Annotated in this window: 53 protein-coding genes (1 of these 53 running past the window's edge); 24 read left to right on the forward strand and 29 right to left on the reverse strand. The window is 45.0% G+C overall.

Annotated features, from left to right (window positions below; translation table 11 throughout):
* Nucleotides 1-389: 389 nt before the first annotated feature.
* A complete protein-coding gene (locus tag QUA33_RS11570; RefSeq protein ID WP_333148724.1) occupies nucleotides 390-1,190 on the reverse strand; it encodes an ion transporter in 801 nt (266 codons plus the stop codon).
* Nucleotides 1,191-1,215: 25 nt separating this feature from the next.
* On the opposite strand from QUA33_RS11570, the gene QUA33_RS11575 reads away from it, so the two are divergent.
* Both QUA33_RS11575 and QUA33_RS11580 read left to right on the forward strand, forming a co-directional pair.
* Nucleotides 1,216-2,811: a TerD family protein gene (locus QUA33_RS11575; protein ID WP_333148725.1), complete on the forward strand. Its 1,596-nt coding sequence runs from the start codon at nucleotides 1,216-1,218 to the stop codon at nucleotides 2,809-2,811.
* Nucleotides 2,812-3,084: 273 nt separating this feature from the next.
* Nucleotides 3,085-3,606: a hypothetical protein gene (locus QUA33_RS11580; RefSeq protein WP_333148726.1), complete on the forward strand. Its 522-nt coding sequence runs from the start codon at nucleotides 3,085-3,087 to the stop codon at nucleotides 3,604-3,606.
* A 62-nt stretch (nucleotides 3,607-3,668) separates the two neighbouring features.
* On the opposite strand, the gene QUA33_RS11585 is transcribed toward QUA33_RS11580, so the two are convergent.
* Complete coding sequence (locus tag QUA33_RS11585; RefSeq protein WP_333148727.1) at nucleotides 3,669-4,289, reverse strand: DUF4276 family protein; 621 nt, start codon at nucleotides 4,287-4,289, stop codon at nucleotides 3,669-3,671.
* Entirely contained in the window at nucleotides 4,283-5,482 is a 1,200-nt protein-coding gene (locus tag QUA33_RS11590; RefSeq protein ID WP_333148728.1) for an AAA family ATPase, read from the reverse strand. The genes QUA33_RS11585 and QUA33_RS11590 overlap by 7 nt, the downstream gene beginning before the upstream one ends.
* Nucleotides 5,483-5,705: 223 nt before the next feature.
* On the opposite strand from QUA33_RS11590, the gene QUA33_RS11595 reads away from it, so the two are divergent.
* A complete protein-coding gene (locus tag QUA33_RS11595; RefSeq protein WP_333148729.1) occupies nucleotides 5,706-6,050 on the forward strand; it encodes an NAD(P)H-quinone oxidoreductase subunit M in 345 nt (114 codons plus the stop codon).
* 215 nt (nucleotides 6,051-6,265) lie between these two features.
* Here QUA33_RS11595 and QUA33_RS11600 read toward each other — a convergent pair whose 3' ends face one another.
* Nucleotides 6,266-6,622, reverse strand: a complete 357-nt coding sequence (locus QUA33_RS11600) for a hypothetical protein (RefSeq protein WP_333148730.1) — start codon at nucleotides 6,620-6,622, stop codon at nucleotides 6,266-6,268.
* A gap of 1,206 nt (nucleotides 6,623-7,828) precedes the next feature.
* On the opposite strand from QUA33_RS11600, the gene QUA33_RS11605 reads away from it, so the two are divergent.
* Nucleotides 7,829-10,198, forward strand: a complete 2,370-nt coding sequence (locus QUA33_RS11605) for a protein phosphatase 2C domain-containing protein (RefSeq protein ID WP_333148731.1) — start codon at nucleotides 7,829-7,831, stop codon at nucleotides 10,196-10,198.
* Between the two features lie 182 nt (nucleotides 10,199-10,380).
* Here the strand turns inward: QUA33_RS11605 and QUA33_RS11610 are convergent, their stop codons facing one another.
* The 11 genes from QUA33_RS11610 to QUA33_RS11660 form a co-directional block, all read right to left on the reverse strand.
* Nucleotides 10,381-11,076, reverse strand: a complete 696-nt coding sequence (locus QUA33_RS11610) for a CsgG/HfaB family protein (RefSeq protein WP_333148732.1) — start codon at nucleotides 11,074-11,076, stop codon at nucleotides 10,381-10,383.
* Nucleotides 11,077-11,368: 292 nt separating this feature from the next.
* Nucleotides 11,369-11,734 (reverse strand): DUF1823 family protein, encoded by a 366-nt coding sequence (locus QUA33_RS11615; RefSeq protein ID WP_333148733.1) that lies wholly within the window; start codon nucleotides 11,732-11,734, stop codon nucleotides 11,369-11,371.
* A 148-nt stretch (nucleotides 11,735-11,882) separates the two neighbouring features.
* Nucleotides 11,883-12,914, reverse strand: coding sequence for a type I glyceraldehyde-3-phosphate dehydrogenase (gene gap, locus QUA33_RS11620; RefSeq protein WP_333096947.1), 1,032 nt, complete (start codon nucleotides 12,912-12,914; stop codon nucleotides 11,883-11,885).
* A gap of 468 nt (nucleotides 12,915-13,382) precedes the next feature.
* Nucleotides 13,383-13,694, reverse strand: coding sequence for a P-II family nitrogen regulator (locus QUA33_RS11625; RefSeq protein WP_223300725.1), 312 nt, complete (start codon nucleotides 13,692-13,694; stop codon nucleotides 13,383-13,385).
* 1 nt (nucleotide 13,695) lies between these two features.
* Entirely contained in the window at nucleotides 13,696-14,667 is a 972-nt protein-coding gene (locus tag QUA33_RS11630; protein WP_333068249.1) for a sodium-dependent bicarbonate transport family permease, read from the reverse strand.
* A gap of 205 nt (nucleotides 14,668-14,872) precedes the next feature.
* The gene (locus QUA33_RS11635; RefSeq protein ID WP_333148734.1) at nucleotides 14,873-15,607 is read right to left on the reverse strand and encodes a glutathione peroxidase; all 735 of its coding nucleotides are present in this window, start codon (nucleotides 15,605-15,607) and stop codon (nucleotides 14,873-14,875) included.
* A 160-nt stretch (nucleotides 15,608-15,767) separates the two neighbouring features.
* Nucleotides 15,768-16,409 carry a Uma2 family endonuclease gene (locus tag QUA33_RS11640; protein WP_333148735.1) on the reverse strand — a complete coding sequence of 214 codons (642 nt, stop codon included), beginning with the start codon at nucleotides 16,407-16,409 and terminating at the stop codon, nucleotides 15,768-15,770.
* 42 nt (nucleotides 16,410-16,451) lie between these two features.
* A complete protein-coding gene (locus tag QUA33_RS11645; protein ID WP_333148736.1) occupies nucleotides 16,452-18,314 on the reverse strand; it encodes a tetratricopeptide repeat protein in 1,863 nt (620 codons plus the stop codon).
* Entirely contained in the window at nucleotides 18,307-22,398 is a 4,092-nt protein-coding gene (locus QUA33_RS11650) for a tetratricopeptide repeat protein (RefSeq protein ID WP_333148737.1), read from the reverse strand. The genes QUA33_RS11645 and QUA33_RS11650 overlap by 8 nt, the downstream gene beginning before the upstream one ends.
* Nucleotides 22,399-22,422: 24 nt before the next feature.
* Nucleotides 22,423-25,206 carry a tetratricopeptide repeat protein gene (locus tag QUA33_RS11655; RefSeq protein ID WP_333148738.1) on the reverse strand — a complete coding sequence of 928 codons (2,784 nt, stop codon included), beginning with the start codon at nucleotides 25,204-25,206 and terminating at the stop codon, nucleotides 22,423-22,425.
* Between the two features lie 278 nt (nucleotides 25,207-25,484).
* Nucleotides 25,485-26,348, reverse strand: coding sequence for a calcium-binding protein (locus QUA33_RS11660; protein ID WP_333148739.1), 864 nt, complete (start codon nucleotides 26,346-26,348; stop codon nucleotides 25,485-25,487).
* A gap of 919 nt (nucleotides 26,349-27,267) precedes the next feature.
* Between QUA33_RS11660 and QUA33_RS28230 the strand changes: the two genes are divergently transcribed.
* Complete coding sequence (locus QUA33_RS28230; RefSeq protein WP_445243239.1) at nucleotides 27,268-27,384, forward strand: hypothetical protein; 117 nt, start codon at nucleotides 27,268-27,270, stop codon at nucleotides 27,382-27,384.
* 316 nt (nucleotides 27,385-27,700) lie between these two features.
* Here QUA33_RS28230 and QUA33_RS11665 read toward each other — a convergent pair whose 3' ends face one another.
* Entirely contained in the window at nucleotides 27,701-27,886 is a 186-nt protein-coding gene (locus QUA33_RS11665) for a hypothetical protein (protein ID WP_333068237.1), read from the reverse strand.
* Between the two features lie 1,375 nt (nucleotides 27,887-29,261).
* On the opposite strand from QUA33_RS11665, the gene QUA33_RS11670 reads away from it, so the two are divergent.
* The 3 genes from QUA33_RS11670 (at nucleotide 29,262) to QUA33_RS11680 (ending at nucleotide 30,640) form a co-directional block, all read left to right on the forward strand.
* Nucleotides 29,262-29,402, forward strand: coding sequence for a hypothetical protein (locus QUA33_RS11670; RefSeq protein WP_333148740.1), 141 nt, complete (start codon nucleotides 29,262-29,264; stop codon nucleotides 29,400-29,402).
* Between the two features lie 132 nt (nucleotides 29,403-29,534).
* Nucleotides 29,535-29,732, forward strand: a complete 198-nt coding sequence (locus QUA33_RS11675) for a hypothetical protein (RefSeq protein ID WP_333075945.1) — start codon at nucleotides 29,535-29,537, stop codon at nucleotides 29,730-29,732.
* A 707-nt stretch (nucleotides 29,733-30,439) separates the two neighbouring features.
* Nucleotides 30,440-30,640 carry a hypothetical protein gene (locus tag QUA33_RS11680; protein WP_333076016.1) on the forward strand — a complete coding sequence of 67 codons (201 nt, stop codon included), beginning with the start codon at nucleotides 30,440-30,442 and terminating at the stop codon, nucleotides 30,638-30,640.
* A 327-nt stretch (nucleotides 30,641-30,967) separates the two neighbouring features.
* On the opposite strand, the gene QUA33_RS11685 is transcribed toward QUA33_RS11680, so the two are convergent.
* Entirely contained in the window at nucleotides 30,968-31,717 is a 750-nt protein-coding gene (locus tag QUA33_RS11685; protein ID WP_333075944.1) for a pentapeptide repeat-containing protein, read from the reverse strand.
* 54 nt (nucleotides 31,718-31,771) lie between these two features.
* Here QUA33_RS11685 and QUA33_RS11690 point away from each other — a divergent pair, with 54 nt between their 5' ends.
* On the forward strand, nucleotides 31,772-32,284 hold the full coding sequence (locus QUA33_RS11690; protein WP_333096845.1) for a phosphoribosyltransferase family protein: 513 nt from the start codon (nucleotides 31,772-31,774) through the stop codon (nucleotides 32,282-32,284).
* Between the two features lie 228 nt (nucleotides 32,285-32,512).
* On the opposite strand, the gene dxr is transcribed toward QUA33_RS11690, so the two are convergent.
* Complete coding sequence (gene dxr, locus QUA33_RS11695) at nucleotides 32,513-33,703, reverse strand: 1-deoxy-D-xylulose-5-phosphate reductoisomerase (protein ID WP_333148741.1); 1,191 nt, start codon at nucleotides 33,701-33,703, stop codon at nucleotides 32,513-32,515.
* A 127-nt stretch (nucleotides 33,704-33,830) separates the two neighbouring features.
* Between dxr and QUA33_RS11700 the strand changes: the two genes are divergently transcribed.
* Entirely contained in the window at nucleotides 33,831-35,414 is a 1,584-nt protein-coding gene (locus QUA33_RS11700; RefSeq protein ID WP_333096945.1) for a DUF2079 domain-containing protein, read from the forward strand.
* A gap of 51 nt (nucleotides 35,415-35,465) precedes the next feature.
* Entirely contained in the window at nucleotides 35,466-36,866 is a 1,401-nt protein-coding gene (locus QUA33_RS11705) for a DUF2079 domain-containing protein (protein ID WP_333148742.1), read from the forward strand.
* Between the two features lie 143 nt (nucleotides 36,867-37,009).
* Here the strand turns inward: QUA33_RS11705 and cas6 are convergent, their stop codons facing one another.
* Nucleotides 37,010-38,134, reverse strand: coding sequence for a CRISPR-associated endoribonuclease Cas6 (cas6, locus tag QUA33_RS11710; RefSeq protein ID WP_333148743.1), 1,125 nt, complete (start codon nucleotides 38,132-38,134; stop codon nucleotides 37,010-37,012).
* Between the two features lie 311 nt (nucleotides 38,135-38,445).
* Between cas6 and QUA33_RS11715 the strand changes: the two genes are divergently transcribed.
* The 5 genes from QUA33_RS11715 (at nucleotide 38,446) to QUA33_RS11735 (ending at nucleotide 42,288) form a co-directional block, all read left to right on the forward strand.
* Nucleotides 38,446-38,808: a ferredoxin thioredoxin reductase catalytic beta subunit gene (locus QUA33_RS11715; protein WP_333068224.1), complete on the forward strand. Its 363-nt coding sequence runs from the start codon at nucleotides 38,446-38,448 to the stop codon at nucleotides 38,806-38,808.
* A gap of 147 nt (nucleotides 38,809-38,955) precedes the next feature.
* Nucleotides 38,956-39,363, forward strand: a complete 408-nt coding sequence (locus QUA33_RS11720) for a DUF309 domain-containing protein (RefSeq protein WP_333148744.1) — start codon at nucleotides 38,956-38,958, stop codon at nucleotides 39,361-39,363.
* 305 nt (nucleotides 39,364-39,668) lie between these two features.
* Nucleotides 39,669-40,139, forward strand: coding sequence for an LptA/OstA family protein (locus QUA33_RS11725; protein ID WP_333044586.1), 471 nt, complete (start codon nucleotides 39,669-39,671; stop codon nucleotides 40,137-40,139).
* Nucleotides 40,140-40,312: 173 nt separating this feature from the next.
* Nucleotides 40,313-41,041, forward strand: coding sequence for an LPS export ABC transporter ATP-binding protein (gene lptB / locus QUA33_RS11730; RefSeq protein WP_333068222.1), 729 nt, complete (start codon nucleotides 40,313-40,315; stop codon nucleotides 41,039-41,041).
* 80 nt (nucleotides 41,042-41,121) lie between these two features.
* Nucleotides 41,122-42,288 carry an LptF/LptG family permease gene (locus QUA33_RS11735; protein WP_333096836.1) on the forward strand — a complete coding sequence of 389 codons (1,167 nt, stop codon included), beginning with the start codon at nucleotides 41,122-41,124 and terminating at the stop codon, nucleotides 42,286-42,288.
* Nucleotides 42,289-42,461: 173 nt separating this feature from the next.
* On the opposite strand, the gene QUA33_RS11740 is transcribed toward QUA33_RS11735, so the two are convergent.
* Nucleotides 42,462-43,829, reverse strand: a complete 1,368-nt coding sequence (locus tag QUA33_RS11740; RefSeq protein WP_333148745.1) for a hypothetical protein — start codon at nucleotides 43,827-43,829, stop codon at nucleotides 42,462-42,464.
* 465 nt (nucleotides 43,830-44,294) lie between these two features.
* Between QUA33_RS11740 and pgl the strand changes: the two genes are divergently transcribed.
* The 6 genes from pgl (at nucleotide 44,295) to QUA33_RS11770 (ending at nucleotide 48,408) form a co-directional block, all read left to right on the forward strand.
* Nucleotides 44,295-45,014, forward strand: coding sequence for a 6-phosphogluconolactonase (gene pgl, locus QUA33_RS11745; protein WP_333096833.1), 720 nt, complete (start codon nucleotides 44,295-44,297; stop codon nucleotides 45,012-45,014).
* A 206-nt stretch (nucleotides 45,015-45,220) separates the two neighbouring features.
* Nucleotides 45,221-46,012 carry an FHA domain-containing protein gene (locus QUA33_RS11750; protein WP_333148746.1) on the forward strand — a complete coding sequence of 264 codons (792 nt, stop codon included), beginning with the start codon at nucleotides 45,221-45,223 and terminating at the stop codon, nucleotides 46,010-46,012.
* 97 nt (nucleotides 46,013-46,109) lie between these two features.
* Nucleotides 46,110-46,586 carry an FHA domain-containing protein gene (locus QUA33_RS11755; protein ID WP_445304618.1) on the forward strand — a complete coding sequence of 159 codons (477 nt, stop codon included), beginning with the start codon at nucleotides 46,110-46,112 and terminating at the stop codon, nucleotides 46,584-46,586.
* Nucleotides 46,587-46,641: 55 nt separating this feature from the next.
* Nucleotides 46,642-47,379, forward strand: a complete 738-nt coding sequence (locus QUA33_RS11760) for a PRC-barrel domain-containing protein (protein WP_333148747.1) — start codon at nucleotides 46,642-46,644, stop codon at nucleotides 47,377-47,379.
* A gap of 121 nt (nucleotides 47,380-47,500) precedes the next feature.
* Complete coding sequence (locus QUA33_RS11765) at nucleotides 47,501-47,959, forward strand: hypothetical protein (RefSeq protein ID WP_333148748.1); 459 nt, start codon at nucleotides 47,501-47,503, stop codon at nucleotides 47,957-47,959.
* A complete protein-coding gene (locus tag QUA33_RS11770; RefSeq protein ID WP_333096826.1) occupies nucleotides 47,956-48,408 on the forward strand; it encodes an FHA domain-containing protein in 453 nt (150 codons plus the stop codon). Before QUA33_RS11765 ends, QUA33_RS11770 begins: the two co-directional genes overlap by 4 nt.
* Before the next feature lie 145 nt (nucleotides 48,409-48,553).
* Here the strand turns inward: QUA33_RS11770 and QUA33_RS11775 are convergent, their stop codons facing one another.
* Complete coding sequence (locus tag QUA33_RS11775; RefSeq protein WP_333096823.1) at nucleotides 48,554-49,132, reverse strand: DUF1997 domain-containing protein; 579 nt, start codon at nucleotides 49,130-49,132, stop codon at nucleotides 48,554-48,556.
* Nucleotides 49,133-49,340: 208 nt separating this feature from the next.
* Here QUA33_RS11775 and pheA point away from each other — a divergent pair, with 208 nt between their 5' ends.
* Nucleotides 49,341-50,288, forward strand: a complete 948-nt coding sequence (pheA, locus tag QUA33_RS11780; protein ID WP_333148749.1) for a prephenate dehydratase — start codon at nucleotides 49,341-49,343, stop codon at nucleotides 50,286-50,288.
* Nucleotides 50,289-50,338: 50 nt separating this feature from the next.
* Nucleotides 50,339-50,980 carry a pentapeptide repeat-containing protein gene (locus QUA33_RS11785; RefSeq protein WP_333148750.1) on the forward strand — a complete coding sequence of 214 codons (642 nt, stop codon included), beginning with the start codon at nucleotides 50,339-50,341 and terminating at the stop codon, nucleotides 50,978-50,980.
* A gap of 33 nt (nucleotides 50,981-51,013) precedes the next feature.
* Here QUA33_RS11785 and QUA33_RS11790 read toward each other — a convergent pair whose 3' ends face one another.
* The 8 genes from QUA33_RS11790 to tuf form a co-directional block, all read right to left on the reverse strand.
* Complete coding sequence (locus QUA33_RS11790) at nucleotides 51,014-51,946, reverse strand: PspA/IM30 family protein (protein ID WP_333148751.1); 933 nt, start codon at nucleotides 51,944-51,946, stop codon at nucleotides 51,014-51,016.
* A 190-nt stretch (nucleotides 51,947-52,136) separates the two neighbouring features.
* Nucleotides 52,137-53,942, reverse strand: a complete 1,806-nt coding sequence (locus QUA33_RS11795; protein WP_333148752.1) for a helix-turn-helix domain-containing protein — start codon at nucleotides 53,940-53,942, stop codon at nucleotides 52,137-52,139.
* Between the two features lie 272 nt (nucleotides 53,943-54,214).
* Nucleotides 54,215-54,856 carry an LON peptidase substrate-binding domain-containing protein gene (locus QUA33_RS11800; RefSeq protein WP_333024515.1) on the reverse strand — a complete coding sequence of 214 codons (642 nt, stop codon included), beginning with the start codon at nucleotides 54,854-54,856 and terminating at the stop codon, nucleotides 54,215-54,217.
* 42 nt (nucleotides 54,857-54,898) lie between these two features.
* The gene (locus QUA33_RS11805; protein ID WP_333148753.1) at nucleotides 54,899-55,066 is read right to left on the reverse strand and encodes a hypothetical protein; all 168 of its coding nucleotides are present in this window, start codon (nucleotides 55,064-55,066) and stop codon (nucleotides 54,899-54,901) included.
* Nucleotides 55,056-55,451 (reverse strand): DUF5615 family PIN-like protein, encoded by a 396-nt coding sequence (locus QUA33_RS11810; protein ID WP_333148762.1) that lies wholly within the window; start codon nucleotides 55,449-55,451, stop codon nucleotides 55,056-55,058. Before QUA33_RS11810 ends, QUA33_RS11805 begins: the two co-directional genes overlap by 11 nt.
* Entirely contained in the window at nucleotides 55,444-55,764 is a 321-nt protein-coding gene (locus tag QUA33_RS11815) for a DUF433 domain-containing protein (protein ID WP_333148754.1), read from the reverse strand. The genes QUA33_RS11810 and QUA33_RS11815 overlap by 8 nt, the downstream gene beginning before the upstream one ends.
* 234 nt (nucleotides 55,765-55,998) lie before the next feature.
* A complete protein-coding gene (gene rpsJ, locus QUA33_RS11820) occupies nucleotides 55,999-56,316 on the reverse strand; it encodes a 30S ribosomal protein S10 (protein WP_006632193.1) in 318 nt (105 codons plus the stop codon).
* Between the two features lie 182 nt (nucleotides 56,317-56,498).
* Nucleotides 56,499-57,671, reverse strand: the 3' portion of a protein-coding gene (gene tuf / locus QUA33_RS11825) for an elongation factor Tu (protein ID WP_333096818.1). Its footprint extends 57 nt past the window's final position; only the last 1,173 of its 1,230 coding nucleotides appear in the window; its start codon lies off the right edge, out of view — the gene reads right to left on this strand; its stop codon occupies nucleotides 56,499-56,501.

Raw genomic sequence — 57,671 nt, forward strand, 5'->3', positions numbered from 1 at the left:
CACGGCAATCGTTTGGGAGTTTTGTGTTTCCGAATCTATCTTCCTTTACCTCTGCTTGAATATCTGCGGAATGTGGGATGAAAAATACTGCTACATCTAAATTAGAGGCAATCTTCTGTAGGGAAACAGCAATGCCCATTAGTGTCAACTTAACGTCAAACCTACTACCGGTCTACTCTTTGACGATGATAACTCGATCCCCCCTAGCCCTTCTTAAGGGGGGAACAAGATTCTTCTCAAAGTCCCCCTTCTTAAGGGGGATTTAGGGGGATCTAGACTTTGCCTAAAAGCGACATTTATTAGGGTTTCAGGCTTAAGTTGACACGAATGGGCAATGCTGTGTCCCTACCTGAAAACGGCTGTAACAGTCAACAGTCAACAGTCAACAGTCAACCATTCTCTAACTGACTGCCGCACATTTTACAAAATCTAGCATTAGCATCGTGTACAGACCAACCGCAACCTTGACAAACAGCTTCTCCGTGATTAGCACTTTTAACTAAGTGTTTAATCAAATCCCCCAATTGCCAAGGAATTAGAGCTATTCCCGTCAAAATCATCAAAATAGTCAGAAAACGGCCGGATTCCGAAATCGGAGTAACATCGCCAAATCCCACCGTCGTCATTGTGACAACCGAGAAATAAACAGCATCCAAAAAAGTTCCAAAACTTTCGGGATTGGCCGGATGTTCGACTTGATAAATCAAACCCGAATAAACAAAAATTATTGCCAGCAAAGTAAACAATATCCGAGCAAAAATTACCCCATCTTCGCTGCTGATGCGGAAAATAGAAATTTTTAATTCCAGAAAGCGGATGAGTCGGAGAATTCTAAACCAGCGAAAAATTCTGATAAAACTAACGTTGACAAATCCCAGTAAAAATGGTAATATTGCCAGCAAATCAATAATTGAAAAAAAACTAAAAATAAATTTAACTCGATTTTCCGCACACCACAGCCGCAATAAATACTCAAACACAAAAATAACTAAAAGCGCTGTATCGAGAGTTTGTAAAATAATTCTAACAGTTTCCGAAATCGGGTAAGTTTCGGCGATGAAGCTGGTCGAAGATAGGAGAATGAGTCCGGTAAGGGTTAAATTGACGGTTCTACCAATTGGGGTTTCGATATCTTCGAGATAAAATCCAATTTGCGATCGGGTTAACATAGATGAGAGAATTAATACCATTTATGAGGTAAGGGAATTATCGCATATGAGTATCGAATTAACTAAGGGTGAAAGGTTCAATCTTTCTAAAGAAACTCCTAATTTCAATAAAATTGCGATCGCCCTGGGTTGGCAAGTCAGCCAGACAGCACAAAACTGTGACATTGACGCATCAGTTTTTATGTTAGCGGCGGACGGTCGCATTCCTGATGAAAAGTATTTTGTATTTTACAACAATCTGACATCACCGGACGGTTCGGTGCGACATTCGGGAGACAGCAGGAATGGACAAATTGAGGGAGATGATGAGACGGTTTATCTGGATTTGAGTAAAATCAATTCTGCTATTCAGGAAATTGTGTTTGTGGTGACTATTCACGAGGGACAGGAAAAGAATCAAAGTTTTAGTCAAGTTACAAATGCTTTTATCAGGCTTTACAACCGAGAAACTCTTAGCGAATTGGTTCGGTACAATTTAAATCAGATATTTTCCCAAGAAACGGCTTTAGAATTTGGACGCTTGTATAAGAAGAATGGCGAATGGAGGTTTCAGGCGGTAGGACAGGGATATAATGCTGGGTTGCAAAGTTTTGTAGATAAGTATTATGTTGAGAATGCGGCCCTGAAAAGCTCGAATGCTGGTGAGAAGCTTGATGATGCTGAGGTTGTAAGGCGGTTTAGCGATCGGGTGGACAAGCAATTGCAGGAAAAAGCAGCGGGAGAGTCTGTTGCTAATCCTGTGAATGCGGATAAATTGGAAGCTGGTAAGGATGTTGATGATTCGGTTAAGGATGTTGATGATTATGTTTCAAAAAATCAGGAATTTGCTATCACTGCTGAGGAATTTTTACGGCGGTATAACCAGGGAGAACGGGATTTTACAGGGATTAACTTAGCAGGAGTCGATTTGAGCGGCAAAACTCTGGAATATCCCATTAGTTTCAGTCAAGCAAACCTGAGCAATGCCAACCTGAGTAATGCCAACCTAGTGAAGGCAAACTTGATTGGAGCTAACCTGCAAGGGGCAAACTTGAAATCCACAAACCTGCAACAAGCCGATTTAATTCAAGCAAATTTTAGTGGTGCAAACTTAACTAAGGCAAATTTGAATTATGCAAGACTCATTCAAGCGAATTTAAGTCAAGCAAAGTTGAGCGAGACACAATTGCATAGTGCGAACTTGACTACAGCCAATTTAAGCAGTGCCAACCTAACTCAGGCAAATTTAAATAACGCTAATTTGATAGGAGCAGATTTAAGTCAAGCCAAAGTAACTAAAGTTAGCCTATCTTATGCTGATCTAAGGGGGGTTAAGCTGAATGGGGTAAGTTTAGTTGCAGTAAACCTTGATGGAGCAAACCTGAAAAACGTAAATTTGAAAGCGGTAAGCTTGATCGGATCTAGTCTTGCTCAAGCTAATCTGAGCGGTCAAAACTTGGCAGGCTTAAACCTGTCTGGAGTTAGCTTTCAAAATGCTAACTTGAGTGGAGTAAACTTAACTTCAGCAAACCTGTGCGGAGCAAATTTGAGTTATGCAAACCTAGAGAAAGCTAACCTGAAAGATGCCAACTGGGTTGGAGCAAATATGGCAAATGCAAAACTCGCAGGCGCAATTATGCCAGATGGGACAATTCACGAATAAGTTAATATTTGTAGTCAGGAATTTAGTTTTTAGCAATGGAAGGACTAGGGCGTGTTTTATTAACCCGGAGATCCCCCCTAACCCCCCTTAAAAAAGGGGGGAACCGGAAGCACTCAAAGTCCCCCTTCTTAAGGGGGATTTAGGGGGATCGAGACTTTGATAGAAGTGACCTTTATTATGGGTTTCAGTCTTAAATTGATACCAATAGTGGGGTGTGCATCGCCCTAAAAATAGAGTATGATTAGTATGAAATATCAAATATATAGATTTTCGATGAATGAATCGGACACAGAAATTATAGAATCTACCCTCAGATGGATGACCGAGTTTGTCGAGTTGCCGCATCCAGTTTTCAGCGATTTACCGATTTGTCCCTTCACTAAAAAAGCACGCTTGGCTAATCAAATTCTATTTAAAATTGACCTGTTTTCAGCGCAGACTGAGTATGATGGAGATTCTGCCATAATGAAATCCATTTATGAATTTTACAATTCGGAATTTGAAATCATGGTAGTAATTAATCCTGAAAAAAATGCAATTAGTGCGCCCGAAACTAAAGAATTGATAGACAAATTGAATAATCAGATTTCAGAGTTGGGCTTGCTGGCTTTTCACATCCATCCCGAAGAAGATTTTAATATTGACGGGCTTCATACTAGGAGGATGCCCTATCCGGGCTTCACTGTTCAAGTAAATTCTAAGCTGAAGCCAGCTTCCGATGTTTTAGAGAAAACTGAATATTACAAAAATTGGACGGCCGAACAACTAAAATATTTCGGGATTCCGAGAAATTGACGATCGCCCGCCCTCCCCGCGCATCTCTGTCTTGCTTCGCGCCCTTGGCTACTTTCATCGCTTCAATCCTCCATGAGTTTGATGAGAGTTGTAAAAATACGATCGCACTCTGAAGAAGCCTTGCGAACCTTGTCAACATCCAACATTTCTAAAAGCTTGGAAGCGTGCTGTATCTTTTGATATTCGCCTTTCGATTTTGTGTCGCGGCTAGCTGCTTTCAGACTTGGTTCTAACAAATCCTTTTCAATCGTCTCTACATTAATATTTTTAGGAATCGCATTTTCTTTAAATCCCTGCCCGTAAAATCTTTTTAAAGTATCAATATCAGCTATCAACCAAGCTTCCATCGCTTGAACCATGAGATAGCAATGAGTCTCATCAACCCCAGGCGGCGAATCCCAGTTATCCCTCGACTTCAAATGCTCCCAAGGCGGCTGCTTTACAGGGGCTTCTGAGTCAACTAAAAGGATGATAAAAGCATTTGGGTGATCTGCCAAAGCATTGTTGAAATCCCTGAAAGCATTATTCCGGGAACCGCAAACAGTGATATTCCACTTGATTTTATTGCTGCGGGCAACCTCCACAAGTTCTTTGAAAAAAAAGCTAAATCCTCCTCGAAGTAATTGCTTTGTATTCTTGCCCTCGCCGCCGCCTTCGATGTAAATGCGAATTTCTTTTACCATCGGTTGCCCCCGATTTCTCCCATCCGCCAAAGGTCTCCCAAAGTGTAATTCTCAAGCCATTTTTTCAGTCGTTCGGGATCGAGACGGTTCAGGTGACTTCCTCTATCATCCCGATCGCATATTAACACTGACTCAGGACTCAGCGCCGACACTAAAGCATCGGAATGAGTTGTCACAATCAATTGTGTGCGCTGTGACGCTTCGATCAACATTTCAGCAACTGCAGGCAGAATGTCGGGATGCAAGCCAATCTCCGGTTCTTCAATACAAATAAGTGGCGGGGGAGTTGGATCTAGAAGTAAAGCTATTAAGAATAAATAACGCAGCGTACCGTCTGATAAACGAGTTGCGGGTATTGGCTGAATTAATCCTGTTTCGCGGATGAATATCTGGACAGTACCGCCATAAATCTTGATACTCAGTTCTTCGGCTGCATCGTAGAACAGTTGTAATTTTTCAATAATCAGCCTACTTCCTAATTGATACTGTAAGTTATTTAAAACCAGTCCTAAGTTGCCACCATCTTCTAGGAGGGGATGTTCTGGCAAGTCAGTTTGCTGAGCCTTTCTAGATACTGAATCTCTCCCTGTCTGCCAGTTACGATATAAACCAATGTCGGCCAATTTATTTCCCAGATATGATAGTTCGGGATATAGTTCTGGATCTTTTCTTTGAGATAAGATAGATTGATCGGGAATGATATCTTCTCGCCGCAGATTCCGCAGCTTTCTTGTTTGCTGCTCGTTGTCCTCTATAACATTGATAACAGGGCGAGCCCGATCGTTATAACGGTAATAGAAAAATGGCTGGCTTTCAAAACTATGGCGGGGTTCCATATCTTCTATAGCTTCGTCCACTACTTCAAGTCTCTGACCGACTGCGGTAAAACTAATCTGATAGCGCAGTGGCATCGTTCGTTCTGGGTAATTTAAAATAGCCTCAATTTTTGCTGTGGGAGTACCTTTTTCACCTTTCCACAGAAAATCGCTGATACCACCTCCTTGACGAATCGGAGCAAGTAAGTCTGTAGGTGTTGCCTTCAACACTCCCATCGCTTCAATGAAGTTAGATTTGCCGGATGCGTTAGTACCGATCAATACATTCAGGGGTTGCAGTTCAATTGTTTCCCCCTCACTTCCATAGGAAAGGAAATTTTGCAGTTGCAGGGAGTGAATAAATCTCTTGCCTTCCACCTTGTCCTCCTATGCCAATTCTGAACTATTATACTTTACGAAAGCTTTCCTTTTTAGTCTTGAATTAAGTAGGTCTCAAAACTACCGATTCCAAGTCTTTGCCTTGAAGTCGGAGGGGTAGTGAGATATCCCGATCGATCGCACAACACGCGACCTACTCTCCTGCAAAGGTCTGTGACCCATTACAATTAATTCAGCAAAAAATCTTTACACATAAGAACTCATGCAGCTTAAGTCAACAACCCGCCATATTCGCATATACACCGCCATCCTCGAAGATAACGAACTCGTACCTAGCAATGACCTTTTGACCCTCGACATTGACCCAGATAACGAACTTAACTGGAATGACGAGTCCATCAAACAGGTAAATGCCAAATTCGACCAACTCGTAGACGCATACGAGGGCGAAGACTTGACCGAGTACAACCTCCGCCGTATCGGTTCGGAGTTGGAGCACTTAGTACGATCGTTCCTCCAAAAAGGCCAAATCAGCTATAACCTCAACAGCCGCGCTGTTAACTACAGCATGGGATTGCCTCAAGTTGATGCAAAAATTCACCTGTAAGGGCGATCGGGCGATCGGCATTTATGTCAACTTAAGATTGAAACCCATAATAAAGGTCGCTTGTAGCTGAGTTTCGATCCCTCGTACTCCTCTTAATCAGGGGAGTACGGGGGGAAAAGAAAGTTCTGTTTCGTCTCTCGCTTTGAGGATTGAAGGGGATTTAGACTTGGATACCTAGGAAAGGTGGAGATAGGGAGAATTGAAAAAAGCTGCTTTTATTCTTCTTCCTGCTTGTTTCTGACTCCTGACTCCTGACTCCCGGCTTCTTCCTTCTTCCCACTGCCCTCGGATTTCTCCCGCGCCTTCCCAGCATCGACCGGAGAATTTGGAACGCGATCTCGTTCCAAAAACTGTTTAACTGCCAGTTGGCGGTTGGTCATAAACTGACCCCAAGCGCCGGGAAACAGCCCATCCAAGGTTTCCACCAGCGCCCAAACCTCAAGATTCATCACTTTGTAATAAAAACTGTGAGAATGTTGAATGCTAGTGAGTATTTCGTCTATTTCAACGGCAGGCAGTAGCTTCGGATCGGGCACATTCTTGGAAAAGGCGCTGGGTTCATGTGGGGGCATGGTTAAATACTCAACAGCTTGCAGAGGCCGGTCAGTCGATTTGAGATTTGAGATTTGAGATTGACTCCACAGATGGATCTGCGGGCTTGAACTAATATCTAATTTTTTTTGCTCGCCACCACTCCTGTCGGGAGCTTGCATCCGTCAGTAGATGTGAGATGTGAGATTGTAGATTTTATACTTTAGATGGACTCCACAGATGAATCTGGGGGCTTTTATCCGTCTTTGGGCCAGGTTAAATTTAACTTTACTTGCGAAACTCGGGTAGGAGGCAATTAACACCCTTGGCGAGAAAACCGAGAATTGATATTTATTTATACCTGTCGGGTCAGGTGATTTCTACCTAGCTGCATCATACCATTATAGTTAGTCTAAAATCTTAATTCCCTTGAGTGCTGCGATTTTTTCGGAAATTGCCACTATCAGGAATATGCTGAAAACAGCGTGCTTTCAAGCCGAGGACTTGGGCGTCGCGCGATCGTCTCACCCTGAAAGCTCATAGCAAGATTCATCCGGCCGTCAACAAAATGGTAAACTATTCGTGTCAGTACAAGAGATTAAAACCTACCCCTAGACTGGGGGAAAGTCACGCCTAAAATATTGTCAGGAGTTGGACTAAACAGCAAAAAAATTTACTAAAGTTAGTCATACTTAACTTGACTGGTTAACCTTTGTGGGTGGTAGAATTAGAGCGATGCCAAAAACCAAGGCTTAATTATCTGGGAGAGTAAACCGAGCGTGCAAGTCAAAACTGACCAGCCTGTCACAAGGTCGAACGGAAGTCCGCGTTTTGTTAAATAGGTTGAAAATATTGGATGACTCACGGCTAAAATCTTCAACTAAAATTAATTCGATTAGGGTGGGCTACACCCGAATTAACGCCTGTGGACAAGAAGGAGCCGACTCCCTTGGGTGAAGCAGGAAGCAGACCCTTCAGGAGCAATCCCGATTGAATGGTGAGACTTAAATAAGTTTAGCCAAGTTTTGTGTAGCAGATATCACTACGCACACAAAAGTGGAAACGTGGTGATTCCGGGAACCTGAAAAATCAGGATATTAGGACTGCGAAGTCTTAAGAATCTGCGTCTGTTGAGAAAGCGGGAGTGTCAAATAATCGCCACGTATCAACCCGTCGAGGTTCATCGCTAAAATAGTTCAGATCAGCACGCTTGCCCAAAGGCGTCAGGAACCCTTATGCAAAACTCTGTGGCAAAACACTACTTATGGGCTTTAGGTGAAGGGATCAAAGGGTGTAAGCCAGGCGATCTGATCGCTGGTCGCTACTTGGTCAAGCGCGATCGACTTCTTGTCGATACTCAACCCGAACACTTGCCGGAACTGCCCGATGAGATTCCGAGTGTTGTCACTCCTTATCTGAGACTGTTTGCCTATCAGTTGCACGTACCTCAAGTATACGGCCTGGTATCGTCCAAGATGAGCAAGCTATCGGGAGATATTTGGCTACTGGAAAACGGGCCGATTTTGAAGGTGACGGAATCTTTAATGCCGGAATTGGCAGACTCCTGGAAAGGATCGGCAGCGATGCGGCAGCTCAATTGGCTGTGGCAAATTGCCCAGTTGTGGCAGCCGTGTATCTCTCAGGGCGTGGCTTCCACGCTGCTGACTCCGGAACTGCTGCGGGTGGAAGGGCAATTGGTGCGGTTTCTGGAATTGCAGCCCGATCGCAAACCGCCTCATTTGTCGCAGTTGGGCAAATTGTGGCAGCAGTGGCTCGAAGATGCTCACCCGGCTATTGCTAATTTTTTGAGGCAACTTTGCCAGCAAATGGTTGCCGGTCAAGTGCGCCACGGCGAACAATTGATGGGCCAGTTGGATAAAGCTTTGGCAAAGTGCGGCCGATATTACGATCGTCACGTTGAAATTGCCACGGGCACAGATGTAGGCAGATCCCGGGCTCACAACGAAGATGCTTGCTATCCGCCCAGCGGTACGCTGTTCGCAGGAAGCCCGGGTGCGGAAGCTTGCGCGATCGTCTGCGACGGTATCGGCGGACAAGACGGCGGCGAAGTAGCTTCGGCAGAAGCAATTGGTGTGCTGCGCGACAAGTTGCAGCAAATGCCGCTACATCAGGCTAATTGGGACCCGTTGAGCCTGACTTCCAAGCTGGAACGGGCGGCTTGTGCTGCTAACGACAAGATAGCCAGTCGCAACGACAGCGAACACCGCCAAGGCCGCCAGCGGATGGGAACTACCCTAGTTATGGGTTTAGCCCACATTCACGAACTCTATGTCGCCCACGTCGGAGACAGTCGCGCTTACTGGATTACCCGCACCGGCTGCTATCAAGTTACTCTCGATGATAATGTGGCTTGCCGCGAGGTGCGTTTGGGCTACTCTCTCTACCGGGATGCTTTGGAACAAGTGGCCGCCGGAGCTCTGATTCAAGCTTTGGGGATTACTTCGTCGAACACTTTGCACCCGACTGTGCAGCGTTTTCCCGTGGATGAAGACTGCGTTTTGCTGCTGTGTTCCGACGGTTTGAGCGATAAAGACCGGGTTGAGGAATGTTGGGAAGCGGAAATTTTGCCAATTCTCGACGGTAGTATTAATTTGGCTAAGGCGCGCGATCGACTGATTGAGATTGCTAATACTAGAAACGGTCACGATAACGTCACTGTTGCTTTAATTCACTGTCAAGCACATTTGAGGGAAGACGGCAATACTTTGACAGAACTGTCTGTCGCACCTTTAGATACGCCTATCGAACTAATTTCCGACAGCGAGGATATGCCAACGGATTTGAATGGGCCCACAAGCCTTGGCGATGGGAATTCTGAAGGAAAAACGCAGTTGTTACAGCCGGACAAAAGCAAAAGCCCATTTTCGCTGCTGCTGAAAATTTTATTTTTATTAGGCTTGGGGGGTGTATTTGCTTATTTTTTCATCCCTCCGGTGGGTCGCGCGATCGATACTGCCGGGGAGTCGATTTTTGGCAAAGGCGGTTTAATTAATCCTGGAAGCAAGCCAGAAAAAACTGTTGAATCTGTACCTTCTCCGGTCAAATCTTTAGAAATCGGCTCGTTTATAGAGATTAAAAGTTCTGGGGCTGGGGCAGTGGAAAAAGAGAGCGATCGCTTGGATTTGCGAGTTGCAATCGGTGAGTTGACTGTCAAAGGAACAGTCCCAGTCGGCAGCGTTTTGCAGGTGACAAACAAACAGCTTACACCTCAAGGCAATTGGCTGGAATTGAAAGTTTGTTCTATTCCTGAAATAGTGCGATCGAACTCTCCCAAACCCGAGTCAAATAAAGATTTTTCTACAGTTTCAAAACAGGCACAGAATCCATCTCCCGGTGTGACAACTCCCTCGCCTTCCCCGACAGTTAAGCCAACAGTTGAAGTAGAAAGCGCCAAGCTGCCTCCCGGTGTGACAACTCCCTCGCCTTCCCCGACAGTTAAGCCAACAGTTGAAGTAGAAAGCGCCAAGCTGCAACCGGGGGAAATCGGATGGATTCAAGAACAAGCTGGCGTTTCTAAAGTAGTCTCTAACCTAGCCTTAAACCCAACTCAAAAGGGAAAATGCGTTGATCCTGGCTCAAGTCCCAATGCTAATTAAACTGTTAATGCTTGAGTATGTTGAGCGAAATGGATAGAGTTTAGTATAAAGGAAAATGCAGATTCCTAAACAAAACTAATATTAACGGGTACAATTGCAGCTCAAGGATATGAAAAATTTTTAGATTTTAGATTGGGGAGTTAACAATTACCAATCTAAAATCTAAAAATTTTGAAAAATTTCTAACCTAATTTCTTAGATACCTCTGCCAGTTTGGTCACCATTTGGGATACGGCTTTGTCAACTGCCGCGCTCAAAAGTGAGTCTTCATTGCTGCTGCCAGAATTGCCGCCAATACCCCTAACGGAAATATTAGAATCGCTTTGATCCGCTTCTCCAACGGCTTTGGCGGTGGCAAGAATATCTCCTGAAGCTGTACCGATTAACCGCACATCTATTTGAACGGTAGCTTTGGTTTTTTGTGAACCGGCACCGATTCCCATGAAACTGCCGCCGCCGGATTGTTTGTCGATATTAAACTTGGTAATGGTGCCGATGAGTACGGCGTCAACTCCTAATTGTTTGCCAATTTCGGCTGCTGTGCCGGCATCCATCGCGCCGCTGCGATTTTGCTGTTTGAGCACTTGTTCGAGTTTGCTACGATCGACTACTGTATAAGTGCCGTTGTTGACGAGTTCGTTGATTAACAGTTCGCTGATGCCTTTGGCGGCGCCGACTCCCCTGTAGGAAGTGTAATAGCTGTTGGTGGGGCCGTAGTCGAAGTCCATGACTACGAGGCGCTTTTTGGCAGTTGCTTGGGCGAGTTGGGTTGTGGGTTCGGTGGTGGCTGGTGTGGCGATCGCATTGACTGAAACGCCCGCTAGCATTAGGGTAGCGAGGGAAATGCTGGTTAAGCGAGATATGGTAGTTGTTTTCATAAAGCTTACCTCACAGTTGTTTTGTGCCGACTCTAGGATACTTTACGGAACAGCCCGATGTCAGGGTTGGGGATGAGGAGGTTGGAATTGGCGGGTTTTAGTGTTTTTTGACTTTCAACAAACTTAATTTTTGTTAATTAACCGCAGAGCACGCAGAGGACACAGAGAAAGAAAGGAAGAGTTTAATCAAGGTTTCAATCCTTTATAGGGATTTAGGGGTTTTCCTGCCAAAAAATCTCATATCTCTTTACTCTAACGGTGGCAACCACCGCACAGCCATCCAATATTCCTCTTACGCCCCAGATTCCATAAAACCCATCAACCAATTAGCCATCGTCGCCCTGCGAGTCTGTCGGGGCCCGAATTCCCCAATTTTATAGCCTTTAAAGCCCAATTTTTCCTTCAGCAACTGCTTGTTTTCTGGAGGAGTCGATCGAGTCAATTTCACCGTCGCCGGCCTAGAATCGATAAAATCCGGCGGTTCCGGGTACTCTTGACGCCACTCGGGTGCAACTCCTGCACTGTTCCACTTGCCAGTCTCGGCATCCCAGCGGTAGCCCAGATACTGCCAAACTAGCTGATTGACAGCAGCATCGTCGATTTCTTCGTTGAGAATAGCCCAAATAGTTTCGTTATTCAGCGGTGGTAATTCAGACATGAGCGCGCTCGAATCGGAAATAAAAAAAGTTTAACTCACATTAGATAACATTATCAGGAACGGGCAAGATGCCCGTTCCACAAAAATTCATAGGAATTGGTGTGTGGGGTGGACACGCTTTCCAGCCCAAAATGCCACCCCAAAAAAATTAATTATTCAAAATTCCGTCTTTCTCGGCCATAGACAGCATTAAGTCTATCACGCGACTAGAATAACCCCACTCGTTGTCGTACCAAGAAACAACTTTGAAAAACTTAGAATTCAGTTCAATTCCCGCACCTGCATCGAAAATGCTCGATCGCGCGTCGCCCTGAAAATCTGTCGAAACCACCGCATCCTCAGTATATCCCAGAATGCCTTTGAGTTCGCCCTCCGAAGCTTTTTTCATTGCCTCGCAAATTTCTTTATAGCTAGTTTCCTTCGCCGTTTTGAAAGTAAGGTCAACTACAGACACGTCGGGAGTTGGCACCCGCAAGGCCATTCCAGTCAATTTTCCTTTCAATTCTGGCAACACCAAAGTAACAGCTTTTGCTGCACCGGTGGAAGATGGAATAATATTTTGAGCCGCACCGCGTCCTCCCCGCCAATCTTTTTGGCTGGGCCCGTCTACAGTTGGTTGAGTAGCTGTCATCGCGTGAACTGTAGTCATTAAGCCTTCTTCCAAACCGAAGTTATCGTTAATTACTTTGGCAATTGGTGCTAAACAATTCGTCGTACAGCTAGCATTAGAAACAACTGTATCTTTTGCTGAGTCAAATTTGTGGTGGTTGACGCCTACTAGAAAAGTTGGAACTTTTTCCGGGTCTTTTGTGGGTGCTGAAAGTATTACTCGTTTTGCTCCCGCCGTCAAGTGTTTTGATGCGCCTTCAAAATCTGTAAACAATCCGGTAGATTCTACAACATAGTCTGCACTCGTTTTATCCCAAGGCAATTCTGCCGGATTTCTAATCGCTGTGCAGGGTATAAAATTTCCGTCAATGACAATGCCGTCTGGTTTGCTTTCCACTTCGCCGTCGTAAATGCCGTGGGTAGAGTCGTATTTGAAAAGATAAGCCAGGTTGTCGGGCGAAACTAAGTCGTTAATGCCGACAAATTCGATGTTGGGGTTTTTGATGCCGGCACGCATGACTAGCCGTCCGATGCGACCAAATCCGTTGATGCCGACTTTTAATGCAGCCATGTTTAAACTCCTATGGAAAATATCCTTAGTCGATCGGGCATTAGCGAAGCCTTCGAGGAGGATCGCCTGTTGTGGCTTAGAATTTACCACGCTAACGGATTTTTGCAACTGATTCTTTTCTATCTCTTAAGAATTCTGAATTCTGCCCCGGCTGGGAAGGGCAATTAATCCTGAAATGACCGCTGACTAATGGCTAATGGCTGATTTTTGTCAACTTGTAAAAGTGCTATAATAGACAGAAATTATTTTCAAAATTGCCTTTTTAAAATCAGGCTAAAGTAATAATAAAAAAGTTACCCAAAAGGCGAAACGGATTGGCATTCTCACCAGTGGCGATGGAACCAAAGCCTAAGATGAAAGTTGCCTATTCGCTCAAGGACACGGCATTGCCGTGTCCCTAAACATATGGCGTAGAATCTATGTGTAGCTCAATTTTTCCGAATTGGTATAATCACTAATAACTAATGACTACCCGACGCATCTAGTAATTAGCAATTCCACCGCATCTGAAATAAAACACGACCCACCAAATTTATTGAGCACGGGTCTAATGTTTTCTGCAACTGCTGAAACTTGAGCTGGTGAACAAAAAGCAAGCACATAAATGTTATCCAGCGCCGTCATTGATGAATCACGGGAAACGTGATCCCTAGTGCTTTTTCCAGCAACATCACGGATCACCGAATAACCCGGTACGCCAGCTTTGTCTAAACCGTCTAAAATCTTGCCGAGTTCGACTGAGTGGGCTATGATTTCTACTCTTTTGACTGACTCCATCATCTCACCTCCAAAACATATTTATTCCGTATAGATACAGGGGAATGCCTACAATGATATTAAATGGAAATGTCACTGCTAAGGCAGTTGAAATGTAAAGACTTGGATTCGCTTCGGGAACAGTTAGGCGCATGGCTGCTGGTACTGCTATATAAGAAGCACTCGCGCAAAGTACGGAAAACAGCAAAGTGTCTCCCTGCGGCATTCCGATTAATTTGGCTATTACCAAAGCAATTACTGCGTTGAGTATCGGAATTAGGATTGCAAAGCCGATCAGAAAAACTCCTGCTTCTTGCAAATCTTTAATTCTGCTTGCTGCAACCAGCCCCATGTCTAGTAAGAAAAAAGTCAGAACTCCGTAAAACAAGTCTTGAGTAAACGGACTCATAACTTCCCAACCATGTTCTCCTGTCAGTACGCCCATAATTAGGCTGCCAATCAGCAGAAAAACTGAACTGTTTAGGAATGCTTCTTGCAACACTTCTGGCCAAACTATTTCGCGTTTTCCTTCTTCCCCGCCAAATACACTGACTAGAATGAGACCTACTATAATTGCCGGGGATTCCATTAATGCTAGCGCGGCTACCATGTAACCGTCAAAGTCGATCCCCTGTGCTGTGAGGAAGGAGGTTGCGGTAATAAATGTGACGGCGCTGATGGAACCGTAGGTGGCTGCGATCGCCGCGGCATTGTAAGAGTCGAGTTTGATTCTCAGTATGAAAAAAGTATAAATTGGTACTAGCATTGACATCAGCATCGCTGCCAAAATTGTCAGGGCTATTTGCTGGTCAATTCCGCTTTTGGACAGTTCGACGCCACCTTTAAATCCGATGGCAAACAGCAGGTACAGCGAAAAGAGTTTAGGGATGGGCGCTGGAATTTCTAAATCGGATTTGAGAAAAATTGCCAGCATTCCCATGAAAAAAGCTAATATTGGGGGATTTAAGATATTTGACGATACTAAACTCAAATCCACGATCGGTAACTCCCATTTCTTGCGTTTTTAATATTACTTCCCCAGTAATTGTTGCACGAGAATGGATCAATAGACCAATCTAACTTTTTGACTCCGAAGCTCGATCGGGCTAAATACCGCAAAATACGGCAAAGGCGCACAGTGCACACCTTACTCGTTGTAAGGTGTGCACGCGGGCACCTGCAGGTTAAGTATTTTGGTTTAACTAAGCAACTGCCAAATAAGACTCTAGGGCTTCGGAACCACCGATCAACTTGCCGTCGATAAATACTTGCGGCACCGTTGTAGCCCCAGTCACAGCCCGGAGCGATCGAGTTGTGATATCTCGACCCAAGACGATTTCTTCATAATCCAAGCCCTTTTGACTCAGCATTGCCTTAGCCTTAGCGCAGAAGGGACAGCCCATTTTTGTAAACAGCGAAACTACCTTCGGCTTCGCTGCTGCGGAGTTAATGTAGTTGAGCATCGTCTCGGCATCGGACACTTTGAAAGGGTCTCCCGGTTCCTCTGGCTCAATAAACATTTTGTCAACCACGCCATCTTTTACCAGCATCGAATAACGCCAAGACCGCTTGCCAAAGCCTAAATCTGTTTTGTCTACCAGCATTCCCATGCCTTGAGTAAATTCGCCGTTACCGTCGGGAATTAACGTCACATTGTCTGCTTCTTGGTCTTTGGCCCACTCGTTCATCACAAAGGTGTCGTTGACGGAAATACAAACGATTTCATCTACGCCGTTTTCTTTGAAAACTTTCGCCAATTCGTTGTAACCGGGGAGGTGCGTTGACGAACAAGTGGGAGTAAAAGCCCCCGGCAGCGAGAAGACTACTACGGTTTTACCTGCAAATATATCATCGGTGGTGACATCGACCCACTCGTTGTCTTTGCGAGTGCGAAAGGTGACTTTGGGTACTCTTTGACCTTCTTGGTTCGTCAGCATGATTTTAAATTCTTAGGTACTTAGGTTCAATTGCTTACTTTAGCGTACTCATAACGAGTACGACTTGTCAAGAGGAGGCGGGTCTTTTCCTCGGACTTGGGCGCGCGCGGGAGCTCAGTTCATTGTCTTTGCGACAGCTAGCAGATTTAAAACTTGCTGTTTAAGTAGGTCGGCAATTCTGTCTCCATTCCTTTGCTGCTGCTAACGGGTGAGGATTTTTTACACATTCTCTCAACATATCGATATCAATTCCCGGTAGCAATTCGCTTTGTGTGATTAATTCATAACCGCAATTGGACACGAATTCAACCGGAATTTCTTCTCGCAAATGGTAGATAGAAAATCGGTCATTTCGCCAGAACCAAACCTCTCGCACATTCAACCTTCTATACAGTTCTAGTTTATTGATACTGCCACTGGTAACAATAACTTCAATTACCAAATCGGGAAATTCTTTATCTGTGCCAATACAGTAAGCTTCATCCGGTTCCGTACCGCCACTTTTTTCCTCTTGTCGCAGAGTTGTAGACCCAAAAGGAAAATATTCGATTTCAGCTTCTACAAAGTAAATTTCTAGCAGATTTCCAATGCCAGTTTTGCGACTTTCATGGCGGCGAGAAGGCGACATAATTTCCAAAACTCCATCTAAATAAGTAACTCGATATCCCGCTGTATCTCCAATCCGATTCAGCAGTGTCTCGTATTGTTCCCAGTTGGCGCTATCGGTAATGTAGCGATCTTCAGGATCTTGGCGTTGGAGTGCTTGTTCCTTAAGTAGCGTATCTAGCTCGCTCGTCAGCATCGGTATTACCTCCTTAGAAGTTGTTCTAATCTTAGCTCAACTTTATTCCCAATCAAACTGCCTCCCCAAATATTCCTCTAATTCCTGATTGTAAGGTCGGAAATAATCGCTCAACCTGTCGCGAACCGATTCATTTACCCGCTGATAAGAACCGGGATTAGCATTTTGGTATTCAGATAATTGATATTCCGGCAAATCTAAGAATTCTAAAACTTGCTTGACTGTTGTCGCCGCACCTGCATAAAAATCTTCGCTTTTCAAAATTAACAACTGTTCTCTGGGAAAGAAAGTCAGCCAGTTTTTGATAAATTCTATGTACCTACCGCGAGCTAAATAATTCCCCGGTTCCTCGCCAATGATGTATTCTGGATTTTGATTCAACCGTTCAACTTCATCGCTAATTACTCGATCGAGCGATCGCGCTTCCCAATTCAAGCCACTCAAGCGGTAAAATTGAGAAATCGCCCGATCGACCGGATTTCGCAAAAGTACAATCAGTTTCGCCTCTGGAAACAGGCTGTAGAGACGTTCCGGTGCTTCCCGAGAGTCAAAATAGCTCGGACTTGCTTCACCAGTTACAAATTCCTCTCCCGAAGGCATGGGCGGAAAATGAGCCAAATACCAATCAATCCCTCTGTCAAAGTGCCACGAGAAAAAATCCATCTCCTTTTTAATCGGAGTCAAAATTTGCGGGTGTTGGGCTAAATAAGTGTACAGAGAAGTTGTGCCGCACCGCTGAGAACCAATAATTATAAAGTTAGGAACTTTGACTGGTTTTAAGTTCCAATTTTGTGGAACAGGCATCTTGCCTGTATCTGCTTGTGGAACAGGCATCTTGCCTGTTCTCTTACTGATGAGAGATGCAAAACTTTGTTTGTAACTGACAGTTCGATAAAAATCAATCGCCTCCGCAATTTTACCTTGCCTCGTCAAAGCTTCCCCCAAATTCAGATAAGGCCAAAAAGCCTCCGGTTGAGCTGCAACAACTTCGCGGCACAAGTTCTCAACTTCATCTAGCTTGTTTTGCCTAACAAAAACTTCCCACAAATTGTAATAAAACCACCAAGGAATATCGGGATTTATTTCTATAGCTTGGAAAAATGTCGCCGCCGCTTCCTCCCAATATTTTTGGTGGCTCAGAACAGCACCTAAATTATAATAAGACCAGCAATCATCGGGTTTTTCGGCGACAGTTGCGCGAGATGAGGCTAATGCGCGATCCTCTTCGATGGCTGCGCTAACGCACTTTTCTTGCTGCTGCAACAAATCCTCTAATTTCGCGGAACTTTTTGCATAACTCGGTATATTTGTCAATAGCAAGTTGTAAATAATTATTGCGCTTTTTGGGCGATCGTACTTGGCTAAATTCTTTCCTAACTGCAAATAAAACTCCCAATTTTCCGGTGTAATTTGCAATTGAGATTGTTCTAACACTAAATTTAAATTTGACTCTGTTTGTCCAAGAGCGTATCCCAACTTCTCGTAAATTCCCGGCAAATCCCCGTCAATTTCAATTGCTTTTAAATACGTAGCGATAGCTTCATCCCACTGTTTTAGTTTAGTTAAAGCGTCGCCTAAATTGCAAAAAGACCAAGCAAAATCAGAGTTAAGTGCAATCTCGCAGCGGTAAGCAACAGCAGCTTCTTCCCATCGCTGAAGTTTCAGCAAAGCATCGCCCAGATTGTGATAAGACCAAGAAAAATAGGGATTTAACTCAACAGCTTTTTTGTACGCAGCGACAGCTTCCTCCCATTTTTCAAGTTTCAGCAAAACATCGCCCAAACTGTGATAAGACCAAGAAAAATTAGGATTTAATTCAATAGCTTTTTTGTAAGCAGCAACAGCCTCCTCAAACCGACCGCTTTCTTGCAGGGAATTCCCCAAATCGTGGTAATCATTATCCATGCAACACTCCTGCAAGACTCATTAACTTCTCCAGCGACTTCAAATCCACCCGCATATCTTTATGTCCCAGATATTTCTGAGTTTTGTCATCCACCAACTCGCCCAGTAAATAGTAATGTTCCAAGCCGCACAAATTGCTAATCATCCAATAACAATGCGGCACGTAAAGGGGAGAAAAAATCTCAATTACCTTAGTTCCAGGACTGCAAAAAACTAGATTAGTCAACCCCCCTCCATGAGGGGCAACAACTACTTTAGCAGCAGCCAAACACGATGATTGTTCCGCTACCGACATCGTTTCCAACTTGACACGGCGAAACCCGAATTTTTCTAAGTATTGAATTACCTCTTCATCGTTGACGAGTCGCCGATAGGATGCTTGTTTACGGGTGATATAAATTCGCTCTGAATAGTCTGCGTTTAGTGGCTGTTGTTCATTTAAAAATGTCTGTTTGAGATATTCACACTTCCATTTAGAAACCGCGCCCGATCCGTCATAAGATATTGACGGGACTATTAATTTATCGGCGGTAATGTGTAAATTGCAGCGACTTTCTAAAAGTTTATCTTGAGGAATTCCTAATGTCTTTAAAGTTTCTGCTTGATAGGAAGAATCCGAGGCATTGACAACAAACTTATCTATAGTTTCTATCAATCCGCTACGCTGCAAAAGATCAAAGCGCGTCATCACATCAAACATCCAATGAAAATAAGCGGCTCCACCCCAGCGAGCCGATAAAAAAGCCACATTTCCATCGACGTGTTCAGCGGGAGGCAATTTGTCGGAAGTGATTACCAATTCAGCACAACCCATTGAAATATCAGCAACAAGTTTATTGTCTGAAGTAATCACGGCGGTAGTCACAACATCTGCCCAAGCTCGTCCGTTTGGCAATACGGCAACAAAAGCTTTTCTGGAATGACTTTGATGCTCCCAAAATCTGCGACTGCTGTCGATTGTTTTGGAATCAGATAAATTAATTTGACTCGCAGGATGGATGTCAATGCAGGTGAGGTGCGGATTGGATTCTGCTGCAACAATCAAATCTTCTGTAAACCCACAGTATTTTTTGAGAACACTTAAGGGTAATATTTGATTGCTGCATTTTTCCCGATCGCTCTCATCGACTTCTCCTTGTTGTTCCAGAGCATAACCTATATTATCGTAAGCTTCAAACAAATCGGGTTGAATTTGCAGTGCTTGAACTAAATTAGTGATTGCAGGTTCCCACTGCTGTTTGGCAATTAAACTCAAACCCAATCCTTCGTAACACCAGCAGGATTTTGGATCGAGATTGATGCCTTTTTCGTAAATGGCGATCGCCCTTTGCAATTCCCCTTGCTTCCGCAGTGCATCACCCAACTTTTTGTACAGCCAACTATGATCGGGTTCTAGCTCAATAGCACGATCAAAAGCCCCTGCTGCTTCCGACCAATTTTCTTGTGATTCCAGAACTTCCCCCAAACTATTGTACAGCCAACAATCATTGGGGTTTAATTCAATAGCTTTGCGGTAAGCCACCGCCGCTTCTTCCCAATTTTCCAGTGCAACCAAAGCCCTACCTAATCTCTCGTAGGACCAACAGAAATCGGGATTGAGTTCAACTAACTTGCGGTAAGCAACAGCAGCTTCCTCCCACTCAGACAGCTCCATCAGCACATCGCCTAAATTGTTGTAAGTCCAACAAAAATCGGGATTTAACTCAATAGCTTTGCGGTAAGCAGTAGCGGCTTCGCCCTGTTCCTCAATCGCCTGCAAAGTTTCTCCCAAAAAGTGGTAAGCCCAACTAAAATTAGGGTTTAGTGCGATCGCCTGTTGGTAAGCGGCCCGAGCTTCGTCAAATAGTTCTTTCTTTTGCAGAGTTTTACCCAACTTGTGGTAAGTTAAGTAGTTGCCAGACTTTATTTTAATAGCTGTTTGATAGCGGGCGCTCGCCTCATCCAAATAACCGGAATTTGCCGCAATATCTCCCAACTTTTCCCAGCCCAGAGATAACAGAGTTTGCTCTTCGCCCAAACTTTGACTGCCGATTTTTTTGACAATCAGTTGATAGCCTTTGTGTACTACTTCTAACTGACTTCCAAACATCTCCAAAAAAACATCTATCCCAATTTTAGTATCTTGCTCCGGGCTGTCGGGAAACGTAAACTCGTAATCATCAAAAATCATCAATCCCCCAACTTTCACCAACCTCCAAGATAAAATCGCATCTTGCAGAGCACTGGTAGGTTTGTGACAGCCGTCAATGTAAGCAACATCGTAATAGTCCGAAGCCAAATTAATTAACAAATCTTGAGAGTAACCTTCTAACTCAATTACGCGCTCTGCTGCTCCCGTTTTAACAATATTGCCCTTAAAATGTTGTTGAAAATACAAATCAATACAAGTAATCTTTGCCGTCGGATGAGTTAAAATATTATCCAGCAGCCAGCAAGCAGACATTCCCTGAAAACTGCCGATTTCCACAACTTGAAAATCCGCAATTCCGGTAAATTGCTGCAAATGCCGTTGCCAAATAGGAATATTGTGGGTAAACCAATCTTGGGTAAATTGATAATCTTTCGCCGCACACTCAGGCCAACCCCTCAATTCGCTCGCTTTTTGGTGGCAAATAATTGCTTCTTCTAATTCGCCTAATTGCGGTAAAATATTTCCTAAATCGTTGTAAGGTTTAGAATTGGTCGGCTCGATTTCTATTTGGCGGCGGTAAGCGGCAATTTGTGCGTACAACTCCTGTTGTTTCGCCCGAACATCATTGAGTTGGGCGACAACTTCTGCAGCATTGGGTTCAATTTGCAGTGCCATGCTATAAAATACGATCGCACCTTCCAACTGCTTCTGTTTCGCTAAAATATTGCCTAAATTTATATAAAACTCCGCTCCATCTAACTCAATTCCCAGCAAGTTGTGGTAAATTTTCCCGCTTGCAAGTATTTCTACACCTTGACAATAAGTTGCGATTGTGCTGTCTAAACCCGATTCGCTGCGCTTCCGCAAAACATATCCCAACCGTTGATTGATTCCGGTCAAATTCGGCTCAATCTGAACCGCGTGCAGGTAAGCAGCCACAGCTTCATCCCAGGATTGTTCGCAGGTTAAGGCAACTCCCAAATTGACATAAAACCAAGGAATATTGGGATTTATTGCAATAGCTTTGCGGTAGCAACTAATAGCTTCGGGCCACAGTTGTTTTTGAGCCAAAGCGTCCCCTAAGCAATTGTATGCCCAGTAGGAATTATCATTGATTTCCAGAGTCTGACGGTAACATTTAATAGCTGCATCAAAGTCGCGTTTTTGTGCGAAAACATTACCTAAACCCACGTAAGCACGAGCATAATTTGGATTGAGTTCGAGGCTTTTGTTGTAACAGGCGATCGCCCGATCGAATTCTCCTCGCTCCGCCCAAGTTTTACCCAAACTGTGGTAAGATTCAAAAGAATCTGGATTAATTTCAATGGCTTGTCGGTAATTGGCGATCGCCTCATCCCACCGCTTCTGGCCAACCAGCATTTCTCCTAGATTGTGATAAGCGATTGCCAGCTTCGGGTTTAACTTAATTGCCCGCGAATAACACTCAATAGCACGATCGAACTTTCCCAATTCAACCAAACTATTTCCCAGAGTGACGTTTTCCTCAGCAGTTGCCCAATTCGGCTCGATATTAAAAGCTTGATACCAACAGTCTGCCGCCTCTTCTCGCTTCTCTAACTGCGTCCAAATTCTCGCCAACTGCCGATAAACAGCAGCAAAATTCGGCGCTAGCGAAATTGCTTTTTCACAATTTACGATCGCCTTTTCCCACTGTTTCCCCTGAGAATACAAACTGCCGAGATTAGCATAAACTTCCGGCAAATTTGGATTGCGATCGATTGCCGATTCATACCACTGCTTAGCTTGCTCGATTTCCCCTCGCACCTGCATCACCTTTCCCAGCGTCTGGCAAGCTGTCGCCAAATTCGGTTCAATTTTCAACGCTGACTCGCAAGCAGCAACTGCCTCATTCAACTTTCCTTCGGCTAAATAAAGTTCTGCTTGCCGACTCAAATCAACCGCTGCCTTTTCCATCTTCTCAATCGAGGGCATAATTAAACTTGCTCCAGACACCAACTAACCCAAACCCACCACTTCAACCATCTTTTTCAGCGAACTCAAGTTCACCAAAATATCCTCAGTCAGGGAATTCTGATACATCAACTGTCTAATAGGATAGCATTCAAAAGCCTCGCCCGTTAAAAAGTAATGTTCCAACTGCAAATATTGACTGATTCCCCAGTAATAATGGCTGATATAGTGAGGCGACACCAACTCAATTACTTTAGTTCCCTGGCGACTAAAAATCGTATTTGTCAAGCCGCTGCCGTGGGCTGCTACTATCACCTGAGCGTGGTAAAAATGAGCAATTTGCTCTGCCAAAGACATCGACTCAGGTAAAATAGAAACAAAGCCAAATTTCTCCAAAACCTCAACCACATCTTCCTCGTTCAAAACTCGTCGATATCTTGCTTTGCTGCGGCTGATATAAATGCGTTTCGGATAGCTCGAACTAGGTATAATTCCCTTGAGAAACTCGCGCCTCAAAAAATCCATCGCCCACCCAGAAGGCCAGCCCAAATATCCCGCAAAAGACGGCACAATTAACTCTGTTGCTTGTATGTGAGGCAAGCGATCGCTCTCCAAGACTTTTTCTTCGGGAATCCCCAAAATTCTCAGACTTTCTCGCTGAAATTGGTGCTGACAACTATTCACCAAAAACCAATCAATTTCCGCCCAATCCCTACCGCTGTGCCGCAGCAATTCTATCCTCGGCAAAACGTCAACCATCCAGTGAAAATAGACATTTCCAGACAAACCAGAAAGCACCGCCACTCTGCCGTCAATTTGCTTGAGAGGCGGGAATGATTCTAAATTAAAAACGCTGTGTTTTCTAATATCATGCTTTTCGCATCCAGGTAAAAAGCCCGGATAATCTCTCGACACATCACCCAACAAATAATTGTCAGGAGTAATTACAGCGATCGCCTTGCAAATCAGCCAATAATTTTCCTGCGGCACAATCCAAACTCGCCCGTTGGGAATTGCAGCCACAAAAGTTTTGGGCGACTGCACAGGTATCGGTTGCGAGTTGGACAAACGGCACACTCCCCAACCCAAATGCACCGGATCGAACCACTTAGAAAGTCGCTGCAAACACAGCCCGCAAGTTAAACCGGCACACTCGGAATTGGCCAATTTGGAATTGGATCTCCCAAATTGGGAATTCGGAATATTTTCGGCCCTTGCTTCTGGTGCAGATTTCCAAAATATTTCCACATAATTCTCAGCATCCAACTTAGCATTAACCAGCCAATCCCAACTCGATAAATAAATACCGTGAGGAGGTTTTATAGAAGTGCTATCGGGCGAAATAAAACTGTCTTTTTTCCACTTTTTCCGATCCCCATACCCGTGCAATTGCAGATCTAAAACCTTTTGATAATAATCAATCGCCCGTTCCCAGCGCCCCTGTTTTTCCAGCAGTTTTGCCAACTCAAAATAAACCTGCGGTAAAGCAGGTTGAATCGTCAAAGCCATGTGGTAAACTGCAATTGCTGCACTGAACCGCTGTTGCTGAGCTAAGGAATTTCCCACGCGCCAGTAAAGCTCTGCATTTTGTGGCTGAATTTGCAAAGCTTTTTGATAATAAGCGGCGGCAGATTCGTATCCGCTGTACTCTGTTAGAGCATTTCCCAAATGCAAGTAAATTTCGGCTAAATTATCGCAAATTTCAGCAATTGGTAATTCGGCATTGGGCGTTGGGCGTAGGGCATTGGGAATAGTTTCTTTTTCTTCCTTCTTCCCTGTTCCTTCTTTCTTCTTCCTTCCAGTTAGTGCTGTGAGAAATCGATCGCACGCAGCGATCGCCCTTGACAATTCATCATCTTCTACCGCCGCAACTCTGCGCCTGTCTCCTAAGCGGCAGTAAGCCTCAACAAAATCAGGCTTCAGAGCTATTGCCCGCTCAAAATAAGGCATGGCTTCAGCAATTTTGCCCAAAACCATCAAAGAAAACCCGGCGTCTGTATAGCCCGAAATATAGTCGGAATTGATCTCGATCGCCCGCTCGAAACAAGCAAGCGCCGCCGAATGTTCCCCCTGTAACTGCCACGCTTTCCCCAAATTGTAGTGAGCCAAAACCATGTCCGGCTCCAACTCAATAGCTGTGAGGTAAGATGCGATCGCCCTTTCCGGACTTTTGTCCAGCAAGGCTTGACCCAAATTATTGTGCAGCGTTGCCCAATCCGGCTTAATCTCCATGGCCCGCTCGTAAAGCTCGATCGCCTCAGCAGTGCGATCGTCCTTTAGCAAAATCACACCCAGATTGCTGTAAGCTTTCACGTAATCCGGCGCCACGGCAATCACCTGTCGGTAGGTATCCATTGCCGCTTCGAGCTGACTATTTTCATCTAAAACCACAGCCAGATTGTATACAGCATCGAGATAATCCGGTTTTTGGGCGATCGCCTTTCGGTAACAGTCGATCGCCCCCAACAAATTACCCTGCTTGTGAAAAATATTTCCCAAGTTATAGTGTAGTTCCGCCCAGTCTGGTTTCAAATCCAGAGCTTGTCGGTAGTGAAAAACCGCCTCATCCAGCCACGCATAGTCGCTGTAAAGTTGACCCAAATAAGCATGAGCCAGAAAAAACTTTGGCGAAATCTCCAAAGCTTGCACAAAAGCGTCTCTTGCCGCCGTCGGATCGCCTTGAGCTTCGAGAATTTCGCCTAACGTCGTGTAAGCGGAGGGCGAAAACGGTTGAAGTTCGATCGCCTTTTTGCAAAACTCGATCGCCTCAGTTAACTTCCCCCGGTTCAAATAAATTTGGGCTTGCCGGATATATTCTTCAGTGGTCATTGCTCGCGGTGCAGTTGCGGTTTCTTTACCGCTTCAGTAAAACCTAGAAATTCTGATTTAAAAACTTTGTATTTATATTTTGCCCGATCGGGCGATCGATTAATTTCATCAATAACTGTCGATCGATTTTTTTTAACTGCCCCTGCTTCTGTTCCTGTATTGAATATTTCAACCTCACCCCGCTTGTGGCAGAGTGAGGTTGAAATCCTTTACAACTATCGGCTTTGTGAGAACAGCCCCGAATTTTCTCCGGTGCCGCCCCACAACAGCCTGTTGTTTTAGAACAGCTCGAAGCTGTTCGAGGTAATCGTCAGGCCAGGCTGCAACTGAGCAACAGTTAGCACTCCGTTGCTGCCGTTGAAGTACAACGCACCGTTTGATGGGTCGTAGACCAACTTGTTCGTCGCGGTTGCTCCTGCGTTGGCTGCGTTGAAACCAGAAATGACGACAAACTCGCTCGCCTCGAAGCTGCTGCCCAAACCAGCGAACACACCGCCCTGCTTCAAGCGGATCTTATCTTCGCCTGGGGTAAAGTCAGTGATCGTGTCTACCCCATAATCGCCACCGCTGGAGAAGAAGTAGAACGTATCGCTGCCAGCACCGCCGGTCAGGACATCGCTGCCTCTGTCGCCAGAGATAAAGTCATTGCCAGCACCACCATCGACAGTATCGTTGTCTTTACCGCCGAACAGGCTGTCGTTGCCGTCGCCGCCGCCGACAATATCGTTGCCTTGGCCGCCAAAGACTGTATCGCTGCCCGATCCGCCGAGTACGGTGTCGTTGCCTCTGTCGCCAGAAATTAAGTCATTGCCATCACCACCGTCTACGAGGTCATCACCTTTGCCGCCAAAGATGAAGTCATCGCCGGTACCGCCAGCGACCACATCGCTGCCGCTGCCTGAAAGGATGGTATCGTTGCCGTCGCCGCCGCCGACACTGTCATTTCCGCCACCCGATACAATCAGCTCGTTGCCACTGCCACCAGCGATGACATCAGCGCCCCCAAAAGTCAAGATGATATCGCTGCCGGAGCTTCCGTTCAGCCTGTTTTGACCTTCGATGCCGATAACGGTTGAGCCACCGCCACCATTACCACCTGGTAGTGAACTTGCTGGCTGTGTTGGATTAGTTACCTGTGTCATTTACACTCCTCCTAAAAGATCAATCATTTTTCTACAATACACTTTTCCCTCCAAAGGGATTCAATAAATGAAACCGGACATCGGTTGAGACCCTAATTGACCCGGCTGCTATAAGCTGTCATGTAATTTAAATTGTCAGCAGCGAGCCTCGGAGCGCGAGTTGAATCCTGTATTCGTTGAGCAGCAAATCTCGGTTGTTTCCTGCTTTTGACTCTCGACTCCACCACTGCCTCCTCTAACACGAAAATATTCCACTTAAACGTTTGCGAGTTTACCATAATGACCGTCGATATGGCTAGTCATTATTAAAACAATACCCGGAAGATACACAGAGACGATTTTTAATCGGAGTATGCTCTCAAGATTGAGAAGTTGCACCGGGTCCTTGGCACTGTGGATCGCCGGAGAGTTCGATCGCCCCCAATGGGGCTGGAACTGAGCTGCGATTTCTTTTAAGTACACTGTACCTGACCAGACTTTTGATTTTCGCCAATAGTTCCCCAAAAATCAAAATTTTTTAACTGGCTTTGAAAGCAAGCCCGTGCACGCTGGAGGAGGGATTCAATCAAAAGTGCATCCCAACACAGTCCCGGAAAGACTTTTGAGCCTCATCACCTTCATGTTTCCAACCAAATCCCTCACGCTCAACGCAGGATTTTGGCTAAAAAACCCAGTTTTTCAACCCCAATCAGTCATTTCCACCGTGATCCACATCCATCCGGACAATCAGACAATGCAGCGCTAGTCTTTTGGGGAAGTTGGGATGAAAGGTGAGCCGGTAGATTTGTGACGGTACTGTCACTAGATTTGAGATTTTAGATTTACTCCAGAGATGAATCTGGGAACTGGAACTAAGATATAAAATTGTGGGCTGCTGGCGAATCCTGCGCCAGTTATGAGGTTGGCGCAATTTATAGTTATGAATAATTTACCTGTTGATAATGCTGAAGCCATCAATTTTCTGATTGCATCTATCGGAGCCAAGGTAAAATTCTTACCTCCCTACTCCCCGAATTTATGTCCGATAGAGTTGTAGTGGGCCAAAATCAAAGCGATTTTCCGTTCAGAAGCATATCCACCTTCAAATGTTCTTGATGAAGCGATGACTAAAGCTATTAATGCTTTTACTGAGGAAAATGCTTTGCCATCCTTTTATCGCTCTGGTCTCTGTTGAGAACCAACTAAATAGTTGATTTTGGTAGTAGATTCGATGGCTAATACCTGTGAGTTCAAATATTAAGTTTTTAGCCAAGAGTTGTTTACTAATTGTTGTTAAAGTAGAGCTGAGCCTTAACGATTAGCAAATTATCCGAAATTTGCTTCGGCATTAATTCCGAGAAAATCTCTACTATTTATTCCGAGCGGTGTGCTTCTAGTTGCGCTGGTGATGCGTTGGAATTACTCTGGCTGTCGTACTTGTAGATGTGAGCGTCACTCTCGAAAATATAATTGATGGAAGTAGCTGCATAGTAGCTCAGCGCTAGCAGCGACAATAGATTAAGAACTCTATAAATTGGTTTCTCAGATACTTGGTTCATTTTGACTCCTACTTTTTATGCAAATAACTAATTTGGATACCGTGACGGCACTTTTTTTTAGAAGTTCCCAAACATCTCGCACCTCTAAAAATTTAGCTGTTTCCCGTTATACACTCCTGATGCCCGATCGCCCAAACTAAGTTTTAGTTGCGATTTTAGACGACTGTTCTTGTTGCCTATTTCATATTGCAGTCTCTGCCTTGAATTGTGTATCTAACTGCGGTAAGAGTTAGGCTATTTGGACGCAAACGAACTCTACAATTTCCCGTTTAGAGCTGCTGCGATTTGAAGAAAGGTAGGTGGAAAAGCTTAAAGGGCAAAGATCCTAGCTGTTTTTCAACGCCTGGTCAGGATTTTCCCACATTCGATTAATGGTACCCTGCCACCGGTAGTATAAAAATTCTTAAGCTGGTCAGCGGCAGGCAAAAATATGTCTGAAGTTATATTTTTGCAAGCAACGGGCCATGTTACATTACATATCAATTTTGAGCTTGGTTGAGGTGGCAGATAATTTTTGGGTAAAAATGTTGTGGTCGCTGTCCGATAATTTGAGTCTGACAATTTTGCCTGAACAATTTTGACTGAGCCGCACCATTAAATCACGATGTGACAAAAAAAGTAGGCCTCAGTCGATTGGAGACTTCGGTGTGATACGTTCAGCGAGCGCTGAGTCTATCTGGCTCAGTTGAACAATTGGACATTGGAGATTTATTCCACAGATGAATCTGAGAGCTTGAACAACAGCCTCAAGTTTTGGGCTGCTGCAGGCTCCTGTCGGAAACTTGTATAGGTTTTTGGGCGGGGTTAAAAAGCAGAAGGCAGAATTTGATAGCGGTAAAAAAATACTGTTTTAGAATACAGAATTTTTCTGGGATTCTACCTTCTAGCTGAATTTATCTTTTTCATCAAAAAAATATAAATTACTCGCAGCCGGGAGCGATGCACGCCGAATAATTTAGGACGAGATAAGCGACTGTTTTGAAGCCAGCTCCTTCCCTAATTTATTATAATTCTTGATCGCATTGGGCTGTTTTTACAACAGACTTTTTGCTGGTAATTTGCAAAAGGGATAGGGGCAGAACAACAGGCCAAAACAAAGGCCCCATTATTAAGGCTATCCAAGATATCACGTCTTTTTTAGATGTCGCTGTATCATTCCAAAAACTTTTGAACCAAACAAGAAAAACGATTAAGGCAATCGAAAAGTAGCTAATCGTTATCATTTTTTTACCTGCCTGCCTATAGATGGGATAGAAGTATTTATAATTATTGTATCTCAGGCCGTGGCTCGCCGATCGCAACTTTATGTCCTGAGCTGCAAGCTGCAAGTGTCTAAAACCCAAAGTTTCACATATCTCCGAGTCCAGAGCCTGCGATGTTGAGCGGACTTACTCCCGCCACGCAGCGGCTTTGGGAACTCAAAGCCTTTCGTTCAGGGCTTTTTGAGGTTTTGTCAAACCTTGAGGCTACCACCCCAATCATAGCTTATGCGATCGAGGTATTTGGTTTTCTGTGATTTAAATCACGTATACTGGCAGAATTCGGTCACAAATCGAGCCAATAAGGATCACACAGCTTAGCCGACTGCCATCACCCTACTCTTTTCTCAAATGCTCGATATTGCAATAGTCGAGTTCAACGAGATTTCATGCAAGCTCTGACTTTAAAATCCGATCGCGCGATCGCTGAACTGTTCTATCAAGTCACTCATTCAGGCAATCTGACTCGCATTGACAGCCACGGACTGCGCGAACTCTGCCAAAGCGCTCTCAGCGAAGACGCCAGAGATGCCGTCAACCGCCTGCTGCACGCCATCCGCCGCGGATGGGTCAGGATTTCCGATTAGTCCCCTCACACACCAAGTTGAGATGAGTATTTTTACTTTCTCTCCTGTCAAGCTTTGCCAACAATAAAATTTTCGTGAATAGGTCGCTCCATTAACCCTCTCCAAAAAAATTGTACTGCGATCGAAAAGCTTGACCCGGTTTCTTGAAGAAGCCGGGATTTTTGATTTGAAGCAGCCAGTAGATTTGAGATTTGAGATTTGAGATTTGAGATTTGAGATTGACTTCACAGATGAATCTGGAGCTTGAACTCGAGCTTAAAATTTGGGGCGGATGCCCGCTCCTGTCGGAAACTTGTATCGGTTTTTGGGCGGGTTATTAAGTATATCCACGGAACAAAGACCACACCAAGAAACTAGGTAAATGTAGGTAAAAGCAGGTTTCTAAACAGGCTAAACGTTTTACTCTGAATTAAGCCTAGCGTTTTCGCTAGCAGTCATTAGTAATCTATTAATAGATAAATATTAATTTATTTGTCACCGTTTCTTAACCAAAAGTAGAGATGTGGGAGTTGCCAGAAGCTAGGAATCGGGACGGGGTTTGTATTTCAAGTAGCAGAGCTATCGAGGAAATATCCGATCCCCATGTCCCGCTGACACAAATCACTCATCAAGAGCTAATCGATCACATTTACTCCCGTAGTTGAATCACATAAATTTTGGACAAATTAGTTAATACTGTCAAAAGTGAGTTCAAAATAAAACACATGATGAGAACCCAAACGCTGTTACCTCAATTTACTATTGCAGAGCTAGTCTTTCAGGTATATCACTCCGGTCTGCTGACTCCCACTCACCGACAACAGCTCAAGACAGCGCTGTTAAATGACTGTCTTACCGAAGAAGATCAAACAGCCATCAACCGCTTGCTCCACGCCGTTCGCCGGGGCTGGCTGAAAGTTGTAGATTAAATTATCGTCAATTTTTTTTGCAACTCTCTTGAAATGAACTGTCATTGAATTTTGGATTTTACACTTCCGCAAGCGCTCAGTCGAACCGTAGAGTCCCGCTCACTCGAACAATTTGAGATTTTAGACTTACTCCACTGATGAATCTGGGAGCTTGAACAAGACTCTAAAATTTTTGCCTCTCCACAACACGAGTCCGGGGCTTATCTCTATTTTTGCGCGCCTGAGATTAACGCAGAATTAAATCCCCTTAAAAAAATCAGGCATTAGCCTAAATGTAGGGTGCACCACAAGCACCCTGCGGTTTTAACTTCTATTTTTTCACCTTATTTAGTCAGAGATTGTGCCGTCAGGCATCATGGCATCTCTCAGATTCGCTTCATCCAAATTTGTCCCGCGCAAAGAAGCTTGATGCAAGTTTGCTCCCCGGAGATTTGCTCCCTTAAGGGAAACTCCGCTCAAATCTGCTTGATGGAGATTTGCACAGCTCAAGTTAACTCCGCTCAAATCGGCTCCCTTCAAATCCGCTTTTTCCAGATTTGCTTCCGTCAAATTTGCCCAGCTCAGATTTGCTTGAGTTAAGTTAGCACGGCTCAGGTCAGCTTGTGTTAAGTTCGCGTCGGTTAAATTTGCTTTACTGAGGTTGATTCCACAAAGTTTCACTTCTGTCAAGTTTGCACCTTGCAAGTTAGCGTTAACTGCATAAACTTGAATCAAAATTGCCCCCTGAAGGTTGGCATCTCTCATGTCTGCACCCCTGAGACTCGCCCCCGTTAAATCGGCGCCGCTGAACACGACACTCCGCAAGATGGCTCCGCTCAAGTTCGCTCCCACTGCGTCGCATTCGCCAAAATTAGCGGACATGAGGTTGGCTTGGGAGAGGTTGGCTTGGCTAATATCTGCTTGATACAGATTAGCTCTGTAGAGGGTGAGACCGATCGAATTTGCACCTTTTAAATTAGCGTGACTCAGGTCAATATCACGCAAATTTGTCCTTGACATCTTGACCCCGGCTAGGTCTACTTTGTGAAAAACCCGTTCTCCGGCTGCATACCGTCTGAGAAGTTCATCTGCATCCATGTCATTTTCCCCAAAATAATTAATAATACCTTTGATATTTCAATAATATTAGGAATGAGTGACCTTTACGTTTCTTGGTCTGAGTACCATCGGAAAATTGAGGATTTGGCTGTAAAAATTGAGGAATCTCAGTGGAAATTCGATCGAATTGTCTGTCTGGCGAGGGGAGGGCTGCGCGTGGGGGATACTCTGTCGCGGATTTTCGGCAAACCTCTGGCGATTTTAGCGGCCTCGTCCTATGGTGGGGCTGACGGAAATGTCCGGGGTGCGATCGAGTTTGCCCGCGATTTGACAATGGTGGGCGATAATTTGGGCAGCCACATTCTCCTGGTTGACGATTTGGTGGATTCGGGAATTAGTTTGGATCAAGGTATCGCTTGGCTCAAGAGTCGCTACGGCGAGGATATTCAGGAAATTCGGAGTGCTGTGCTTTGGTACAAGGCTTGTTCTGTGGCGAAGCCGGATTATTATGTAGATTATTTGGCTGACAATCCTTGGATTCACCAACCTTTTGAAATGTACGAAAAGATGAGTGCGGCTGATTTGGTGGCGCAAGTTGGGAGTTAGTGTATAAAAGGCTAAAATCAGGTCAATTTTTTATAGGGTTTTGGCGATATCTTGCACTTTTTGGCATAGTCCGCCAGGGGTTAAAAACCCCTGTCTCATAGCTAAAGTTTTCTTAAAGAGGACTGGATATTTATCAAGGTTGGGCAGTCGGTTTCAACCGACTTTAGCTATGAGACGGAGAATTAATTCCCGGCGGGCTTGTGGGTAAGTGCAAGTCTGCTGATACAATTAGCGAACCGAAAGAATACGATCGCCCAATTCCACACTATCTGCCAAAACTTCCTGCCGCGCCCACCGATCCGCAGCCAAAATATCCTCTAAACCAGGACTTTCACAGTTATCGGTTTGATGTTTGTCGCACGCCTTCTCAATCAATTTCGGAATATCCAAAAACTGAATTTTCTCCTCCAAAAATAGCGCTACCGCCTGTTCGTTTGCCGCATTCAGCACCGCAGGCATCGAACCGCCCGCACGTCCCGCCGCATAAGCCAACTGCATACAAGGATACTTTTCGTGGTCTGGTTCTCGGAAAGTTAAATCCCCAGCTTTTACCAAATCCAGCCGTTCCCAATCTGTATGAATTCGTTCCGGCCAAGACAAAGCGTAAAGCAGCGGCAAGCGCATATCAGGCCATCCCAATTGCGCCAAAACCGATGTATCTTGCAGCTCAATTAATGAGTGGATTATGCTCTGAGGATGAATGACAATATCAATGTCGTCATAATCCATTCCGAATAAGTAATGAGCCTCAATTACTTCTAATCCTTTATTCATCAAAGTAGCAGAATCAATTGTAATTTTCTGCCCCATCGACCAATTCGGATGTTTTAAAGCATCGGCTACTGTTACTCCTGCTAATTTGTCGATCGGCAAATCTCGAAAAGAACCCCCCGAAGCAGTGAGAATAATTCGCCGCAATCCGCCAACCATAACACCTTGGAGACACTGAAAAATTGCTGAATGTTCCGAGTCAGCAGGCAATATTTTAACGCCGTATTTTTCGATTAAAGGGTTGACAACGGGGCCCCCTGCGATTAATGTTTCTTTATTGGCTAAGGCGATATCTTTGCCTGCTTTGATAGCCGCAATTGTTGGCAGCAAACCGGCACAGCCCACTATGCCCGTGACGACGGCTTGAGCGTCACCGTATTGAGCAACTTCGACAACGCCTGACTCGCCAGCAAGTAAAATAGGTTGAGGGTCGAGATCTGCGATCGCCTCCTTCAATTCCTGTAATTGATCTTCGTCGCAAATAGCGACAATTTCCGGTCGAAATTGGCGAATTTGCTGGGCCAGCAACGTTACATTTCGTCCGGCGGTTAACCCGACAATCCGAAATTGATCGGGGTATTGAGCTACAATATCCAGAGTCTGAGTGCCGATGGAGCCTGTGGAGCCGAGAAGAGTTATTGCTTTCACAATTTTTTAATGTTTTGTGGATTATTCTAATATTACGATTGCGGGGATAAAAATTAGTGGTTAACTATTGCGTGGAAAGCACATTCGATGGAATCATATTTTGAGTGACCACCTAGTGCCAGGTTTCATGCAGAATAGGGAAAATTTTGCTGATGACCGTGAGGACATCAGTGTCTCGATCGCCGAAAATATAGAGGAAGGTCGATCTCAGCTACCGTCGAGTTTGGTTTGGGCGATCGCTACTGCGGCAGCAATTTTCTTTTTGGGTAGCAGTTTACGGCACGCTTTATTCCAATCAACTGCTTTCGATTTGGGAATTTTTGACCAAGCAATTTACTTGATCGGCCAAAACCAAACGCCTTTTTCTTCTTTAATGGGGATTCATATTTTGGGCGATCACGCAGCGGTAATCTATTATCCGCTAGCTTTGCTGTACAAAATTTACCCGGATGTGCATTGGCTGCTGTTGGTACAAGCAGTTGCTTTATCCCTGGGGGCTTGGCCTACATGGAGTTTAGCTCGTTTGGCAGGTTTGAATCAAGAACAATCTCGTGCGATCGCATTGATTTATTTGCTCTATCCGGTGGTATTTAACATCAATTTATTTGATTTTCACCCGGAAGTAATCGCTTTACCCGCACTTTTTGCAGCAATTGTAGCGGCGCGTTTAAATAAAATTGTGTGGTTTTGTACCGCTATTGTGTTAGTTCTCAGTTGCAAGGCGGTTTTGTCCCTAACCGTTGTTGCTATGGGTTTCTGGCTGTTTTTTTGCGAAAAAAAGCAGCGGTGTGGGGCGATCGCACTTTTGCTAGGTGCAGCTTGGTTTTTGATAGCTTCCCAGAAAATTATCCCCTTCTTTAGCGGTAGCGAAGTCGCTGGAGTCGGGCGCTACAGCTATTTAGGCAAATCCGTACTAGAAATCATCATCAATCTCATATTAAAACCCCAGTTAGTATTAGGAAAAATTCTTTCATTCGATACATTCAAATATTTATTTCTCCTCACCTTACCTGTGATTTGGCTGCTATTGCCATTTTCCGGCAAACTACGCCTAAAATATTTAACAGCGCTAACTCCTGCCATCCCTACCCTGCTGATCAATATCCTCTCTGACTTGTCCTTTCAACGCAGCTTAGCCTATCAGTATTCAGTGCCTGTAATTCCATTTTTATTTTTAGCAGTTATCGCAAAGGAAGAAACAAGAAACAGGGAAGAAATAAAAGGCGACAAGGAAGAGGATAAAGCAAATAAGCAACATTTTTTAACATGGAGCAATTTGCCACAATTTAAAAATTTCCGAATTTCTCAACTTTGGCAGGGAATTCAATTACCGAGAATCATGATAATTTGGTCATTACTAATTTTCCTATGTGTGGGCGAGTATAAAGATTTTTATATGTACCTAAATAGACTAGATACCTGGCAAGCTACACGCGAAGCAGTCGCACAAGTTCAACCCCAAAGCAGTATTTTAACAGATAATAGACTTGCCCCTCACTTTACCCACCGCCCAATAGTAAAATTGCTTTCACAAATTTCGCCCCAAACAAATTTAGCGGAATTTCAATACATATTATTAAACCTGCGCCATCCCTGGCCTGATACTGAAAAACTTGGTTCTACGTTAGCAAATAAACTTAAAACTTCTCCCGATTTTAAATTAACTTATCAAAAAAGCGAAGTCCTGCTATTTAAACGCAGGGCTGATTAAACCAATAAAATGCTAACTTTCAAATCCCTAAAATCTCATCCAGTATTTTTAATGATTGTCGTGACAACGATAGTCTTATTTGCCGCCAGCAGCGCGCGGCACGCTTTGTTTCAGTCAACGGCATTCGACTTAGCAATTTTTGACCAAGCAATTTATTTAATCTCCCAAAATCAAACGCCCTTTTCCTCTTTAATGGCCATTAATATTTGGGGCGATCATGCCGCTTTTATTTTCTATCCACTAGCTTTACTTTACAAAATATATCCAGATGTTCACTGGCTTTTTTTAGTGCAAGCTGTTGCCCTAGCTTTAGGCGCTTGGCCGAGTTGGAGTTTGGCACGTCAAGCGGGATTAAACGAACGAAAAGCAATTGCAATTTCCGCCGTATATCTGCTTTATCCCGCAGTATTTAATGTCAATCTCTTCGACTTCCACCCAGAAGTAATTGCTTTACCAGCACTGCTAGCAGCAATCTTAGCCGCTAGGCTGAATAAAACCTTGTGGTTTTGTGCTGCGATTGTATTAGTTTTGAGCTGCAAAGCCGTGCTATCTTTAACTGTGGCTGCAATGGGTTTGTGGCTGTTGTGTTTTGACAAAAAACGCAATTGTGGGTTCATAGCTCTCTTTCTAGGCGCGGGTTGGTTCCTGGTAGTTACTCAGGCAGTTATACCGTATTTTAATCAGGGAAGAGAACACGCGGGAATCGGGCGATATCACTATTTGGGAAACTCAGTTTTTGAAATAGCTCTTAATTTAATAGTCAAACCAAATCTAGTTTTAGGGCGTTTGTTTTGTATAGAGACTTTTGAATATTTAGCGTTATTGCTATTACCTTTGATTTGGTGGCTGTCCCCGCGTCATCTGTCATCTTTAATTAGTGCTGTGCCAATGTTGGCGATGAATATTCTTTCCGATATCCCCGCTCAGCGGGATTTAATTCATCAATATTCTGTGCCGATATTGCCGTTTTTATTGGTTGCCGTAATTTCCAGTTTAGCAGCTAGCAATCAGCAAAAGGGAAAAACAATATTTGATAGATTGCCACTTCCTAATTATCCATTGGCTAGAGTCATTGTAATTTGGTCCTTGATTGCTTTCTTAGCTTTAGCTAAATACGGCTATTTTTGGACTATTTATTTAAATGGGCTCGACACTTTGCCCGCTACCAGAGAAGCAATTTCTCTTGTTGAAACCAAAGGCAGTGTTTTAACAAATGCTCAGATTGCTCCGCACTTAGCGCACCGCCCTGTAGTAAGATTAACTCAGGCTCAGGCGCCGCCTGCAAATCTCGCAGAATTTGATTATGTATTGCTCAACCTCAGATATCCTGGCTGGATGAGCGATCGAGATTTTGTGGAAAAGCTAGTAACTCAACTAAAAAACACCCCTCAATTTAAACTAAAATATCAGCGAGACGACATCTACCTATTTACCCAAAACGCTAACAAATAATCATCTTCTCCTCCTTTAACTGGTTCCCCGGCAGAGCCTGGGAATAGATGTCTAGAGGCTCTGCCTCGCTTGCGGAGGAAAATTGGAGGCAGAGCCTCCGGATCTTTGTTACCAGGTAGAGCCTGGGAACCAGTAAATTACCGCTAATCCTCGACTTTCACAGCCCTTCTTGCCAACTTCACGTAAGTTTTCACAGTTTCATAAGGCATTTCCAAATCCGCAGCAATATCAAACAAAGATTCTCCCAATTCCCGGCGCGCCAAAATCGTCGCCCAAGTTTCAGCAATCTCAGCAGCGCGACTGCCACCTGTACGCTTTCTCAGGGCCATAAACTTCTGTGTCAATTCATCTATTCGCGCCGCCAATACGCTTTGTATCGACACTTCAGGTAGCGCTTGTGTCAACCATTGCGATCGCGTTTGTCCCAATCCAAAAGTTGTTTTGTGGCCAGTGCCGCAGTAAGGCGCTAACCGCCCCAAAGCATAAAATAATTGTACAAAATCAGGACGATTGTGAGCCGATCGCCCTAGCCCAAATTCCACAGCCCCAGTGAATCCCGTTACCATGCCTTTTTTGCCCGCCGCTACCTTTTGCGACTCCAATTTGTGGCGGCTAATAATTGCATTTTCATCAATCCAATGCAAAAATTCTGCTTGGTCAAAATTTACCCCCGAAAAGTTATTCCAGCGGCGCAAATAGCTGTGAAAAACATTTTCGGGAACTGGCAAAGGGAAGTGATAGCCTTTGCTGCGAAAGCTTGTAGGAGTCACAAAACTAAGTTTTATGTTGTGGGATAATGGGAGTTCTGCTGTTAGTAATTGCTGGTAAGTTGTGGGAGCAAAAGCAATATCCCATGAGCGAATTAGCAGCGGAGCATTTCGTAAATCTATCTCTTCGGGCAAATTTTGCAGCCACTGACTCAGCCACTGCACTACTGGCTTTGAAAGTCCTGTTACGTACCAGCGATAAATGCGATCGCCCAAAAGCTGAAATTCTTTGCCAGCGGGAAGCAAATCACCTTCCAATCCCGACATAGTAAAGGCTTTTTCTGACTGTTCATCGTGCAAAAGTTTCGATAAATCCGGGTCAGTTTGCTGTACTTGACCTAAAAACCAAGCGTGCAAACCTATAGCATACTGCGCGTACAGATAGCTAGCAGCGCCGGGAGTCAATTCAAACACTAATCCGACTAACTCGGTGTCAGCCGGCCAAATTAGCCCAGAAGGAGGAGATTTTTTGCTGTGGGTGCGGTTCGGGGAAGTTGCCATCAGATGCCGTGCCTATAGCCGTCACAGAAAGAGCGCCGTGCTATCTTATCCAATTTTTATCCCCTTTGGGGGATGATAGTTGAGGGCGATCGATCGCCCAAATCTTTTGACCGGTCCAAAAACCCGGTATGCCACAAGTTTCCCGCACCCTCCGGGATAGACAAAAACCACTAAAAAACCAACAACCTAAAACTCAATCTTTGTCAAGGTTTTCCTCCTTGTAAGTAAACAGAAATATACAAGTGTTTAAAATCCTATTCTGCGCTACAATTGTCAAAAGCTCGTAGCATCCTCAACTCCGATCCTAAACTATGAACACAACAGAAAAATCTAAACTCTCCAACGAAAAAACTTTGGAGGCGATGAAGAATTTCTCCGAAACCTACGCCAAGCGCACCGGAACTTACTTTTGTTCCGAGCCTTCCGTCACTGCTGTCGTGATAGAAGGACTAGCAAAACACAAGGATGAACTAGGTGCTCCCTTATGCCCTTGTCGCCATTACGAAGATAAAGAAGCCGAAGTAAAAGCCGCCTACTGGAACTGTCCGTGCATTCCCATGCGCGAGCGCAAAGAGTGTCACTGTATGTTATTTCTGACGCCAGACAACGATTTTGCGGGAACTACTCAGGAAATAGGAATGGATCAAATTCAAGCTGTCAGAGACACTATGTAATTAGTTAAGTAGGCGGTCGTTAAATGGCAGTAGTTTTGAAAAGAGGTCGTAATTTTTCCTATTTTTAAGACTTAGCTATTAAAAAACAATCGATCGCCGCCTACTCAAACACACATCCGCCATCGAAAATCCCCAATCCCCAATCGAATGACAGAGGAAATTCCGCTAGAATTTTTCCAAGGTATCGAACAGTTTAACAGCCAAGAATTTTACGCTTGTCACGATACTTTAGAGGCTTTGTGGATGGAAGCCGACGAGCCGGAAAAAAGGTTTTATCAGGGAATATTGCAAATTGCTGTCGCGCTTTATCACTTAGGAAATCAAAACTGGCGCGGTGCAGTAATCTTGCTGGGAGAAGGAATCAATCGGCTCAGTTATTATCAGCCGAGTTATGCCGAAATTGCTGTTGAAGACTTACTCGGAGAAAGTGCTAAACTTTTGAGCGCTTTGCAACAAGCTGGTCCGGAAGAAGTAGCTAAATTTCAACAGTTGTTTGCAGGTGCAGAAGTTGCAGGCTTGCAATTGCCGCGAATTATCAAAGTACCAAAAAGTTAAATAAATGTTTGTATTAGGGTGTGCAGTATACTTGGCCTCTACACAGAGGAGGGCTGGCTTTCTTGCGGGCTGCCCAAGTATATTAATTTGCTGTGGAACGAGCCTCTTGCCCGTTCCCGGTTAAGACAGTTGTAGCCACTCAGCAAAATAACCAATTAAATTCGCTGTTGTCTTGCTAGGATAATTGGTTGAGACTATCGGGTCAATCGATCGACATCACGGGAATCTTTCTGACCGTTAAGATAAAATACCTAAGTGGAAATAATGCCCTTCAGCAATTTCAAATATTTTGAGGCTCCAAGCTTATGATGCCCTCCGCTAAACTGCTCAATTCCCGAATATTCAAAGGATTATCGCTGCTGTTGCCCCTCACTCTGGCAGGCGCGATCGCCTCTCCCACCTACCCGCAAGCCGGCCCGCCCCGCACTCTCAGCGTGCGATCGGACATTCAAGAAGCCGACTCCAAAACCGGCATCGTGACAGCCCGCGGCAACGTCCAAATCAACTATCCAGCCCGCCAAATACAAGCAACCGCAGCTCAAGCTCAATATTTCAGCCGCGAGCGCCGGATCATTCTCAGCGGAGATGTTTACGTATTGCAGCAGGGCAACAGCCTGCGCGGCGAAACCATAACATACCTGATCGACGAAGGGCGGTTTATTGCCCTGCCAGACAACCCAGGACAGGTAGAATCGGTCTATCTGGTTGCCCCGGAACAAGATGCAGCAGCCCAAAATGCAGTGGGTTCCCAACGTCCAACTACAGCCCCCCGGTAAAAGCGGCTCGCAGCAGCGAAATTTCGCCTCAGCCAAAACATACTACTTGGGATAGATGCGAAATTTCGTCTTTATAAAACTAACAAAATTGAAAAGGTAAAATTTAAATTAAAGAGTCGATCGCACAAAGCCGCAGTCTGAAATTTAGCTTGTAGAGGTTGCCGGGAGCGAAAATGAAAATTGTACTGGAAAATATTCACAAATCCTACGGAAAACGCAATGTAGTTAGTCGCGTCAACCTTTCGGTAGCCCAAGGAGAAATCGTAGGACTGCTAGGCCCCAACGGTGCCGGCAAAACCACAACATTTTACATAGCAACCGGATTAGAAAAACCAAATCAAGGAACTGTTTGGCTAAACGATTTAGACATCACTAAATTGGCGATGCACCAGCGAGCGCATTTGGGAATTGGCTATCTCGCTCAAGAAGCAAGCATTTTCCGAAACCTGAGCGTGCGGGACAACATTTTGTTAGTCCTAGAACAAACTCAAGTGCCGCGCTGGGAATGGCGCGATCGAGTCGATTTCCTATTGCAAGAATTTCGCTTAGAAAAAATAGCATCGAGTTTGGGAATTCAAATCTCAGGGGGAGAAAGGCGGCGGACTGAACTGGCCAGAGCACTAGCTGCTGGGCGAGACGGGCCGATGTTCCTATTTTTAGACGAACCGTTTGCAGGCGTCGATCCGATCGCCGTAGACGAAATTCAAACCATTATTGCTAAATTGCGCGATCGTAAAATCGGCATCCTCATCACCGATCACAACGTCCGAGAAACCCTCGAAATTACCGATCGAGCCTACATCATGCGAGACGGTCAAATTTTAGCCTCCGGGGCGGAAGAAGAACTCTACAGCAACCCTTTAGTGCGACAGTATTACTTAGGTGACAACTTCGTGCGATAGTCTTTTGAAGGCATTCCCCATGGTCATAATTTTAGATTTGAGATGTTAGATTGAGGAGCAAACTGCAAAAAGCCCAAACTATGAAAATAGCAATATCCAATTCTTTGAATCCCATCAACTGGCTGCCGAGAATTTCAGTAATGGACTGGTACATTACCAAAGAACTAATCGGGCCATTTCTATTTGGCGTCGGACTCTTTACATCCGTCGCCGTCACAGTTGGAGCTTTATTTGAATTAGTCCGCAGAGTAGCAGAATCCGGCCTCCCCTACGGCGCAGCCATAGAAATTTTTCTCCTGCAAATTCCCTACTTTGTAGTATTGGCTTTCCCCATGTCAATGCTGCTAGCAACCTTAATGGCCTACAGCCGAATGTCCAGCGACAGCGAACTCATCGCCCTTCGCAGTTGCGGAGTCAGCGTATACCGATTGATACTGCCTGCTGTGATAATGAGTTTAATTGTTGCAGGATTCACCTTTGCTTTGCAAGAGTTAGTTGTACCTGCCGCCAGCTACAGAGCTACTCTGACTTTAGACAGAGCCCTGAAGCGAGAAAAACCTACATTTCAAGATAAAAATATTATCTACACAGAATTTCGCAAACCAGAAAAAGGTGGCGACGAAATCCTCGCCCGCTTTTTTTATGCAGAACAATTTGACGGCCAGCGAATGAAAGGTTTAACAATTATCGATCGCTCTACCCCAGGCCTCAATCAAATAGTTTCTTCAGAATCCGCTACTTGGAATCCCTCAGAAAATACCTGGGATTTTTTCAACGGAACCGCTTATATAGTAGCTCCTGACGGCTCTTACCGGAATATAGTTAGGTTTCAACACCAGCAATTGCAGCTCCCCCGCACGCCCTTAGATTTAGCGGCTAGAGTGCGGGATTTCAAGGAAATGAACATTGCCCAAGCTTTAGAGCGTTTGGATATCATTAGAAACAGTGGCGACGAACCGCAAATTCGCAAATTAAAGGTGCGAATTCAAGAAAAATATGCTTTTCCTTTCGTCTGCATGGTCTTTGGTTTAGTGGGAGCAGCTTTGGGAACTCAACCGCGCCGCTCCGGTCGAGGAACGAGTTTTGGTATTAGCGTAGTTGTGATTTTCACTTACTACGTATTTTCTTTCATGACCAGTTCTATGGGCGTGAAAGCTGTTTTGACTCCGATTCTGTCGGCTTGGCTGCCGATTATGTTTGGCTTGGGAATCGGGGGATTGTTGTTGGTACGGGCCGCCGCTAGGTAAGTTTTACCGCTAACATTGAGAATGGGTAATTCGGAACTTGTACTGCCCTTCCACTGCCTTCGGCTACCTTCCCTTCGACTACGCTGAGGAGAACCGAAGTCGAAGGCCATGAACCGCCTAGCCTAAGTATTGGGAATTGATAATATCGTTTTCATGACCGAATTTCCTTCCTTTTAAGGATTAGAAAAAGTATTGATTTCGCCACCGCCAATGTAGCGTCCTGGAGCCAGGGAGCGGGGTGTAGCAAAAGTTTGAGGTTGAATGGGCTGCACGCCCTGATTTGTATTTTGGGGAACAACTCCAAAGTTAGGTGGATCAGGCAAATTAAGCTGACTCGGTGGAGGTGTTTGAAATTGAGAATTCGCTGAATTAGGAGAGAATTGAGGGCTAATTATCTTGCTTCCCCCAATCCCACTTAGAAAGGGAGATGGACCGACATTGGGAAGTAGAGGTGTTGGCGAAGGTATGGCTACTGGAAGTGCCACAGGTTGAACTTCAGGTGCTAAGCCTGAGCCAGATAAATTAGTTTGGTAGGGATTTTTCGGCAAAGCCACCGTTGCAGCCCCTGCATTAATTTCGGGAAGGTTCGGTATTCGGGAAGTTAACCCCGCCAATGGTTCAGGGACTGTAGCTGTCGGTTGTAAGAATTCTTGAGATTCCTTGCTCACGGTATTTGTCGGAGCCACAAGTGGGGGAAGTGCTGTGGGAACATTCACAGGATTGGCTCCACTTTGAGCTGTAGCGGTCGTTGGGAGCAAATTTGTCGCATTTCCTGCCGCCGGATCGGAAGCCGGTCGATCGAGCAATTTAGCCTCGTCTGCTTTTTTCTCAACCGAAGCCGCCGTTGCCGAAGTGTTAGCAACGACGTATTTTTTCATAGCTGCTTGCAGCGGACTCAAAGGCAGAGAATTTTCGTTTTGTTTACCTGAATTAGCATCACTCGACGCCTGCGATAAAGTTGCTGTCGCTGTACCCCCAGACTCAGGCTCGATCGTTTTTATCCCGGAAGTCAGTCTCCCACTGCTAGATAAACTCAACGCTGATGTTGTGTTTGAACTTGGCAAGCTGGAATTTTGGGGGTTATTGTTTCCGGTCTCGACAGCAGGATTTGCTAAATTTGGTAAGGAGAAAAATCCGCTGCTTCCTACTCGCTTGGGGGCGGAATATGGCTGAGGAGTTTCTAAGCCCCGATCTCGAAGTTCCTCGAATAAACCTTGGCTTTTTACTACTGATGAATTTAACAAGTTCAGTTCAGAAGCAGTAGAGCCATTAAACTGATTGACTAGCACTGGTGAGCTGTCGATTTCAGCCGCAATCGCGGTATCTTCAGCAGATAGTCCCGATAGCGAAGCTGGATTGTTTGTGGCTACTTCTTCTTCGCCATCTATGCTCAACCTTTCTGGGTTTACAGAGACCTCCCAGATAAATAACCCCCCCGCACACAGCACGGCTAACGGAGCCCAAACCGCCGGTTGGGTCCAGTGGCGCAACCGCGCTATTAGATAGCGGACAGATGTAGGAAATCGCTTAAAAATTGACATAGTTTTGCTTCTATCCGAGCGTGCGGATTTAAAACTATTTTTCCTAGTCTACCACATCAATCTTGATTATTTTTGCTATGCCGGGGTAAGTGCGATCGGGAGCATCTCAATTTTGCTTTTACTGTCGGTGTGCGATCGTCCGGCTCGCTATATTTATAGACTTTGCTGTGCGGGACGGACCGCACTCCCAAAAAACGCTTTTTACTTTCTGCAGAGATGCTCCGAGTAAGATCGAAATTTTGATTGAAAGTTGCGAAAGCTCAATGCAATCGGTGAAAATATCCATAAAGCACTGGTATAAATATGTCTTGCTTGCCTTAAATCAAGGGGCATAAGATGATAAAATATTATGGGATGCGGTGTCCGGGCTGCCGAGTCTGTCAGCAGATCGACCTCAAACCAAAATGTCAAGGTAAAATTGGCAATTGCTGAGAACAACACCCAAGGAAAGTTGAGAGGAAATTAATGAAAAAAGTAGTTGAAGTATTAGCAAATCGGGAACAACTAATAGATCGATCGCTGGAAATTGTACTGTCGAAAATCTCAGAAGCCATAGCAGAACGCGGACTTTGTACGATCGCCTTAGCGGGCGGAAGCACACCAGAACCGCTCTACACAGCGATCGCAGCCCAAGACCTGGCTTGGGACAAAATTCACGTTTTCTGGGGCGACGAACGCTACGTTCCCCAAGAACACCCAGACAGCAATCAAAAAATGGCGCGCCTCGCGTGGCTCGATCGAGTGAATATCCCCGCCAGCAACATCCACCCCATGCCCACAGGCGCCGGCGACCCCGCAGCCGACGCTGCAGCGCACCAAACCGAATTGCAGCAGTTCTTCAAAGTATCCGAGGGCGAGTTTCCTGCCTTTGACATCATTTTATTGGGCATAGGAGACGACGCTCACACAGCCTCTCTCTTTCCCGGCACAGCAGCCTTGGAAGTCCGGGATGCCCTAGTAACTGTCGGCAACAAAGACGGTCAACCCCGCATTACCTTTACAGTCCCCTTAATCAACCGGGCCCGGTGCGTCATCTTCATGGTCGCAGGAGCCAGCAAACAACCCGCCCTAGCTCAAATTTTTGCCCCTGCTGCTGACGAAATGACCTATCCAGCCAGATTCGTTCAACCAGAGGGCGAACTTTGGTGGCTGCTCGATGCGGCGGCTGGTGAAACAGTAAAATAGCTGACAGAGCAGCAAGCGTGCCAACACACTCAGCATTATCACTAACTCAATCAGGCCCATCACAGCTAACGTCACGGCGTCAGCTCAGTTGCTAGTATTAGCGAAGCAATATAAGAATTGTGGCGGTTAAAGTTAAAATTTGACCATATACACGAGTATTTTTATGAGGCTGATTTGAAAATCTGGCCGATAGCAAGGAGAAATCGATGATTGTCTGTCCCAATTGCAATCACCAGAACCCCGACGGGGCCAGCCAGTGTGAGGCTTGCTACACGCCTTTACCTGTTACCGCAAGTTGCTCGAACTGCGGTGCAGCAGTTCAGACAGATGCAGCATTTTGCGGTCAGTGTGGCTTTAACTTGCGTCCGGGTTCCATAGTTCCAGAAGTTGAGGGGACACTACCGTCCCCCTCGCCTGTAGGCCCCACAGTGGTATCGTCACCGGCGCCGGATTTAGTCCCACCCGATCCCCTGATGGCAATGGAACCTCTAGTTACCCTGAATAAGGGGCTGAACTTGGAAAAAACTCCCGCCAGCATTCCGACGATTCCCGATCCCCCGCCATCGCCCTCGGTTCCTGTTACAACTGAATCGGTGGCAACACCAGTAACTATCTCTCCTCCGGTTCCGGGCCCACAGCCGGCAGGTGTAGCTAAAACTCAACTGCAACAGCAGTCGGCGCGCCTGCTACACGTTCAGACAAATACGCCGATGGAATTGCCTCACAGTCTGTCTGTGGTTCACATAGGCAAGCCAAATGACTTAGTACCGCCGGATATCGATGTTTCGGGATTTGCTAATTCTGAGATAGTTTCTCGGGTACACGCAAATCTCCGGGTGGAGGGAGATGCTTGCTACCTAGAAGATGTAGGCAGTTCCAACGGCACATACGTCAACAATACTCCGCTACCCAAGGGAAACCGCCACCGGTTGCGACCGGGAGACCGCATCTCTCTGGGCAAAGGAGACCTGGTTACGTTTTTATTTCAAATCTCTTAGAGCGAGTTTGGATTGGGCGATCGAAAGTCTAAAATCTAAAATCGCATCTTGAGGCGCTCTACCAAAACTCAATGCTGCCAATGTGATTAAGCTGACCTTGCTACATCCACTCCAGTCTATACCCGTCCGCAGTTGGATCTTTGAAGACGAGCAGGTCGTCCGGATCGGGCGCTCGACCGAAAACCACGTCGTTCTTTTTAGCGCTGTGGTTTCTCGTCGCCACATCGAATTGCGGCGCAGCGGCATAACTTGGGAACTGATCAATTTAGGTACCAACGGCACTTACCTCGATGGTAAGCCAATTGCTAAGGTTCCCATTGTGGACGGTCTGATCGTTCACTTGGCTCGCTCAGGTCCGAAAATTCAAATCAACGTAGGCCCGAATCAGTCCTCTGTCCAATTAGGACAAATTAGCGTCAAGCCCAGGGAGGCTAAGGAAATTCACGCTCCATCGGGTGGCGTGCACATTAGCACGATTCCTGTTCCCGACCACAAAGAAGTTGGCACTTCCAGGGAAGAGGAGGAGTTAACCGAGGCAGATAATAATCGCCATTATTCGGAAGAAGAATATTAAATCGGCTTCTTTGGACGATCGACATTTTTCACAGGCGGCACTCAGGAGTTTATTTATGAGTACATCACCACAGATTGTTAGGCGCAGCGAACTGCTCAACCGCCGCACGATCGACCGCAGAACGGCGGAAGAGGTCGGCAGGGTAGATCGGGTTTGGCTCGATGCTCACTCCCAGCGGGCGATCGGCTTTACTTGCAAGTCGGGACTTTTGGGCAGCAAAAAAACTTGGTTCGCTTGGGCGCAAGTTGATACGGTGGGGGAAAATGTTTTTGTCACCATTAACCCGGAACTGCCGGAATTGCATCAGCCGGAACAAGCTGTTTGTCCGATCGGCCTTGAGGTGCTCACGGACGCTGGGAATAAGGCAGGTGTAGTGGTTGACTACCTATTTGATGTCCGCACGGGTTCAGTCACCCACTACCTATTTAAATCGAGCGGCTGGCGCGGTGTTTTAGACGACATTTACTTGTTACCTGTGGCAGCTATTTCGACTATCGGCAGCAAGCGGGCGATAGTCTCTGAAGCTGCTGTATCGGAGCCAGTGCAGTACGCGGAGGGACTGCACAAAAAAGTCGGTCTGGTAGCAGAGTTTTTACATGAAGATTTCGACAGAACTCTCAAAAATGTGGCAGGTGTGAAGCGGGGCGCTCAAAGTCTGGCGGAAAAATTCCAAGATAAAGCTCTAGAAGTCAGGGATGTAGCTCAAGAAAAAGTTGCAGAGTTGAAGCGGCAAAGGCAAGAGTCTGTCCCGCCCGATCCCAACCCGGAGCCGCCCGAGTCAGATTTGAGCTGAAGTTGGGCCTTCCCGCTCGCCCTGCGACTAATTGCCGATCGCATTCTGAGGCGGTGCGCGCGAGGAAGGTCGATCGGTATTTTGGCTATCAGAGATTGATGCGTTGTCGCTCAAAATTCCAGTGCTGCTCAAAGCATTGTATTTTAAAGGTATCGCATCAATAAGGAAAATGTTAGCAACTCAAAAAGACCTAGGCTGTTTGATACAACCAACAAGTATTTTATCTAGAGACCCCAGGATTAATAATTGGTTAACTTCTTTCTTTATAAACAACGAGTCGTTGAGCAGTGACTGTCGCCCGATCGAGAACTCGAATCAGATCTGCAACCAGCGCGGGTCTGAGTTGAAATTTCTGGTTGAGCAGGGGAAACAATTGCTGCCGCCTGCGCCAAAAGTTAAGGATCAAAAGTTTGTTCAAATGCTTCAAGCAGCCAAAATTTCATCTTTTACTGCAGATAGAGACTATGCTGGCGCACTGACGGCGCCTTTAAAAATCAAATTTTTTGTGTTTTTATCCCACAGAATCTATCTGGAAGCCTCCCCCTTTGTGTCTGGCGGTGGAGTGTCAAAACATCCGTGATTACCTTAACTCTCTTACATCCTATCCAATCTGTCCCAGTTCAAAGTTGGTGTTTTGAATCAGAACCTGTGGTTAGGATCGGCCGCTCGAACGACAATGATGTAATTATTTACAGCGCTGTAGTTTCCCGCCACCACGTAGAGCTGTGGAATCACGCCAATGGCTGGGAAATTATTAATTTTGGTGCTAACGGCACTTATGTAGATGATAGACCGATCGCTCAGGTGTCAGTTGTGGACGGGATGACAATTCGCTTAGGCAATTCCGGGCCAAAAATCAGGATTCGGGTGGGCGCCACGAATCAACCGGGCAAAATAATTAAGCCACCACAGCGCGAACTCCGCCAAAAAGACGAAGTTTTAAAACACAGGTCAACAGAGTGGCCTGGGGGCGTGGGAATAATGGAAGATGATGAACATGGAGGGCTTACTCACATCGATTTTGAGTGACCCGCAGCTATCTATATATCCCTGCTGGCTAGTTCCCACAAAGCGACCGATGCCCGATTCAAGCGTCTAACTAATATTGTGGTAAGTGATCTGATTTTTGCCTAAATATCCCTATACATTAATTAACAGCTTCTCTAGTAGGATTTCACCCTTCTAAAGATAAGATTGGGGGGAGATCGATCGATATTAGCTCACTTTCGCTGCTTGCCCAGTGGCGATAATCGCAGAGCAACTGGTGCATCAACCGCTGTTTGACACTCAGCAGTACGCTCTTGAGCAAAGCATTCCCGGTTGCTTCTAAAATGGGTTTGGGCGTCACCCAAAACGGCGGCGGTAACTCTACTTGTACTTCCAAATCCGCTTTTCCCTTCAAGTATGCTACCCCGCTGCTTTGGTGAACACAAAGCTGTCCTTTGAGATTGAGAGCAAAGCGATCGTTGATGTAACCCACGCCGCGAATTTCGCACCCGACGGACTCCAAATTGATTGTGCCGTCTGACTGCGCCCACACCCTCATATCTACTGTGGGTTGAATGCTCAGCATCATAAATTGTAACGGTCGCATTTTTAGGCGGAAACAGTCATCGCTTAGCTGTTGTGTGCGACTTTGATCGACAAGGGCATTCACCAGTCGCCTCGGCTGGCGTAGATAATGTTGAATGGGAACCCGTTCCTCTGGTACGGCGATCTCAACGGATTGGGAAGAATTAAAGCGGGTATACATGAGAAAATATCAAAATATAGGGTTCCTAAGCATATCTTAATAAACTATCACCTTTTTTAAGGTGACATACGTAGCGCACTAAGTCGCGTGCCCAGCAATGTCATCCGAGAAATCACCGATAAAAGCTTTCGGGACATTGCTAATTTTTCATCATACTTCCTAGCTGATGAGAGTAAAGCAAACATTTGTAACCTAAAATTGCCTCTAAATGAAAATTTCGTTAGCGAAGCCCTCGAAGAGGATCGCACATCTCGGCCCTGTTGGTACAAATGCAGAAACAGCGGCTCTAGCTTATGTCAATTGGTTGAGCCAAGAAACTAACTTGGAATGCACCCTGTGTCCTTATTCCACCATTTCCCAAGCGCTAGAGGCATCTGCCGTAGGGCAGGTTGACTATTCAGTTGTGCCTGTCGAAAATTCGATCGAAGGCAGCGTGACTGTCACCTTAGATACACTGTGGCGGCTCGATCAACTCCGCATTCAACACGCCTTAGTTTTGCCAATTTCCCACGCGCTGGTGTCTAATGCCAAAAATTTTAACGAGATTCAAAAAGTTTACTCTCATCCGCAAGCGCTAGCTCAGTGTCAGCTATGGTTGGGGCAGTTTATTCCCTCAGCTCAATTAATTCCGACGAATTCTACCACGGAAGCATTGCAATATCTGGAAGATAGAAATGTAGCAGCGATATCTTCGCCAAGAGCGGCTGAACTTTACAATTTGCCAGTGTTAGCTCACCCCATTAATGATTATCCCGATAATTACACTCGATTTTGGGTACTCAGCAGGAGTGGGGGAGAAATCGCCAACGTAGAACCAGGGGAGCGCTCATCCATTAAATCTATTACACAATCTGCTTCTAAGTTGATCCTCGATGCTTCACCGTCTAATTGCACCCATACCTCACTAGCTTTTAGCGTACCTGCCAATATGCCCGGAGCACTGGTAAAACCTTTGCAAGTATTTGCCAGTCGCGGTATTAATTTAAGTCGGATTGAATCTAGACCGACTAAACGATCGCTCGGAGAATATATTTTCTTTATGGACGTTGAGGCTAACGCCTGCCAAGCATTTGTTCGAGCCGCACTCGAAGAGTTAAAAAATCACACAGAAACTTTAAAAATCTTTGGTTGCTACAATGTACTGTCAGTATTATAATTTTATTTTATGTAGTATACTTTTTAAGTCAAGCTTAGGAGGCTGGTGAGATGAATGCTGATGAACTTCTCAAGCGATACGCAGCCGGAGAAAGAAATTTTCATGAAACAAACTTGAAAGAGGCTTCTTTGCGAGAAGCTTTCCTAATTCATATTAATCTAGCCTGCGCGAATCTCAAAGAAATAAATTTTGCTTTGGCAAACTTAAGGGGGGCAAACTTAATAGCTGCCAAGCTCAAGAATGCTTGCCTGGTGATGACAAAACTCAATGGGGCTAACCTGAGCCGAGCCGATCTAAGTTTCGCACGATTAACAGGAGCGGACATGATTGAGGCAAACTTGGAAAACGCCAACTTGAGCGACACCAAAATGATTGGTGTTAATTTGAGCGGAGCATCTTTGTACGCCGCAAACCTGATGGAAGCGAATCTCTTAGATGCTTGCTTGGACAATACAAACCTCGAAAAAGCAAATCTCAGCGAGGCAAAACTGCGGGGATCAAGTCTAAGATCGGCCAACTTGAAAGGCGCTTTTTTGTGTGAAAGTAACCTTGAGGGCGCAGACTTGAGAGGAGCAGACTTGAGGGGTGCTAATTTGAGCGGGGCATTTTTATGCGGGGCTAATCTGGAAGGCGCTAAGCTAGATGAAGCAATTTTAAGTGGGGCTATACATTTTTGCGTCAGACAAGTTTGATATCAGGCAATATATAACCGGAGAATCCGACAACTAAGGACTAAAAAATATACTATTGACTTGGCTGAAAGTGAAGTCTATTTGCTGCTGTACCTTAGCAAAATGAAGCTGCATCTTGAGTATCTCTTTCTTGGAATTAGCTTGAGCAATCTTACTTTCCAAAGCCAGCAAGTTGCGGTTGAGATTTTCTACTCGCACAGTTTGGTAGTCTAAGTCAATTTTTAGTTCTGCGGCCCGATCGAATTCAACCTGCTTGCGAACCACGGCGAGGCGGACTGAATTTTCATCCTGTGTCTGAAGAGCTAGCAAAGCTCGCTGCTGCCACTGGTTGGCTTGAGATTCAGCTTGATTGTACAGCCACTGAATCCGCAGTTGGGCGGAAATCGCACTGCCAACAGCCTGACGCATTTCTTTGAGAGGTTCCTGAATTTCTAAGATTAATAGTTCCCAAAGATTCATCAGTTCGCTGGTAAATTCTTCGCGTTCTACAGAGGCTACCAGTGCTTCTAACAGCAACAAATTTGGTTGCATCTGCTGCGTAACTGTCTCAAATATTAACTGTGCTTCGGACATTTGCCGATCGTAATTTTTTTCTGAGACTGCACCAGATGAGTGCTTTAATATTTTTTCCGTGCTGTCTACCTCAGATTCTGAATCAGAACTTGAAGCTACAAAGGCCTGTAATTTTTCGCGGGCGATCGAATTCAGCCTTTGTCGAAGCAAATCGCAGGCCGCCCGCTGCACCGGCCCTGTTTCAGTTTGACAAATCTTGATGACTATTTTTAAGCCCGCATCGCCGTAATTCAATGTCTCTCTCAAGGCGGCGATTCGATGTTCGCTGACAGAACTAGACAGCCGATGTTTAACTCCTGCTAGTCCGCCGAGCACTACACCGCCCACAGGAGGTGGCAGTTGACCGCCTCTAACTGCATCGTAGGGTTTCGGTTGGTCGTGATTTTCTAACACAAGCAGTAAATGCTAATTTATGGGACTTAAACAAGTTTTCGTGGTTAATAGAATTGAAACCCTTGCTAGGCAATAAAAATACGTCTAAGGGGGTTAAAATGACCTCAATTCTATACCTATCACAAATTTAACTTTTCTGAATAAAATCTATATGACACAGGCTTTTAGCCCTTTGCTGGTAGTTTTTCGTCTAAGTACCGTTAAGTAAACTTTTAAGTTCTTCTATGCTATATGGGGGATTTTTTCTATGTATCATTGCATGACAGTTAGGACATACTGGACGTAAATCTTCACGGGGATTAACTTCATATTCTTTATTCATTTTAGATAAAGGTATTAAATGATGAACATGAATTAAACCTTTACCTTTTTCTCCAAAAACTTTCTCAAAATCAAATCCACAAATCCAGCAATCTGTTCCATAAAATTCAATACATTTTTTCCGAGCTTGAGGATTTCTTTCATAGCGATTGAGCCTTACTTGCCGGCTCGAACCTTCTTTAAAAGTTTGAGTTTCTTCTACTTCTGTCCCTTTAAATAAATTACTCGATGAGCCATTAGATGAGTCATCTAGTAGTTTACTCGGTAGTTCATTAGCTAAACCACTAAATAATGGTGACGCACTGGGTGGTTTACCGGGTAAATCACAGGCTGAACCTACCAGTGAACTATCTGGTGTACTACCGAGCAATTCATTACCATTACTCGATGAGCTATTAGATGAGTCATCTAGTAGTTTACTCGGTAGTTCATCAGGTAAACTACTAGACAATGGTGACTCACTGTGTGCAAGTTTTCTTGCACACTCTGGGCATCCGCTTGTCCCCTTTTCCCAGATAGCAGTGATATGATCAAGTTGCTTTGTCCAAGAGTATCCATCAAGAGGACATTTAAGCCATATAAGGATATTAGTTACAGTATAAATTTCTTCAGGCTTAAGATTTCCGTTTTTCCGATAGTCCCATAATTCTCTAACTCTCTCAGGGTAGAGGACATCTAAGCTTTTTAAATAAAGGTTCTTTTTAAACTGTTCTGCTTTCTCTTCTTCAACGATGGCTGGTTCAGCAACTTTTTTCTTGTCACGTTCTCTCACATACTTATGATATGCAGAACTCTTATCGAGAATATACATAACTTGTCGTTGGCTTATTTGATGCAGATCACCTATCTCCTTATAGGTAAGCTCTTGTTTATAAAGCTCTAAAAAATGATGAGATAATCCCGAATTACTATCTAAAATTTGCCTAACACTTTCGGTCAAATCTTTCCTATACTGATTAAATGCAGGATTACTATTTAAAATCTTCCTAACTTGCTGTTTGCTTATTTGATACTGATCAGCTATATCCTCATAGGTATGCCCTTGTTTATAAAGTTCTAAAAAATGATGAGATTCAGAATTGCAATCTAAAGCCTGCATAACACTTTCTTTCAAATCTTTCAAATACTCATTAAATGCAGGATTACTATTTAAAATCTTCCTAACTTGTTGTTCGCTGGTTCGAGACCGATGGGCTATATCCTGATAAGTATGCCCTTGTTTATAAAGGTCGAAAAAGTTGCCAAATGCAGAATTATTATATAAAATTTTCCTAACTCGTTCTTCGCTTATTTGATGCCAATCAGCTATATCCTGATAGGTATGCCCTTGTTCATAAAGGTCTACTACATTTTCTATCAAATACAAATTAAAGGCAGGATTATTCACTAAAATCTGTCTAACTTGTTGTTGGCTTAGTTGATACTGCTCGGCTATATCATGATAGTTAAACCCTTGTTTATACAGATCTAAAAACTGACTAAATGCAGGATGATAAACTAAAGTGTGCTTAACTTGTGGTTCCCTTATTTGAAGCCTCTTAGCTATATCCTGATAAGTAAGTCCTTGTTTATAAAGGTCTAACATCCTTTCTATCAAATTAATTTGAGATATTTTTTTTGTGTCTTCACTTGTTGAAGATATTTCTGTCTCATCTAACATTAAAACTCCCTCCATACAGATATCTCAGTCTGCAAACTAGATGTTAACCAGCCACTTCGAGATTAATACTTGACATAACCCCAAAATAAGTAGTTCTGCAGAATTAATTACACAAAATCTCGCGTGAAAGCCATGTAAGCGTCAAGACTTTTTATGTAATTAATTTTGCCCCCTTACTTATAAGGAACCTATCCGAACCTGTTTGAAGTTGTGGATTAAACAGATTTATGTCTAATTCTGGCTTCAATGCAGGTCAAACCGATCGTGCTTTTTCCTAAGTAAATTGGCTACTTGAGGGTATCTTTAAGTACAGTCCTCGCTGCCAAGTGATTGCGAGTAGAAGTCAAAATTTCGGTTTCGCGTTCCAATCTCGCAGCAGTATCTTGCAATTCTAAAAGAGTTTGCTGTTCTGTCGCTGCACCGTAAAGGTAGCTGGCTACCCAGTAGGACAATTCTGTAGGCAAACTGGGAATGTCTTCGGGCAGGTCGATCGGCTGATCCATCAATTTGCTAGAGAGGCGAACTACATCTCGAAGCAGTTGTTCGACATCTTTTCCCAAAGATCGGAGGTCTTTTTGCGGCGGTTCGTCTTCAATCCACTCTACCAGACCGACTAAATAGGGTTTTTCCCGAACGGCGTCCAGGACTCGGAACCGTTGCTGGCCGAGAGTCATAATTTTCATGCGATCGTCGGGCAGGCGCTGACAGTGAATCACTTCGGCGCAACAGCCAACGGCAGAGACTTTGTTTTGGTTGGGGTCCCACATGAGCACACCGAAACGCCGATCGCCCTCCAGAATCGTATTCATCATGATTCGATAGCGAAACTCGAAGATTTGCAGCGGTAGCGGTCTACCTGGAAATAGAACCACTTCCGGCAACGGAAATAAGGGGAGTTCGCGAACTGCTACAGAGGAAGAGGATGCCATTGTCGCTCAAAAGTGACGGTACTTGCGCTTATTTTTCTTACTTTAACTGATTAAAGGCAATTCCGGGCGGGGGTGAGGGGCGATCGGGGGGAAATGGGAAGCGGGCGATCGAGACTTTCGGCTGATGCGTAGGATCAGAAACCGGGTTTTCCTCAAAAATCCTTGGTTGTTACCCAGGTTTTTGGTTGGTGTGGGTGAATTATCGCCCATACTCTTCAACCACAAAAACCGGATGACTCAACCCACGCTGATTCTGCTTTTTGATCCGAATTAGGCGATCGAGCAACGAATCAACTTGCTGAAGATAGGCATGAAGAATAGTAACTTGTCCCAGGTAATCTCGATCGTCTTTACAAACAATAATTCCTGCGTGGCGATCGCCACGACGGTGCAGCGCCACAAAATCATCGCGATTGAAGCTAATTACCGCCCGATTTTGTGCAGTCGCAAAGCGCAGAACCTCGTCATCAGGAATTCCTTGATTTGCTTGACCGGCATCATAAGAAGTTAAAACATCACTGTCAAGACTACGTAAATGCTCGACCATTGGGATCGGGAAATTTTCATTGGAATAAAGCCTCACCCTTTCAATCATCGGTTTGATGAGAAATAATAATACGATCGATTTCTTCGCGGTGGCGATCGTAATAACGCCAAGCATTCTCTAGATCGCGATCGTCCAAGACTGGATAATTCCGAAGTAACTCAGCCTCACGGGCCCCCTGTTGGTGAAGCGAAACCAGTGTCCAAACAGGAATGCGGGTGTTGCGAATCCGGGCATTTCCTCCACAGACTCCAGGTGTACTCTGAATCGCCCTAGCTGAAAGTTTTTCTTGGAACAACAAACTCTCTTCAGGTGTCAGCGATTCAATGACTTGAATTAAGGAGTCAACCAACTGAATGTTCATAGCTGCTAATTGAAGAAATATCGAATAGCGAGCGCTTAAACTATCATAGCAAATTTCTCTAAAAAGAAAAGAATCTTATCAACCATACCATTACCAGCAACGCAGCTTACAACACCTCGATCGTATTCTCAACTTTAAAACTGGTTTCTGACTATCCTTGCATCCGGGAATGAAAAAAAAGGAACAAAGTATTTTTCCCTTGTTCCTTTTTTTGTTATTTTCCAAGGCCTCAATCTACAGCTTGACTTCGATATCTACGCCGGCTGGCAAATCCAATTTCATCAAAGCGTCAATTGTTTTGGCCGATGGCTGGTGAATGTCGATAATCCGGCGGTGCGTGCGGGTTTCAAAGTGTTCGCGAGAATCTTTGTCTACGTGGGGCGATCGCAGCAAGCAGTAAATCCGCCGTTTTGTCGGTAGGGGAATCGGGCCGATCGCTGTGGCTGCTGTCCGATTTGCTGTATCTACAATCTTTTCGCAGGATGCGTCTAGAATTCGGCGATCGAAAGCTTTGAGGCGAATGCGAATTTTTTGCTGTTGAATTGTTGCCATTTTTGTTTCTTGAATTTTCGAGGTTCAGTTTGTTATTTGTTGTCTGTTGTCTGTTGTCTGTTTGCAGTTGTTTTTGGGCTAACTGCTAACGGCAGACTCCTCAATAATCACTAATCACTAAATAGCAGAAAAGCCTGATTAAATTTGGCGGCTTTTCTGCTATTTAAGCTGTTATCGGATTCCTACTTGAGGATTTTGGAAACAACGCCGGCGCCGACGGTGCGTCCGCCTTCGCGGATAGCGAAGCGCATTCCTTGTTCGATCGCGATCGGGTGAATCAACTCAACAGTCATTTTGATCCGGTCACCGGGCATCACCATTTCTGCTTCACTACCGTCATCAGCGGTGAACTGTGCGATCGTGCCGGTCACGTCAGTGGTACGGACGTAGAATTGAGGGCGATATCCAGAGAAAAAGGGCGTGTGCCGGCCGCCTTCTTCCTTCTTGAGGATGTACACTTCAGATTCAAACTGAGTGTGAGGCATGATGCTTTTCGGCTTGGCAATCACCATTCCGCGTTCAATATCCGCCTTTAAAATCCCCCGCAGCAGTAGACCCACGTTGTCGCCAGCAATGCCTTCTTCCAGAGACTTGGTGAACATTTCCACACCAGTCACCGTAGTGCTGCGAGTGTCCTTAAGACCCACCAATTCGACTGTTTCGCCGACTTTGATGGTTCCGCGTTCGATCCGGCCAGTAGCGACAGTACCCCGACCAGTAATCGAGAATACGTCTTCAACTGCCATCAAGAAAGGCTTGTCAACTTCGCGTTCAGGGGTGGGGATGTAAGCATCTACTTCTTCCATCAGCTTGTAAATTTTGTCAACCCACTCATTTTCGCCCTTGACAGTCTTGGGATTAGCAAGCATCGCTTCAAGAGCTTTCAATCCCGAACCTGTGACGATGGGGATGTCATCGCCCGGAAAATCGTAAGAGCTCAAAAGTTCGCGAACTTCCAGTTCTACCAATTCCAACAGTTCAGCATCATCCACCATGTCTTCTTTGTTCAAGAAGACAACCAGGCTGGGAACGCCAACTTGCTTAGCTAGCAGGATGTGTTCGCGAGTTTGAGGCATGGGGCCGTCTGCTGCTGACACTACTAGGATGCCGCCGTCCATTTGAGCAGCACCGGTGATCATGTTTTTCACGTAGTCAGCGTGTCCGGGGCAATCAACGTGGGCATAGTGCCGACTTGTGGTTTCGTATTCCACGTGAGCAGTATTAATCGTAATACCCCGTGCTTTTTCTTCGGGCGCAGCGTCGATGTCGGCGTAGTTCTTAGCCTTTGCTTGACCTAGTGCAGAGAGAGTCATCGTAATCGCGGCGGTCAAAGTTGTTTTGCCGTGGTCAACGTG

The organism is Microcoleus sp. Pol14D4 (genome assembly GCF_036701245.1).
Taxonomy (GTDB): Bacteria; Cyanobacteriota; Cyanobacteriia; order Cyanobacteriales; family Microcoleaceae; genus Microcoleus.

Coding starts and splice junctions, on each gene's coding strand:
- QUA33_RS11570 (WP_333148724.1), bottom strand. CDS start 1,190: ATGGTATTAATTCTCTCATCTATGTTAACCCGATCGCAAATTGGATTT.
- QUA33_RS11575 (WP_333148725.1), top strand. CDS start 1,216: ATGAGTATCGAATTAACTAAGGGTGAAAGGTTCAATCTTTCTAAAGAA.
- QUA33_RS11580 (WP_333148726.1), top strand. CDS start 3,085: ATGAATGAATCGGACACAGAAATTATAGAATCTACCCTCAGATGGATG.
- QUA33_RS11585 (WP_333148727.1), bottom strand. CDS start 4,289: ATGGTAAAAGAAATTCGCATTTACATCGAAGGCGGCGGCGAGGGCAAG.
- QUA33_RS11595 (WP_333148729.1), top strand. CDS start 5,706: ATGCAGCTTAAGTCAACAACCCGCCATATTCGCATATACACCGCCATC.
- QUA33_RS11600 (WP_333148730.1), bottom strand. CDS start 6,622: ATGCCCCCACATGAACCCAGCGCCTTTTCCAAGAATGTGCCCGATCCG.
- QUA33_RS11610 (WP_333148732.1), bottom strand. CDS start 11,076: ATGAAAACAACTACCATATCTCGCTTAACCAGCATTTCCCTCGCTACC.
- QUA33_RS11615 (WP_333148733.1), bottom strand. CDS start 11,734: ATGTCTGAATTACCACCGCTGAATAACGAAACTATTTGGGCTATTCTC.
- gap (WP_333096947.1), bottom strand. CDS start 12,914: ATGGCTGCATTAAAAGTCGGCATCAACGGATTTGGTCGCATCGGACGG.
- QUA33_RS11625 (WP_223300725.1), bottom strand. CDS start 13,694: ATGATGGAGTCAGTCAAAAGAGTAGAAATCATAGCCCACTCAGTCGAA.
- QUA33_RS11635 (WP_333148734.1), bottom strand. CDS start 15,607: ATGCTGACGAACCAAGAAGGTCAAAGAGTACCCAAAGTCACCTTTCGC.
- QUA33_RS11640 (WP_333148735.1), bottom strand. CDS start 16,409: ATGCTGACGAGCGAGCTAGATACGCTACTTAAGGAACAAGCACTCCAA.
- QUA33_RS11645 (WP_333148736.1), bottom strand. CDS start 18,314: ATGGATAATGATTACCACGATTTGGGGAATTCCCTGCAAGAAAGCGGT.
- QUA33_RS11650 (WP_333148737.1), bottom strand. CDS start 22,398: ATGCCCTCGATTGAGAAGATGGAAAAGGCAGCGGTTGATTTGAGTCGG.
- QUA33_RS11655 (WP_333148738.1), bottom strand. CDS start 25,206: ATGACCACTGAAGAATATATCCGGCAAGCCCAAATTTATTTGAACCGG.
- QUA33_RS11660 (WP_333148739.1), bottom strand. CDS start 26,348: ATGACACAGGTAACTAATCCAACACAGCCAGCAAGTTCACTACCAGGT.
- QUA33_RS28230 (WP_445243239.1), top strand. CDS start 27,268: ATGAATAATTTACCTGTTGATAATGCTGAAGCCATCAATTTTCTGATT.
- QUA33_RS11665 (WP_333068237.1), bottom strand. CDS start 27,886: ATGAACCAAGTATCTGAGAAACCAATTTATAGAGTTCTTAATCTATTG.
- QUA33_RS11670 (WP_333148740.1), top strand. CDS start 29,262: ATGTTGAGCGGACTTACTCCCGCCACGCAGCGGCTTTGGGAACTCAAA.
- QUA33_RS11675 (WP_333075945.1), top strand. CDS start 29,535: ATGCAAGCTCTGACTTTAAAATCCGATCGCGCGATCGCTGAACTGTTC.
- QUA33_RS11680 (WP_333076016.1), top strand. CDS start 30,440: ATGAGAACCCAAACGCTGTTACCTCAATTTACTATTGCAGAGCTAGTC.
- QUA33_RS11685 (WP_333075944.1), bottom strand. CDS start 31,717: ATGGATGCAGATGAACTTCTCAGACGGTATGCAGCCGGAGAACGGGTT.
- QUA33_RS11690 (WP_333096845.1), top strand. CDS start 31,772: ATGAGTGACCTTTACGTTTCTTGGTCTGAGTACCATCGGAAAATTGAG.
- QUA33_RS11700 (WP_333096945.1), top strand. CDS start 33,831: ATGCAGAATAGGGAAAATTTTGCTGATGACCGTGAGGACATCAGTGTC.
- QUA33_RS11705 (WP_333148742.1), top strand. CDS start 35,466: ATGATTGTCGTGACAACGATAGTCTTATTTGCCGCCAGCAGCGCGCGG.
- cas6 (WP_333148743.1), bottom strand. CDS start 38,134: ATGGCAACTTCCCCGAACCGCACCCACAGCAAAAAATCTCCTCCTTCT.
- QUA33_RS11715 (WP_333068224.1), top strand. CDS start 38,446: ATGAACACAACAGAAAAATCTAAACTCTCCAACGAAAAAACTTTGGAG.
- QUA33_RS11720 (WP_333148744.1), top strand. CDS start 38,956: ATGACAGAGGAAATTCCGCTAGAATTTTTCCAAGGTATCGAACAGTTT.
- QUA33_RS11725 (WP_333044586.1), top strand. CDS start 39,669: ATGATGCCCTCCGCTAAACTGCTCAATTCCCGAATATTCAAAGGATTA.
- lptB (WP_333068222.1), top strand. CDS start 40,313: ATGAAAATTGTACTGGAAAATATTCACAAATCCTACGGAAAACGCAAT.
- QUA33_RS11735 (WP_333096836.1), top strand. CDS start 41,122: ATGAAAATAGCAATATCCAATTCTTTGAATCCCATCAACTGGCTGCCG.
- QUA33_RS11740 (WP_333148745.1), bottom strand. CDS start 43,829: ATGTCAATTTTTAAGCGATTTCCTACATCTGTCCGCTATCTAATAGCG.
- pgl (WP_333096833.1), top strand. CDS start 44,295: ATGAAAAAAGTAGTTGAAGTATTAGCAAATCGGGAACAACTAATAGAT.
- QUA33_RS11750 (WP_333148746.1), top strand. CDS start 45,221: ATGATTGTCTGTCCCAATTGCAATCACCAGAACCCCGACGGGGCCAGC.
- QUA33_RS11760 (WP_333148747.1), top strand. CDS start 46,642: ATGAGTACATCACCACAGATTGTTAGGCGCAGCGAACTGCTCAACCGC.
- QUA33_RS11775 (WP_333096823.1), bottom strand. CDS start 49,132: ATGTATACCCGCTTTAATTCTTCCCAATCCGTTGAGATCGCCGTACCA.
- pheA (WP_333148749.1), top strand. CDS start 49,341: ATGAAAATTTCGTTAGCGAAGCCCTCGAAGAGGATCGCACATCTCGGC.
- QUA33_RS11785 (WP_333148750.1), top strand. CDS start 50,339: ATGAATGCTGATGAACTTCTCAAGCGATACGCAGCCGGAGAAAGAAAT.
- QUA33_RS11795 (WP_333148752.1), bottom strand. CDS start 53,942: ATGGAGGGAGTTTTAATGTTAGATGAGACAGAAATATCTTCAACAAGT.
- QUA33_RS11800 (WP_333024515.1), bottom strand. CDS start 54,856: ATGGCATCCTCTTCCTCTGTAGCAGTTCGCGAACTCCCCTTATTTCCG.
- QUA33_RS11805 (WP_333148753.1), bottom strand. CDS start 55,066: ATGGGCGATAATTCACCCACACCAACCAAAAACCTGGGTAACAACCAA.
- QUA33_RS11810 (WP_333148762.1), bottom strand. CDS start 55,451: ATGATTGAAAGGGTGAGGCTTTATTCCAATGAAAATTTCCCGATCCCA.
- QUA33_RS11815 (WP_333148754.1), bottom strand. CDS start 55,764: ATGAACATTCAGTTGGTTGACTCCTTAATTCAAGTCATTGAATCGCTG.
- rpsJ (WP_006632193.1), bottom strand. CDS start 56,316: ATGGCAACAATTCAACAGCAAAAAATTCGCATTCGCCTCAAAGCTTTC.